Source organism: Paenibacillus zeirhizosphaerae (assembly GCF_030705605.1).
Classification (GTDB): Bacteria; Bacillota; Bacilli; order Paenibacillales; family Paenibacillaceae; genus Paenibacillus; species Paenibacillus zeirhizosphaerae.
This window is the reverse complement of record NZ_JAPCKK010000030.1, coordinates 173,014-230,684: the sequence shown is the minus strand read 5'-3', so window position 1 is coordinate 230,684 and position 57,671 is coordinate 173,014. Positions and strand designations below refer to the sequence as shown.

Annotated in this window: 43 protein-coding genes and 3 pseudogenes (1 of these 46 running past the window's edge); 40 read left to right on the top strand and 6 right to left on the bottom strand. The window is 45.0% G+C overall.

Features of this window, described 5'->3' with window-relative positions; genetic code table 11:
• Positions 1 to 601, top strand: the 3' portion of a protein-coding gene (locus OIN60_RS18965; protein ID WP_305756429.1) for an AI-2E family transporter. Its footprint begins 479 nt before the window's first position; only the last 601 of its 1,080 coding nucleotides appear in the window; its start codon lies beyond the left edge, outside the window; its stop codon occupies positions 599 to 601.
• Positions 602 to 836: 235 nt separating this feature from the next.
• Here OIN60_RS18965 and OIN60_RS18960 read toward each other — a convergent pair whose 3' ends face one another.
• Together OIN60_RS18960 and OIN60_RS18955 are read right to left on the bottom strand one after the other, a co-directional pair.
• Positions 837 to 1,952 carry an RNA-guided endonuclease InsQ/TnpB family protein gene (locus OIN60_RS18960; RefSeq protein ID WP_305756485.1) on the bottom strand — a complete coding sequence of 372 codons (1,116 nt, stop codon included), beginning with the start codon at positions 1,950 to 1,952 and terminating at the stop codon, positions 837 to 839.
• A 400-nt stretch (positions 1,953 to 2,352) separates the two neighbouring features.
• The gene (locus tag OIN60_RS18955; RefSeq protein WP_370872543.1) at positions 2,353 to 3,018 is read right to left on the bottom strand and encodes a TetR/AcrR family transcriptional regulator; all 666 of its coding nucleotides are present in this window, start codon (positions 3,016 to 3,018) and stop codon (positions 2,353 to 2,355) included.
• Between the two features lie 158 nt (positions 3,019 to 3,176).
• Between OIN60_RS18955 and OIN60_RS18950 the strand changes: the two genes are divergently transcribed.
• The 12 genes from OIN60_RS18950 (at position 3,177) to OIN60_RS18895 (ending at position 24,732) form a co-directional block, all read left to right on the top strand.
• Positions 3,177 to 4,061 (top strand): SDR family oxidoreductase, encoded by an 885-nt coding sequence (locus tag OIN60_RS18950; protein WP_305756427.1) that lies wholly within the window; start codon positions 3,177 to 3,179, stop codon positions 4,059 to 4,061.
• A 377-nt stretch (positions 4,062 to 4,438) separates the two neighbouring features.
• On the top strand, positions 4,439 to 7,573 hold the full coding sequence (locus OIN60_RS18945) for an efflux RND transporter permease subunit (protein WP_305756426.1): 3,135 nt from the start codon (positions 4,439 to 4,441) through the stop codon (positions 7,571 to 7,573).
• A gap of 33 nt (positions 7,574 to 7,606) precedes the next feature.
• Positions 7,607 to 8,956: an efflux RND transporter periplasmic adaptor subunit gene (locus OIN60_RS18940; protein WP_305756425.1), complete on the top strand. Its 1,350-nt coding sequence runs from the start codon at positions 7,607 to 7,609 to the stop codon at positions 8,954 to 8,956.
• Between the two features lie 965 nt (positions 8,957 to 9,921).
• Positions 9,922 to 10,362 (top strand): SRPBCC domain-containing protein, encoded by a 441-nt coding sequence (locus OIN60_RS18935; RefSeq protein ID WP_305756424.1) that lies wholly within the window; start codon positions 9,922 to 9,924, stop codon positions 10,360 to 10,362.
• Between the two features lie 291 nt (positions 10,363 to 10,653).
• A complete protein-coding gene (locus tag OIN60_RS18930) occupies positions 10,654 to 12,909 on the top strand; it encodes an ATP-binding cassette domain-containing protein (protein WP_305756423.1) in 2,256 nt (751 codons plus the stop codon).
• Positions 12,910 to 12,954: 45 nt separating this feature from the next.
• Positions 12,955 to 13,872, top strand: coding sequence for a prenyltransferase/squalene oxidase repeat-containing protein (locus tag OIN60_RS18925; RefSeq protein ID WP_305756422.1), 918 nt, complete (start codon positions 12,955 to 12,957; stop codon positions 13,870 to 13,872).
• A gap of 143 nt (positions 13,873 to 14,015) precedes the next feature.
• Positions 14,016 to 14,996, top strand: a complete 981-nt coding sequence (locus OIN60_RS18920) for an aldo/keto reductase (protein ID WP_305756421.1) — start codon at positions 14,016 to 14,018, stop codon at positions 14,994 to 14,996.
• 210 nt (positions 14,997 to 15,206) lie between these two features.
• Positions 15,207 to 17,237 carry a Na+/H+ antiporter gene (locus tag OIN60_RS18915; RefSeq protein WP_305756420.1) on the top strand — a complete coding sequence of 677 codons (2,031 nt, stop codon included), beginning with the start codon at positions 15,207 to 15,209 and terminating at the stop codon, positions 17,235 to 17,237.
• Between the two features lie 95 nt (positions 17,238 to 17,332).
• On the top strand, positions 17,333 to 17,983 hold the full coding sequence (locus OIN60_RS18910; RefSeq protein WP_305756419.1) for a glycosyltransferase: 651 nt from the start codon (positions 17,333 to 17,335) through the stop codon (positions 17,981 to 17,983).
• A gap of 307 nt (positions 17,984 to 18,290) precedes the next feature.
• Positions 18,291 to 20,705, top strand: coding sequence for an RNA polymerase recycling motor HelD (gene helD / locus OIN60_RS18905; RefSeq protein WP_305756418.1), 2,415 nt, complete (start codon positions 18,291 to 18,293; stop codon positions 20,703 to 20,705).
• Positions 20,706 to 20,727: 22 nt separating this feature from the next.
• Positions 20,728 to 23,331 (top strand): phosphoenolpyruvate synthase, encoded by a 2,604-nt coding sequence (ppsA, locus tag OIN60_RS18900; RefSeq protein WP_305756417.1) that lies wholly within the window; start codon positions 20,728 to 20,730, stop codon positions 23,329 to 23,331.
• 492 nt (positions 23,332 to 23,823) lie between these two features.
• On the top strand, positions 23,824 to 24,732 hold the full coding sequence (locus tag OIN60_RS18895; RefSeq protein WP_305756416.1) for a PhzF family isomerase: 909 nt from the start codon (positions 23,824 to 23,826) through the stop codon (positions 24,730 to 24,732).
• 365 nt (positions 24,733 to 25,097) lie between these two features.
• Here the strand turns inward: OIN60_RS18895 and OIN60_RS18890 are convergent, their stop codons facing one another.
• On the bottom strand, positions 25,098 to 26,060 hold the full coding sequence (locus OIN60_RS18890) for a helix-turn-helix transcriptional regulator (protein WP_305756415.1): 963 nt from the start codon (positions 26,058 to 26,060) through the stop codon (positions 25,098 to 25,100).
• A gap of 109 nt (positions 26,061 to 26,169) precedes the next feature.
• Between OIN60_RS18890 and OIN60_RS18885 the strand changes: the two genes are divergently transcribed.
• From OIN60_RS18885 to OIN60_RS22760, 24 genes and pseudogenes are all read left to right on the top strand, one after another.
• A complete protein-coding gene (locus OIN60_RS18885) occupies positions 26,170 to 26,649 on the top strand; it encodes a GyrI-like domain-containing protein (protein WP_305756484.1) in 480 nt (159 codons plus the stop codon).
• 77 nt (positions 26,650 to 26,726) lie between these two features.
• On the top strand, positions 26,727 to 27,191 hold the full coding sequence (locus OIN60_RS18880; RefSeq protein ID WP_305756414.1) for a DUF8821 family protein: 465 nt from the start codon (positions 26,727 to 26,729) through the stop codon (positions 27,189 to 27,191).
• 143 nt (positions 27,192 to 27,334) lie between these two features.
• Positions 27,335 to 28,057, top strand: a complete 723-nt coding sequence (locus OIN60_RS18875) for an MBL fold metallo-hydrolase (protein ID WP_305756413.1) — start codon at positions 27,335 to 27,337, stop codon at positions 28,055 to 28,057.
• 44 nt (positions 28,058 to 28,101) lie between these two features.
• Entirely contained in the window at positions 28,102 to 28,677 is a 576-nt protein-coding gene (locus OIN60_RS18870; protein WP_305756412.1) for a TetR/AcrR family transcriptional regulator, read from the top strand.
• A gap of 56 nt (positions 28,678 to 28,733) precedes the next feature.
• Positions 28,734 to 29,312 carry a TetR/AcrR family transcriptional regulator gene (locus OIN60_RS18865; RefSeq protein WP_305756411.1) on the top strand — a complete coding sequence of 193 codons (579 nt, stop codon included), beginning with the start codon at positions 28,734 to 28,736 and terminating at the stop codon, positions 29,310 to 29,312.
• 243 nt (positions 29,313 to 29,555) lie between these two features.
• Complete coding sequence (locus tag OIN60_RS18860) at positions 29,556 to 30,308, top strand: SDR family NAD(P)-dependent oxidoreductase (protein ID WP_305756410.1); 753 nt, start codon at positions 29,556 to 29,558, stop codon at positions 30,306 to 30,308.
• 46 nt (positions 30,309 to 30,354) lie between these two features.
• The gene (locus OIN60_RS18855) at positions 30,355 to 31,434 is read left to right on the top strand and encodes an alkene reductase (protein ID WP_305756409.1); all 1,080 of its coding nucleotides are present in this window, start codon (positions 30,355 to 30,357) and stop codon (positions 31,432 to 31,434) included.
• 275 nt (positions 31,435 to 31,709) lie between these two features.
• Entirely contained in the window at positions 31,710 to 32,708 is a 999-nt protein-coding gene (locus OIN60_RS18850; RefSeq protein WP_305756408.1) for an NADP-dependent oxidoreductase, read from the top strand.
• 46 nt (positions 32,709 to 32,754) lie between these two features.
• Positions 32,755 to 33,537 carry an SDR family NAD(P)-dependent oxidoreductase gene (locus tag OIN60_RS18845; protein WP_305756407.1) on the top strand — a complete coding sequence of 261 codons (783 nt, stop codon included), beginning with the start codon at positions 32,755 to 32,757 and terminating at the stop codon, positions 33,535 to 33,537.
• A 489-nt stretch (positions 33,538 to 34,026) separates the two neighbouring features.
• Entirely contained in the window at positions 34,027 to 34,431 is a 405-nt protein-coding gene (locus OIN60_RS18835) for a hypothetical protein (RefSeq protein WP_305756406.1), read from the top strand.
• A gap of 223 nt (positions 34,432 to 34,654) precedes the next feature.
• A complete protein-coding gene (locus tag OIN60_RS18830; protein ID WP_305756405.1) occupies positions 34,655 to 35,128 on the top strand; it encodes a MarR family transcriptional regulator in 474 nt (157 codons plus the stop codon).
• A 156-nt stretch (positions 35,129 to 35,284) separates the two neighbouring features.
• Positions 35,285 to 36,520 carry an MFS transporter gene (locus OIN60_RS18825; RefSeq protein WP_305756404.1) on the top strand — a complete coding sequence of 412 codons (1,236 nt, stop codon included), beginning with the start codon at positions 35,285 to 35,287 and terminating at the stop codon, positions 36,518 to 36,520.
• A 136-nt stretch (positions 36,521 to 36,656) separates the two neighbouring features.
• Complete coding sequence (locus tag OIN60_RS18820; RefSeq protein WP_305756403.1) at positions 36,657 to 37,607, top strand: helix-turn-helix transcriptional regulator; 951 nt, start codon at positions 36,657 to 36,659, stop codon at positions 37,605 to 37,607.
• 180 nt (positions 37,608 to 37,787) lie between these two features.
• Positions 37,788 to 38,156 carry a VOC family protein gene (locus OIN60_RS18815; protein ID WP_305756402.1) on the top strand — a complete coding sequence of 123 codons (369 nt, stop codon included), beginning with the start codon at positions 37,788 to 37,790 and terminating at the stop codon, positions 38,154 to 38,156.
• 183 nt (positions 38,157 to 38,339) lie between these two features.
• Entirely contained in the window at positions 38,340 to 38,765 is a 426-nt protein-coding gene (locus OIN60_RS18810) for a MarR family winged helix-turn-helix transcriptional regulator (protein ID WP_305756401.1), read from the top strand.
• Positions 38,766 to 38,848: 83 nt separating this feature from the next.
• Entirely contained in the window at positions 38,849 to 39,952 is a 1,104-nt protein-coding gene (locus OIN60_RS18805) for a Gfo/Idh/MocA family protein (protein ID WP_305756400.1), read from the top strand.
• Positions 39,953 to 40,504: 552 nt separating this feature from the next.
• The gene (locus OIN60_RS18800) at positions 40,505 to 41,572 is read left to right on the top strand and encodes an ABC transporter substrate-binding protein (RefSeq protein WP_305756399.1); all 1,068 of its coding nucleotides are present in this window, start codon (positions 40,505 to 40,507) and stop codon (positions 41,570 to 41,572) included.
• Positions 41,573 to 41,737: 165 nt separating this feature from the next.
• Positions 41,738 to 44,236: a heavy metal translocating P-type ATPase gene (locus OIN60_RS18795; RefSeq protein WP_370872547.1), complete on the top strand. Its 2,499-nt coding sequence runs from the start codon at positions 41,738 to 41,740 to the stop codon at positions 44,234 to 44,236.
• A 66-nt stretch (positions 44,237 to 44,302) separates the two neighbouring features.
• Positions 44,303 to 45,283 carry an ABC transporter substrate-binding protein gene (locus OIN60_RS18790; RefSeq protein ID WP_305756397.1) on the top strand — a complete coding sequence of 327 codons (981 nt, stop codon included), beginning with the start codon at positions 44,303 to 44,305 and terminating at the stop codon, positions 45,281 to 45,283.
• 17 nt (positions 45,284 to 45,300) lie between these two features.
• Positions 45,301 to 46,308, top strand: a complete 1,008-nt coding sequence (locus tag OIN60_RS18785; protein ID WP_305756396.1) for a FecCD family ABC transporter permease — start codon at positions 45,301 to 45,303, stop codon at positions 46,306 to 46,308.
• Entirely contained in the window at positions 46,305 to 47,090 is a 786-nt protein-coding gene (locus OIN60_RS18780) for an ABC transporter ATP-binding protein (RefSeq protein ID WP_305756395.1), read from the top strand. The genes OIN60_RS18785 and OIN60_RS18780 overlap by 4 nt, the downstream gene beginning before the upstream one ends.
• A 306-nt stretch (positions 47,091 to 47,396) precedes the next feature.
• Positions 47,397 to 48,599, top strand: coding sequence for a glycoside hydrolase family 5 protein (locus OIN60_RS18775; RefSeq protein WP_305756394.1), 1,203 nt, complete (start codon positions 47,397 to 47,399; stop codon positions 48,597 to 48,599).
• Positions 48,499 to 49,032 (top strand): annotated as a pseudogene (locus tag OIN60_RS22765) (NAD(P)-dependent oxidoreductase); the annotation flags it as partial. The gene OIN60_RS18775 and the pseudogene OIN60_RS22765, both read left to right, overlap by 101 nt.
• A 6-nt stretch (positions 49,033 to 49,038) precedes the next feature.
• On the top strand, positions 49,039 to 49,413 hold the full coding sequence (locus OIN60_RS22760) for an NUDIX hydrolase (protein ID WP_503122967.1): 375 nt from the start codon (positions 49,039 to 49,041) through the stop codon (positions 49,411 to 49,413).
• A gap of 197 nt (positions 49,414 to 49,610) precedes the next feature.
• Here OIN60_RS22760 and OIN60_RS18765 read toward each other — a convergent pair.
• Positions 49,611 to 50,045: pseudogene (locus OIN60_RS18765) on the bottom strand (LysR family transcriptional regulator substrate-binding protein); the annotation flags it as partial.
• Positions 50,046 to 50,829: 784 nt separating this feature from the next.
• On the opposite strand from OIN60_RS18765, the gene OIN60_RS18760 reads away from it, so the two are divergent.
• From OIN60_RS18760 to OIN60_RS18750, 3 genes and pseudogenes are all read left to right on the top strand, one after another.
• On the top strand, positions 50,830 to 51,867 hold the full coding sequence (locus OIN60_RS18760; RefSeq protein WP_305756392.1) for a WXG100 family type VII secretion target: 1,038 nt from the start codon (positions 50,830 to 50,832) through the stop codon (positions 51,865 to 51,867).
• Positions 51,868 to 51,962: 95 nt separating this feature from the next.
• Positions 51,963 to 53,120: pseudogene (locus tag OIN60_RS18755) on the top strand (IS110 family RNA-guided transposase); the annotation flags it as partial.
• Positions 53,121 to 53,137: 17 nt separating this feature from the next.
• Complete coding sequence (locus OIN60_RS18750; protein ID WP_305756390.1) at positions 53,138 to 53,359, top strand: hypothetical protein; 222 nt, start codon at positions 53,138 to 53,140, stop codon at positions 53,357 to 53,359.
• A 929-nt stretch (positions 53,360 to 54,288) separates the two neighbouring features.
• Here the strand turns inward: OIN60_RS18750 and OIN60_RS18745 are convergent.
• Positions 54,289 to 55,977: a methyl-accepting chemotaxis protein gene (locus OIN60_RS18745; protein ID WP_305756389.1), complete on the bottom strand. Its 1,689-nt coding sequence runs from the start codon at positions 55,975 to 55,977 to the stop codon at positions 54,289 to 54,291.
• A 19-nt stretch (positions 55,978 to 55,996) separates the two neighbouring features.
• Entirely contained in the window at positions 55,997 to 57,316 is a 1,320-nt protein-coding gene (locus OIN60_RS18740; RefSeq protein WP_305756388.1) for an ABC transporter substrate-binding protein, read from the bottom strand.
• Positions 57,317 to 57,671: the final 355 nt, after the last annotated feature.

The window sequence follows — 57,671 nt, the reverse complement described above, 5'->3', positions numbered from 1 at the left end:
CTTCGTATCCAACTTCACGGTCGTGCTGTTCACGTTCCCGATTCTCCTGTTCTTCATGCTCAAGCAAGAAGGAAAGTTGGGCCAACGGATCGTCAGTGCGACACCAACCCGTTTTCAAGACGACACCCGTGCTAGCATCACGGAAATTGATCAGGTGCTAAGCGGGTTTATTATTGGAAGAGTGCTGATCAATCTGGCGTTAGGGGTGCTGATGTACCTCGGTTTTATTCTGATCGATCTGCCTTACGCCTTTTTACTGACGGCGGTAGCCGTGATTGCGAATTTTGTGCCTTTTATAGGTGCTATCCTGTCCGCGATCCCGATCGTCATTGTCGGTCTGACGCAATCGCCATCTACGGCTATAGGGTCTCTTGTTATCATACTAGTTGCTCAACAAATTCAAGATAACCTTGTTGCTCCTTATGTGTTCGGGAAAAGCCTGGACATTCACCCGCTTACGACCATCATTCTTGTGCTGGCCGCAGGCGATATTGGGGGCATTATCGGTATGATCGTTGTGATTCCCCTGTATATGATCGTAAAGATCATTGCTATACGTGTCTTTAATTTGTTCTTCAAGGAGAAGTGGATGCAGCTCTAATCTGAATTGTAATTTGGGGACATTCGTTATTTATGGGGAAGAGAAGATGGTGAAGCCGTCAACAACTCATGACTCAAGTCACGAGCTTGTCTCTGCCTACTTTCGTAGACAGTGCTTGTGTTTCGCACAAGCCTTTTAGACTTATTCCTAACCGGTAGTGCGAACGCACCTCACGGTGCTCCTACCTTAGCGTGTTGGAACATCAGGACGGTCGACCTCGCCCCTACAACAAGAGTTATACTCCTGCTGTACCTGTACCGATGTACTCGATTCCTTTGCGGTACAGATTCATTGCGCCAATTCGGTCATCATTCGAACGATAGTGACAGACTTGGCATTCAAAGGTGTGCATCTTTTTGTTTCGATTCGCTCGTTCAATATGTCCGCACTTCGGGCAGGCTTGGGAAGTATATTTAGGGTCTACTGCGATGACGCCCTGTCCGTTCAGTTGAGCCTTGTACTCCAACATCTCACGGAACTGGTGAAATGCCCAGGAAACCGACACATACCGATGGCGAACACATACTTTTTCCGTGGCGGAACGAACACCTTTTAAATTTTCGATCACAAACAGTGTGCCTTTCGGGTACGTTTCAACGAGTGCCTTGGTTACTTGATGGTTGACATCGGTAACATAACGGTTTTCTCTTGAACCGATTTCCTTGAGTCGTTTTCGAGCGGAGGGGGTTTGTCTCATCTGTAGTTGTTTACGTAAGACTTTATACTGGCCTCGTTTGTGTTTCACGGTTCGTCCAGGATAAAACATCGTCTGGCTTTGAGTGTCGTAGGTGGTGGCGAGAAAGTTGATTCCCAGGTCAATGCCAACAATATGGTTGACCTTTGTAAGATCCAATTCAGAGAACTCTTTGGTCATGGAAATATGCAAAAACCACTTCTTATGTTTGTACACGAGCTTGGCCGTGCCCCATTTCCATGTGCCATCAAAGAAGTGCTGCATTCCTTTTCTTTTGTAACGAAGCTTCACTCGTCCGTCTAGCGTATTTACGCTAAACCGATCATCGTTCAAAGAGTAATCTCGATGCCATACCAGATCATATTCAGGTCGTTTGAATTGGACCAAGCTCCAATCGTGCCCGTTGGATCGGGCAGATGTATAGCGGGCGATGACCGTTCTGATCACCGATTGCGCCATTTGGCTTTTTAAATCAAAACGACTTCGCAGCTCTCGGTAATATAAGTCATGGAGTGCACGCTGGCGTAATTCTTTGGTTTGAAAGACAATGACGGAAAGATAATTACATGCTTCACGATAGGTTTGGATGGTCTTGGAGAGCATTTCTGTATGTTCGTTCGGAACATCGATTTGGATTTTTGCTGTAATGGTGGATATCCGATTCACCTCTTTTCACTGCATTCAATATAGCACACCATGTTAAATTCTCATGATGAAAGGAGGAAGCATGGACCTTTCGGCTTTCGAGCTACCAATGGTAGCCCTTATGCCGAGCGCAATTCCTCACACGGCTAAAGTCGCGTGTGTCCATGCGCGGTTATGAAATCAAATAAAAAAGAAGGACAAGAGCAAGGGGATTTATTTGTCTTTAAAGAACCGTTTTTTGATATTTTTCTTTACACTTTACTTGAAAAGCCCTCAGCCAAAAGGGAAGAACGGAGTGACAGCAATTCCACAGTAATTGAAGAAAAGAAAAATGTGTAGAAAGGGATGTCCCAAAAGATCTGTTGATCGGGGACTTCCCTTTTTTTATTCTGCTTTGCTCTCGCTAATGCGGTTATGAAATAGTTTGTAAAATTTCACTAACTCTTTTTGCAACAAAGGAATCGTCTGTAGAATGCAGATATTCAGGTGTAAGCCATTGATATTTTTTCATGCTATAAAAATCCAATATCGCCTGTTTTAAAGTGACATCATATTGGATGGAAAAGGATGGCTCCATAATGCGCCGCAGCACAGCATCATCTTGAACCATCGACAGTACGGCATTCATTCTGTTAAAAATGTTTTGCTCCATCCCGGATTCAAAAAAAGCCTGTAAATTTTGATTTCTATTTTTTTGGGCAATGGCCAGATTTTCGAAAAGATGCGGATAAAATTCTTTGAGATCCTGTAAAAACACATCAGATATATAAATGACGCTTATCAATGATTGCAGAAACGTTTGTTGAAAGCGATCCACAAAAGATACGGAATCATCCTGTACAACAGCATCCACCTCTTGCAGGAAGCTGATAAAATACTCCACAACCTGCTGGATGATTTCATCCTTGGATGAAAAATACTTATAAAGCGTCACTTTGCTAATATCCATATATTTTGCGATATCGTCTATTTTTAATTGACTTAATTTGGTATTGCGAATAACAGGTTTTATTTTTGCGATATATTTATTTGTACCTGTGGGTTTTCTCACAAATTTGATGCCTCCTTCGACACTCATAAACGATATTATACCAAATTTTCAGCACCACAAACACCATTTATAAAATTAATTAAATTAACTAAAATAATAAAATTAGTTTACTTGGTTAATATTCTGTTATATAATCAATCTGTAACCATACATCCATACCGAACTATTAGAGGAGGCAGAAAGATATGCGTATTTTTGTAACAGGCGCGACGGGGTTTGTCGGCTCCGCCGTCGTCCGCGAGCTTATCGATGCCGGGCATCAGGTCGTCGGTCTTGCCCGCTCAGACAAGGCCGCCGCGTCTCTGACAGCAACCGGGGCCGAGGTGCATCGCGGTGCCCTCGACGACCTCGACAGCCTGCGCAGCGGTGCTGCTGCTGCGGACGGCGTCATTCACCTTGCCTTCATTCATGACTTCTTGAACTTTGCGGCCGCTTGTGAGGCGGACAGGCTCGCGATTGAGACGATTGGAGCCGTACTCGAAGGCTCTGGCAAACCATTCGTGGGTACCTCGGGAACGCTCATGCTCCCGCCGGGACGTATCGGGACGGAAGAGGTCGAACCCGCCTCGGGAGGGCCGCGGAGATCCGAGGAAGCGACGCTTTCGCTGGCTTCGCGCGGGGTGCGCGCGTCAGTCGTTCGGCTTGCTCCGTCGGTCCACGGCAATGGGGATCACGGTTTTGTTTCGACTCTTATTGACATTGCGCGTGAAAAAGGCGTTTCAGCCTATGTGGGTGACGGCCTGAACCGCTGGCCCGCTGTACACCAGCTTGATGCCGCACGTCTCTTCAGGCTGGCACTTGAAAAAGGGGAGACAGGAGGCAGGTATCACGGGGTCGCAGACGAGGGCGTGCCATTTCGGGATATTGCTGCTGTAATCGGCCGCCAGTTGAATCTGCCAGTGGCCAGCATTTCCCGCGCAGAGGCAGACGGCCACTTCGGCTGGATCAGCCACTTCGCGTCCATCGGCGAGCAAACTTCGAGCACATTGACCCAGGAACGTTTGGGATGGCGGCCAGTGCACCCTGCACTGATCCCGGATCTCGAACAGGGCCACTACTTCAACCGTTGAGCAGGCGAAAAACTAGCGGCCACATTTTCAGATTCCCCCTGTAAAAAAAGTTGTGTCATACATGAGCGAGTATCGGTGGCCGGATTTCCACCAATACTCGCTCTTTCTTTAAGGTTCATGAATTGCGGAATAAGACTACAGCAGCGGAGAGGACGAAGCAATTCCGGAAAAGTGCAGCGTTCGCCTTTGGCGCGAAGGGTCAACAGCGATTGCAGGAATGCTTCGTCTTCGGAGCGTCTCCCAAACGTACAAAAAGACTGGTGAATTTTCTTTAGAGAACCTTTAGATCGAATTTAAGCAATTTTAAGAGTGGCTTCCTATAATACAAAGGGTTAGAACCCAATCTATACATATCAAAATCATCTAGGAGTGAGGAAATGTCACAGTTTTCAATACGCCGTCCCGTAACCGTCTTTATGCTGGTTATGGCCTTATTAATCGGGGGCGGTTTCTTTGCGTTAAAACTTCCAGTTGAGAAAATGCCTGAATTGCAATTCCCCGCTGTATCTGTTGTAACCAGTGTGCCGGGCGCTACACCCTCGGAAGTTGAGGAATTGGTGTCCAAACCGATTGAAAGTAGTCTAGCGTCGATAGAGAACGTGGATACGATCAGTTCTCAATCACAGGAAGGCTCATCCATAGTGACTGTTCAGTTCAATTGGGGGATTGACCTCGATCAGGCGACGATAGACATCAGAGATAGCCTGGACAGCGTCCGGAACTCTTTACCAGATTCGGCCGATTCACCACGGATATTGAAAATGGACGTAAATGCATCGCCCATTATTAACCTGTCTTTAACAGGGGATATGGATGTTAATACCTTAAAACCTATTGCCGAGGATGTTGTCCAGCCGAGCCTTGAGCGAATAGCAGGGGTTGCCTCGGTAGATGTAGCAGGAGGGCAAGACCGATTAATTCGGATCACGCTGGATCCAATGAAAATGGAAAGCTACGGGATCACTCTGGACCAGGTCACCCAGGCGCTTTCAGCTCATAATCTAGCGGGCTCCGCCGGTGCCGTGGCAAAGGGGAGCACTGAAATACAGATTCGTATTCAAGGAGAATACAAGGCGGTTTCAGAGATGGGAGAAACTCCGATTCCGGTAGGCTCGGGAATCGTCAAATTGAAAGAAATCTCTACGATCGAGGATGGTTTTTCCGATGTCACTTCCATCTCTACTTACAACGGACAACCGAGCATAAATATTGCGGTCACGAAAGCATCCGGGGGGAATACGCTGCAGATTGCCCAGGCTGTAAAGGAAAACCTTGAGCCAATCCGGCAGGTGCTGCCGGAAGGCACTACGCTTGAGCTGGTTTCAGATTCCTCTGAGTCGATTAGCGATTCATTGAATCTGTTAGTAGAGCACACGATCCTTGGATTTATCATCGCAGCCATCGTTTTGTTATTGTTCCTGAACAGTGCACATTCGGCGCTCATCGCAACCATTGTGATTCCGATTTCATTTGTAGCTACATTCATCATGATGTATTTCACAAATCAGACGATTAACATCATTTCTCTTGCCGGTTTGTTGCTCGGGTTGGGTTCCTTTGTGGACTTTTCGGTCGTGATCATTGAGAACATCTTCAGACAGCGGCATGAGAGGAAAAGCATGCTGCAGGCAGCAATCGAAGGTTCAAAGCAGATCGGCAATGCCGTCATGGCATCTGCTCTCGCGCAGATTGTCGTTTTCCTCCCGGTTCTGTTCGTAGAAGGGCTTGCAGGGCAATTGTTCATACCACTAGCCTTGACGGTCATCTTCTCCCACATCGCAGCATTGGTTGTTTCCTTAATGCTTGTTCCGATGCTAAGCTCCCGCTTCCTGCCCAAAGTTCCGGATGAGTCGGTGTATACGTCAGGCACTTACCGCGGGGTGAATCCAATCATTTGGTTTAATATTGGATTCGAGAAATTCAAAACAGGCTACAGCAAGATGCTGCATTGGAGCATTAATCACAGAAAAACCGTCATCGCGGTCACCCTGCTGATGTTTATCGGCGCGGGGGCCATGACATCGTTCGTTAAGATGGAGTTTATCCCGAGTGCCGACGAAGGCGAGTTTACCGTATCCGTTGAATTGCCAAATGGAACAAAGCTGGAGGAGACCAAAAAGGTCGTCCAGCAAATCGAAAACGAAATATTGAAGATTCCTGAATTGGATAGGATGACGGCAGACGTCGGTTCGGGTGGAGGCTACAGTACCGTGAGTCCAACGAACGTTGCTGAACTCGAGGTCATCCTTGTCGAGGAACGCACACGTTCTACAGCTCAAATTGTGTCCGAGCTGCGCGGAAAGGTTGCCAGCATACCGGATGCAGAGGTTACACTCAGCGAGTCTGAAGGCCTCTCTGGCGGTGCTGCTGTGCAAGTTAATTTAAGAGGCGACGATATGGACGTATTAAGGGAGCTTTCCGGGCAGCTCGTCGCGCAAATCAAAAATATTGAAGGAACCGTTAACGTTGCCAGCACCCTGGATTCCGTGAGGAAAGAGTTCGAAGTGACCATTAATCGCCAGTTAGCAGCCCGGCACGGACTGTCGGCAGCGCAAATTTTGGCGGCTGTGCGGACTTCCTTCGATGGCTCAGTCGCTACAACGTACCGTACCGGGGATGACCAGATTGATGTTCAGGTTTCACTGCCTGAACAATTCAAGCAGGACTCTTCTTACCTGGAAAAACTGCGGATCACAACTGCTCAAGGTCTTGATGTTCCGCTGTCTGCGGTCGCAACGTTGAGCCAAGTGCAAGTACCTGACACGATCACACGTGAGAATCAAACCCGGCAGGTTGAAATTACTGGCGATATTGATGGCAGAGATGTTACTTCTGTTAATCGGGAAGTTAGCAGCCTGTTAAGTCATCTGCAGCTACCTGAAGGCTACTCTGTCGACACCAGCGGCGGTGAAGAGGAGCAGATGATGGAGTCCTTTATAAGCCTTGGTATTGCGATGTTACTATCTATTGCACTAATTTATATGGTTATGGCCGGTCAGTTTGAATCGCTCCTTACACCATTTGTCATCATGTTCTCCATCCCGCCGACCTTTATCGGTGTTGTTCTGGGATTGGTTTTGACAGGAACAAGTCTGAGTGTATTGGCCCTGATCGGATATATCATGCTCACAGGACTTGTTGTTAACAATGCCATTGTCATGATCGATTTTATTATCCAGCTCCGCCAAGAGGGGATGGACAGGAAACAAGCGATCATGCTGGCGGCCTCCGAACGGCTGCGGCCGATTCTGATGACGATGCTTGCGACTGTTCTTGCCTTGCTGCCAGTGGCATTATCCCACGAGCCAAGCAACGAGGAGATCGCGCCTATGGCAGTGGTCGTTGTATTTGGTCTTTCTTTCTCATCGTTAATTACATTAATACTGATCCCTGTTGTCTATATTTTTCTTGATAACATGACGGTTAGACGCAAGCGCCGCAAAATGAAACGCCAACAGAACAGAGATGCCAAAAAGCAAGAGAAGCTTGTGCAAAACAGTATACAACCCTAAAAGATAAGCAGAACATAGAGAGGTGGGACAAAAATGAATAAAAAAAGCTTTACCATCATATCGGCTCTCGTTTTAGCCGCAACGCTGGCAGGATGTTCCGGGGGAGAAGCCCCCGCAGCCGCACCCGTGGAACAAGCAGCCGCGTCTGTCGAAATAGGTCAAGTAAAAAGAGGCAGCATTGCAGACGAAGCAGGAATCACCGGTACTCTGGCACCAAACAAATCGGTTCAGATCGCCTCAAAGATTAACGGGACAATCGCAAGCATCAACCTGCGTATTGGCCAAAATATAAATAAAGGGGATGTCCTATTTACGCTGGACCAGAAGGATATTCAGGATAATATCACACAGGCTCAAGAGTCATATAACGTGGCGCTGGCTAATCTGAAACAGGCACAGAGCAGCGCAGAGCAGTCCGTACAGCAGGCAGAATCCGGCGTCGATCAGGCCAAAAGCGCCCTCGTTCAGCAGCAGAGCGCTATTGAACAGGCACAAACCTCTGCTACTGATGCAGAGAGCTCTCTGCGTGACGCACAAAATTCCCTGAATCGTACTCAGCAGTTGTTTGCAGCTGGAGTGGTATCCCAAACAGAGCTCGAACAGGCACAAGCTACGGCCAGACAAGCACAAAGTGCTCTTGATCATGCCCGACTTACGCTTAGAAATGCCCAGTCCTCCCTGGAAAGCGCGCAGACGACCTATAACAATGCTGTGAAGTCCCTCCGGCTTGCCCGTAACGGCTCCGGGGTTGATGTATCCCGTGCGAGCGTCAATCAAGCCCGCTCCAACCTGCAGACCGTACGTAGTCAACTGGCGGACGCGACAGTGAAAGCTCCCCTGTCGGGGACCCTCGCGGCCGTTAACGGAACAGCCGGTCAGCTTGTCAGTTCACAGACATCCGTGGTCACCATTGCAAATACAAATCCAATCTTGGTGAAAATAAATTTAGCTGAATCTGAAATGATGAATGTGAAGATAGGTTCCCCGATTACGGTGGAAATTCCTTCATTGGAGAAAAAAATCAATGCCAAGGTCACAGCGATCAGCTCTGTCATGGACGAAGAAATTCGTGCTTATCCTGTTGAAATTTCCGTAGATAACCCGTCTAATACACTTAAAGCAGGCATGGTCGCCAATGTGTATACCCAATCCGGGGACGCGGAAGAACTGCTCATTCCGCAGGCGGCTGTAACGGAAAAGGCGGGAACAAAACACGTCTATATTGTAGAAGCGAATGTTGCTAAACAGGTAGAGATCACAACAGGAGAAGAGAGTGCCAATCAGGTGGAAGTGACGGAAGGCCTCTCGGAAGGGCAGCAAATCGTTGTTAAGGGTGCCACTATGCTCACAGACGGTGCTCAGGTATCTATCGTCAATCATTGAACACGCTCTTATTCAGGAGATGAATGAGCTACTGCCCAAACGTACACAAGAACTGCCCTTGTGTACGTTTTTTTGTTGGAGTTTTCTCGAGACCATAACCTCCACATTAATAGTAGAAAAAAAACGAACTATCCCTAGCAGGGAAGAAGTTCGTTTTTTTCTCACAAACAAAATGCACAAATGCGAAATTATTTTCAGATATATGCACTTATAATCTCGTGTTTAGAAATTGTCAAGAGTCATATGATATACTTAAAACAGATCAGAGCGAGAAATGGAGTGAGATTGTAAATGAACAAGAACTATTTCAAAGAGATACACAAACTTAGCTATGATGATGAAATGAGATACAGACTTTTGATTCGGGGAGTCAAGCTGTTGTTGGAAGAACGCAAGCGGCAACGACATAAACTAACGCAAATTTTTGATTCCCGCAAAAGAAAAAAGGCTCTGCAGGCTGCAAAGTGGTCATGAACAGAACTACTATAGGAAGTGCACTTCAATTAAGTTAGTAGGTACATATGAAAAAAGGCAAGCTGGTGATCTACATGGAACTCCGCTTGAACAATTAGAGGCTGCTCATCATATCATTGATGCTCACAGCAACTTAGTTAGAATTGTTGGGTATGATAACGGCTGGAATACTGCAGTATTTTCTGCTTGCACCTTACGTTACGTAAGCTTTTATAATAAAGCCACCGGTACGAAGCTAGCGCCGAAGAGTGAAGATGGTTCGTCCGCTCGACATCATCAACTGAAGCGGTTGGGTGACTTTCTGGCCGAAGACAATCAGATAGCGAAACCCGAGGAGGATATTGAAAATGAGTGAGCATTTTGTCAAACATGCGACTTTCGCGATCGAGCGGACTTATCAAGCGTTGCCGGAGCGGGTTTATAGACTTGCGGTCAAAGCCAGGTACGGGTCTCATGCTGGACGCGCTGGGCAAATTCTTTGAAGGAGAGACATGAACATGAACAATAACGAGATCATTACCATGCGTGAATTCGATGTGCCACGGGAATTGGTGTATCAGGCCTGGACAACTCCCGAGCTGCTGGCTCGATGGTGGGGACCAAACGGCTTCACGAATACGTTCCATAAGTGCGAGATAAAGTTAGGCGGCGTATGGCAGCTCACCATGCACGGGCCTGACGGCAAGGATTATCCGAATGAGAGCGTTTTTGTAGAAGTCGTGCCGGTGGAGCGAGTCGTATTGGATCATCTTTCCGGGCACCAATTTCGGATAACTGCTACCTTTGACGATCTGGATGGCCGCACCAAAGTGACCTTCCGTCAAACTTTCCGAGTGAAGGAAGATTTCGAGAAAGCCAAGGACATCTGCGTAGAGGCAAACGAGCAAAATCTCGACAGACTAGGTCAGGTACTGAAGGAAATGAACTCGTAATCTGAACGCTACATCCCGAGAGCCTGTGTCGTCATATAGCCGAATATCCATGAGAATATATTTTTTCGAAGATACACCTTCATAATAGAAAGGTGTATCTTTTTATATGGTTTTTCGTTGTCACAAAATTGAATTCATTTAACAGTTGATTATATAATGAATACAGACAGTTGGAAAAATGGAAGATTGATCCATGTGCGTTATCGGTTGGTGATTGACATGACCACTTTATAAACAACATTATCTATTGTGAAATGAGTAGAAATTAACACGATCGGAAGGATGTTAGCCATGAGTGAATCTAATCAGGAATATATCGTAATCTCGGCTGCGAGGGAAAACAATCTCAAGAACGTATCCTTGCGCATCCCTAAGCGGAAGATCACGATCTTCACCGGGGTATCCGGATCCGGCAAGTCATCTATCGTCTTCGATACGATTGCTGCAGAATCCACACGTTTGCTGAATGAGAACTTCAGCATGTTCGTTCGTAATTTCCTGCCGCGCTATCCACAGCCGGATGCGGACGCGATCGAGAACCTGAGCATGGCTGTTATTGTGGATCAGAAGCGGCTGGGCGGCGGCTCCCATTCCACGATGGGTACGATTACCGATATCTCTCCTATTTTCCGTATTCTCTTCTCACGAGTGGGTCAGCCCTATGTTGGACAAGCGAACATGTTCTCATTTAACGATCCGCAAGGCATGTGCCCCGAATGTAACGGGATCGGTCGCAAATTGGGCGTTGACCTGAGCAAGGCGCTGGACATGTCAAAGTCGTTGAATGAAGGAGCCATTATGCTGCCGGACTATTCGGTGAGCGGATGGGACTGGAACATCATCGTGCAGGCAGGGCCCTTTGATCCCGATAAGAAGCTAAGCGAATATTCGGATGAGGACCTGGAGCAACTCCTGTACGGCAAGGCAAGGAAAGTGAAGATGGATTTCGCTGGGAAGGAGATGAACATAACAGTAGAAGGGGTCATCGAGAAGTTCACCAACAAATACATCAAGCAGGATGTAAAAACGAAGTCTGAGCGCACACAAAAAGCTGTTGCACCATACATCTCCGAGGGTTCCTGCTCGAGCTGCCACGGTGCGAGACTCAGTCAGGCCACGCTTAGCTGTAGGATCAATGGACTCAACATTGCAGAGATGTCCGCCATGGAGGTTGGCCAGCTCATTCACGTCATTCGGGAGATTGACGACGCGATTGCCGCGCCGATCGTCAAGTCACTGACGGAGCGGTTGCAGCATCTAGTGGATATCGGACTTGACTACTTGACGCTGGACCGTGAGACAGATACACTGTCCGGCGGCGAGTCGCAGCGTGTCAAGATGGTGAAGCACCTGAGCGGCAGTCTGGTGGATGTCACTTACATCTTCGATGAGCCCAGCGTTGGCTTGCACCCCCGTGATGTGCACCGGTTAAATGAATTGCTCCAGAAGCTGCGCGACAAGGGCAACACCGTGATTGTCGTCGAGCATGATCCCGATGTAATCAAGGTGGCGGATCATATCGTCGACGTCGGGCCTCACGCCGGCAGCCGCGGCGGTACCATCGTATACGAAGGAAGCTACCAAGGCCTGCTGGAGGCAGATACATTGACAGGTACCCATATGAAGCGGCCGCTCCAGTTAAAACACGATTGCAGGCAGCCATCCGGTAAGCTGTCCATCAAAAATGCTACACTGCATAACCTGCAAAACGTGAGTGTAGATATTCCAACCGGAGTGCTGACCGTAGTTACGGGTGTCGCTGGCTCTGGCAAGAGTACGTTGATTAACGAAGTATTCCTAAGCCAGCATCCGGATGCGATCGTTATCGATCAATCGGCGATTGGTGTGTCAACACGCTCGAATCCCGCGACCTACACGGGCATTATGGACGATGTGCGCAAGGCGTTTGCTTCCGCGAACAAGGTCAACCAAGGCTTGTTCAGTTTCAACTCCAAGGGGGCATGCGAGAACTGCCAAGGCTTGGGTGTTGTGTATACAGATCTCGCATTCCTCGACAGCGTGAAGCTGCCATGCGAGGTATGCGGAGGTAGGCGGTTCAAGGAAGAGGTGCTTGCATACAAGCTGAACGGCAAGTCCATTGCAGAAGTGCTGGAGATGACGGTGGAACAGGCATTGGATTTTTTTGAATTAAAAGATGTTGTACGCAAGCTCCAGGCGTTGAGTGATGTAGGACTGAACTATATTACGCTCGGCCAGCCGCTCAGCACGCTCTCGGGCGGGGAATGCCAGCGCATCAAGCTGGCAAGCGAGCTGCATAAGAAGGGCAGCATCTACGTGATGGACGAGCCGACGACCGGCCTGCATATGTCAGATATCGGTCACCTTCTGGAGATCATGAACCGCCTGGTGGATGCCGGCAATACGGTGATCGTCATCGAGCACAATCTCGATGTGATCACCCAAGCGGATTGGATCATCGATATAGGACCGGATGGAGGCAGCAAGGGTGGCCAGGTAGTGTTCGAGGGCACACCGGAGCAGATCATCCATGCAGAGCAATCGATCACAGGAAGATACTTGAAGTAAGCATCAAATCCATGAACTGTGGGCAATCACAAAGGAGCTATTGAGATGGAAACCAATCAGACTATTCTTTTGGCAATGGAAGAATCTATAAATTTTCTTAAGTCTGCTTCGAAATATGAGATGACCCACAGTGAGAACAGTCGACGGAAATGGGATGGATTTTGGTGGCATATGGCTGTTCTATATGAAATGGGCGAGGTGAAGCTCATTCCCGAATCTGCTATTGTTACAGCACAAGATTTACTCGAAAATCAGGTCTGGCAGACCTTCATCATCTCTATTGATGACCATCCGACAAGTGAAAGTGATAAGATGAAGCTGGATTGCTGCCATTGTGAACTTGCCGTATTCTATATGATTTTAATGGCATATGGTTGTGATTTGGACAAGGAACTGCCTTGGATTCGTGAATGGATCTTGAAGCATCAGCTACCCGATGGCGGACTGAACTGCGATCCTGAGGCTTATACTCACTCTAGAAAAAGCTCTATTGTTTCAACACTCCCTCCGCTTGAAGCTATCTTATGGCATACTGACCGCGAATTTACTGAACAGGAAGCTGTTTTCTTAGATGAAGGCGCACGGTACTTAATTGAGCATCGTCTTGTCTGCTCTAAACAAAATGGGACCGTCATTGATACGGAATGGCTGAAGCCTTGCTTTCCTAGGTTTTTTGAATATGATATATTGCGTGGTATGTCCTTCTTAGCAGAATGGTCCCAGCGTAGGAGCAAGGCGCTACCGGTTGGGCTGCTTACAGAAGGATTGAATAGATTGAACACTTTCATGGATGAAGGAGGCCTGCGCGTCGGCAGGCAAGTCTTTGATCCACAAGGAGCATGGGATGGACATACTTTCCCCTTATTAGAAGCAGTATCTGGCATCGGAGACATTTCGCCTTATCTGACTGGACAATTAGAGCAGGTTATCGAACGACTGGGACCAGCCTTTAAAAAGATATAATCGTCGGAAAATATGAACCATCTCTAATGTTCATTAATTTACAAATCACATATAAATATTCATTGATATTATTGTTCCTCGCCTATAGTCTATAACTGGTAAGCTAAGTCCAATATATCCCACAATAAGGAGTTGTTTGATGAATGGAGTATGTAAAGCTTGGCAATACGGGTTTGGATGTGTCCAGGCTGTGCGTGGGCTGCATGAGCTTTGGGATTGCGGAACGTTGGATTCATCCATGGGTGCTTAATGAAGAACAAAGCCGGCCGATTATCAAACAAGCGCTCGAGTCAGGCATTAACTTCTTCGATACGGCCAATGTGTACGCAGATGGGACAAGTGAGGAAATTATCGGTAAAGCACTTCAGGATTATGCCAACCGGGATGAAGTGGTCATTGCGACCAAAGTCTTTTTCCGCATGCATGAAGGCCCGAACGGGGCGGGGCTTTCCAGAAAAGCTATTCTCAGCGAGCTCGATAACAGTCTTACAAGGCTAGGAACCGATTATGTGGATCTCTATCAAATTCATCGCTGGGACTATCATACGCCTATCGAAGAAACGATGGAAGCGTTGAACGACGTAGTAAAAGCCGGGAAAGCAAGATATATCGGTGCATCTGCCATGTATGCCTGGCAGTTTCTGAAGGCCAACCATGTTGCTGAGAGGCACGGATGGACCCGGTTCGTATCCATGCAAAATCATTATAACCTGATGTACCGCGAGGAGGAGCGGGAGATGTTGCCGCTTTGCAAAGAAGAGAAGATTGGGGTTATCCCGTACAGCCCGCTTGCATCCGGAAGATTGACAAGAGACTGGGAAGAAACCACGCATCGTTCCGAAACGGATCAGATTCAGAAACATAAATACGATGCAATGGCCGATGCCGATCGTTTGATCGCGGAGCGAGTAGCTTCAATCGCAGAGCAGCATGGCGTTTCCCGCGCCCAGATCGCCCTGGCTTGGTTACTCCATAAAGATCCGGTAACATCTCCGATCATCGGAGTTACGAAGAGGTCGCATCTTGAGGATGGAATTTCCTCCCTGTCGGTTAAACTATCAGAGGAAGAAATAACATTCCTGGAAGAACCGTATGTACCGCATCCGGTTGTAGGGCCACAATAAGGAGAAAGCAAACTTTTCAGCCCTTTTGCTTCCCAATATGAAATCACCCGCTTATAGGCGAAGCTCAGGCCAGATTGGCTTGGGCTTCGCATGTTCAGTTTTAAAAGGAGATCAGTGTGTAATGAATTAAGAAGCCGAATTCAGGCAAAAATACCACTTATAATTCTTGATTATGTTTTGAAATTATTCAAGGAGAGGTGGAGAGAAAAAATGGATTTATTAATGATTGTTCTGTTGCTTATGGTTGGTTTATTGATATCTAATATTGTCAGTCATTATGTACCAGCCATTCCTACTGCTTTGATACAAGTAGCTCTAGGCATAATTATTACGCTCATACCGGGTAATTATTCGTTCGAAATGAATGCGGAGTGGTTTTTATTATTATTTGTCGCACCGATCTTGTACAATGACGGCCGCCATTTTCCGCAAAAAGAATTATGGGGAATGAAGACACTCATATTGGGAAATGCGTTTTTCCTGGTCATTTTGACGACAATAGGCTGCGGTTATGTGATTCATTATCTTATCCCGAGTATCCCTCTAGCCGCTGCATTTGCTTTAGGAGCCATCCTATCACCTACTGACCCCGTCGCAGTTACCGGGATTGCCAAAAGAATAAAGATCCCAGATCAAGTAATGGTTTTGGTGAAAGGGGAGTCGCTGATCAATGATGCATCAGGATTAGTAGCCTTTAAATTTGCCATTGCGGCAGTAGTCACAGGCTATTTTTCCCTAAAAGAAGCTATTTTGGATTTTTCTTATGTTTTTTTAGCCGGTGCCTTTTCAGGGTTAGTTCTTGGCATAATTGTAACCTCCATACGTTTTAGATTACGTAAAGCGGGAATACATGACGCCACTTTTCATACGCTGCTGCAAATCCTGACTCCATTTGCCATTTATATCGTTACAGAGCATTTTCTGCATGCTTCAGGTGTCATAGCGGTAGTTATTGCAGGGATTGTGCACTCTACCGTGAAACAGTACACGGAGACGTTTATTGCTGAAGAACAGGTTCTTACTGAAAATACATGGTCTATGGTGTTATTTATACTGAATGGATTTGTTTTCTTTTTATTGGGTATGAATGTTCCATCTTCCATGATGGATATCCTTTCACAACCTTACATAGGTGGATGGCTGGCTCTAGGGTATGTGGCAGCCGTAGGAGTAACTATCCTTGTTATTCGATTGGTTTGGTCCTTGCTTACCTCACAATACACTTATTACGTGGCGAACAACAAAGAGGGAGAAAAACCACAACTCAAGAAGGATTTAATCACGACTCTAACGGGTGTGCGGGGTGCCGTGACTATGGCAGGTGTGCTTAGCATACCGCTTTCCCTTGCCAATGGAAACACATTTCCTGAGCGCTCGTTAATTATTTTTATTGCTGCCGGTGTTATTCTGCTGCTTCTAGTTTTAGCTACTGTCTTTCTACCCTTACTCAGTAACGGTGAGAAAGACGAGGAGCAAGCAGATGAATCGGAGCTCGGCGCGGCTAAAATTAAACTTCTGCTTGTAGCGATCCGAAAAATTAAAGTAGAAATGAATGATAACAATAAACCGGCGGCGGTCGGACTCATGCAGGAATACACGCTTAATTTCCAACGGAACCTCTCTGGACAGCACAATAATGATAAATATGTGACAAAATTCAACCGAAAAATAAATGAAATTCGAATGCTGGCTATTAATATCCAAAGGCAGCATGTCTCTGATCTTTTGAGTAATGAAAAAATTGATATTCTGGTGTACGATCGAGTAATGCAATTTTTTGACATGCAGGAGGCGGCATTGGAGTATAACCTACGATCTGGAGCAAAATTTTTCATCAAAAGGATCAAGCATGCTATTGTTCATATTGCAAGAAGATTCCGTCAGCGGGAATATTCGAATCAGGATACATGGCGTGAAATTACACAAGTACAAATTCAAGCGATGAAGGCTGCTATTACAAGCCTCGAAGATCACGCTAAAACATTACAACAACCGGAATACCTGTATGCTGTAATGCTTGACTATGAAAACATACTCGGCAGATTCAAACGTATAAACGATAATCATGATGAATTATTTGAGAAACAGAAGGAAGAACTACGGCTTAAAGTGATCGATGCAGAACGATATGCAATACGCAAGATGTATGAAACTGGAGAAATCAACAAGGAACAGGAAAAAAAATTAAGAAGAAACTCAAACTTCATTGAAAGTGTACTTCTATACGAACATATCGAATAGGGAATGTAAGGATGTAATGCTCTGTATAAAATCAGATATTTCAACCATAATATAACAAATTGGTTTATCCCAAACGTACAGAGGAGCAGATGAATGTGAAAAACAAATGGTTGCCGGCATTGCTGTTAACCTTAGCGCTTGTTGTTAGCATGACACCAGCAGTATCCGTGCAAGCGAAGGCAGGCGCGGAAAAGGATTTGACTTGCCTAAGTCCCAAAATGGTGCAGCTGAAAGGCGATATGCGGAAAGCTTGGATCGACCATACGATATGGACAAGAAGTTATATTGTTAGCGCCATAGCGAATCTTCCAGATCAGAAGGACGTATTGGATCGGCTTTTGCGGAACCAGCAGGACATAGGCAATGTAATCAAACCTTATTATGGGGAAGCCGCCGGCAATAAGCTGGCTGATCTTCTGAGAGAGCATATTCTGATCGCAGGGAAAATTGTAGCGGCGGCCAAGGCAGGCAGTAAGGTGGATGTGAAAAAGTTAGAGGCGGATTGGCATAAAAATGCCGACGATATCGCCAAATTTTTAAGCACAGCGAATCCGAACTGGCAGTTTACAATGTTGCAAGATATGCTGTACACACACCTTCAGTTGATTACGGAATTAGTCCTCAACTGTCTCAAAGGGGATTGGAAAGCGGATATTGCAGCAACCGACAAAAACGAGATCCATATGATTCATTTAGCAGATATCCTGACAGAAGGCATTGTCAAACAATTCCCTGGAAAATTTTAAAGGGGACGCGATAGGCGCTACAAAGCCGTTTAAGCTTTTTATAATCGCCCGAAAGGGAGACTATAAAAAGCTTTTTTATTGGTGTTCATATTATGCGGAAAACAAAAAAAGCTTGGCAGATAAGCCAAGATACAAAAAAACATTTGAACACAAAAAAGCGCTATGTTATAATCGGTAGCGCGATTGAAATTCATGTCAATAAAGGTATATTAATTACTTTTCCTAACTTTATTTTATACCAGTGACCTCTGATTTGTCAATGCTCTTTTTTGCAGACTAGACCGAAAAGGAGTGTGTTCAGAACAACATGGAAGCGAAAGAATGGCGGACGGAACAAGAACGGCTGAATCAGGTCAGGGAAAAGCTGAAAGCAAGGATCGACGAGTTGGAACCGGAGATTACCGGGCTGCACGATCAGGCTGCTGAGATTCGCAGGCGGTTCTGGGAAGAAGTTACGGTCAACACGAGCTCGGACGAAGAATTTGAAGAAACATTTTATACGATCAAACAACAGGCCGCTGTGTTATCCGAACGGGAGCGCGGCCACCGGCTTCTGACGCAACAATGGAAGAGCTTAAATCGGCTGTTCCCATCTCCGTATTTCGGACGCATCGACTTTCTGGAGGATGGTCTGAAGCAGAGCGAGCAGATTTATATCGGCGTATCTTCCTTCGTCGCCGAAGATGGATTGAGCTTCCTGGTATATGATTGGCGCACTCCCATCGCCAGTCTCTACTACGACCATTCCCCCGGTCCGGCTGCTTACGTCACGCCGGGTGGACAGATCACGGGCATGATGGAGCTGAAACGGCAGTATCAGATTCACGATGGACAAATCCGTAATATGTTTGACGCGAACGTAACAATTGGCGACGAACTGCTCCAACAAATGCTGGCCAAAGGCGCGGACTCACAAATGAAGAGTATCGTATCCACCATCCAGAAGGAGCAAAATGCCATCATCCGCAACGATCATAGCCGGCTGCTTATCGTGCAAGGGGCGGCTGGCAGCGGGAAGACCTCTGCAGCCTTGCAGCGTGTAGCGTATTTGCTGTACAAAAACCGCGATTCGCTTAAGGCTGACCAGATCGTTCTTTTCTCGCCGAATCCGATTTTCAACAGCTATGTATCCTCCGTCCTTCCCGAGCTCGGCGAGGAGAACATGCAGCAGACGACTTTGCAGGAATATCTCGAATATTGGCTTGGTTCATCCTTACGTCTGGAGGATGCCTTTGATCAGATCGAATATGTGCTAACCGCACAATCGACTCCACATTATGAGGCTCGCCTGCAGGGGATGAAGTACAAGGCGTCCGAGGCTTTTTCGAAAGCCCTGCAAAACTATGCGTTGTGGCTGGGGCGGGAAGGCATGCTTTTCAACGGCATTCGGTTTCGGGACCGTGATCTGATCACCGCGGAGCAAATGAGATCGCAATTTTACAGCTACGACCCCTCCTTGCGTTTGGCCAATCGTGTTGAACTGCTGCAGAAATGGCTTCTGAAGGAGCTGTCGCTGATGGAACGCAAAGAGCGCAGGGCGTCCTGGGTAGAGGAGGAAATGAATTATCTCGACAGCGAGCAATATGCGGAAATTTTCGGCGAGCTGCACAAGGACAGGGAAGTGTTTGACATTGCCGAGCGTTACGCCGCAGTTTACGAGAAAATAAGCAACAAACGTCGGGGGGATGAAGGCGACTTTGACTTCGCCGAGCGGGAGGAGGATTTGCTCAGCCAAAGGATCGTGAAGATGGGCTTCAAACCGCTAAGGCAAAGCGTGAGGAAATTATCGTTTATCGATGTCCAGGGCCTGTACGCCCAATTATTTGACGATGAAGCTACTTATCTGGAGAAGACGAATGAGATCGAAATCCCTGTTCTATGGCCTGAAATATGCAAGCAAACCAAAGAAAAGCTGGACCGGCTCGAATTATTTTATGAGGATGCGACTCCGTATTTGTATTTAAAAGAACTGATCGAAGGCGTCCGCACGAACACGGAGATTCGGCATGTCTTTGTCGATGAGGGGCAGGATTATTCGCCGTTTCAATATGAGTATCTCAAAAAGCTGTTTCCTCGTGCCCGCATGACGGTACTCGGCGATTTCGGGCAGGCGATCTTTATGCAGGCTACCAACCTGCAGGAGTCCGATTCTCCGCTGTTTCAGCTTTATGGCGAAGCCGAAACAAGCTTGATCCGCCTTGTGCGCAGTTATCGTTCAGCTCGGGAGATTGTGGAATTTACGAAGGTATTGCTCTCTGACGGGTCGGAAATCGTCCCCTTTGCAAGGAGCGGACCGAAGCCTCTTCTTGTCACGTTAGAAGGCGGGGAGAAGCGTGATGCGCGAATGTTGAAAGACATCGCGGCACTTAAAGCCAAAGGCTTCGACTCTATTGCCGTCATTACGAAGACTGCGGCCGAAAGCCGCGTTGCCTTTGAATCATTACGGATGCAAGAAGGAGAAGCGTTACAGCTCATTACGAAGGAGACGGTCGCCTTTGAGAAAGGAGTGATGATCATTCCCGTATATCTCGCCAAGGGCATTGAGTTTGATGCGGTTCTGATTTATGAGGCTTCACCTCAAGCTTACGGTCGGGACAATGAACGCAAGCTTCTGTATACGGCGTGTACGCGGGCCATGCACCAGCTTCATCTTTACACGACGGGTGATTGGTCACCATTCCTGCAGACATTGCCTGCAAATTTGTATGAGAACGCTCAATGAGCAGAAAGCGGGGAGATATTGAATGAGTTCTTTGGTTCTTAGTTTTCAGGAAATGGAACAAACGCAGCTTCTGCTTGTTGGCGGAAAAGGATTAAATTTAGGGGAATTGTCGAAAATCGAAGGAATACAAGTACCAGAAGGATTTTGCGTTACAACCGTGGGATATCAAAAAGCCATCGAACAAAATGAAACGTATCATGCTTTGCTGGACCGACTAACCATGCTAAAAATAGAAGATCGAGATCAAATTGGTGAAATCAGCAGGAAGATTCGGCATGCCATTACGGAAGTGGAAATGCCTTCGGATGTGGTGAAAGCAGTCACTCACTATCTCTCCCAGTTTGGTGAGGAGCATGCTTATGCCGTGCGTTCCAGTGCGACTGCTGAAGATTTACCACATGCCTCTTTTGCAGGTCAACAAGACACCTATTTAAATATCATCGGCAAGGAAGCGATCCTGCAGCATATCAGCAAATGCTGGGCTTCCCTATTTACAGATCGTGCAGTCATCTACCGTATGCAAAATGGATTCGATCACAGTCAGGTTTATTTATCCGTTATCGTGCAACGGATGGTTTTCCCACAGGCTTCAGGGATTTTATTTACCGCTGATCCGATGACTTCTAACCGAAAGCTGTTATCCATCGATGCCAGCTTTGGACTTGGTGAAGCACTGGTCTCTGGCTTAGTATCTGCCGATGGCTATAAAGTACAGGATGGGCAAATCGTCGATAAGAGGATCGCATCCAAAAAATTGGCGATCTATGGACGAAAAGAAGGGGGAACCGAGACAAAGCAGATTGAGCCTGAGCAGCAAAACACGCAAACCCTTACTGACCAGCAAATTTTACAACTGGCACACATCGGAAGAGAGATCGAAGCTTATTTCGGCCAGCCGCAAGATATCGAATGGTGTTTGGCTGATGATACATTTTATATTGTCCAGAGCCGCCCCATCACGACGTTATACCCCATCCCTGAAGCAAATGATCAGGAAAATCACGTTTACCTATCTGTCGGCCACCAGCAAATGATGACCGATGCCATGAAACCATTGGGATTGTCTTTTTTTCTGTCAACAACTCTTGCACCTATGCATACAGCCGGCGGAAGATTGTTTGTCGATATCACATCTCGCCTGGCTTCGCCTGCCGGCAGAGAAGCTTTATTAAATATGGGGCAATCCGACCCGCTCTTTGAAGACGCACTTATGACCATAATCGAGCGAGATTTTATCAAATTATTACCAAATGATGAAAAAGAAGCTGGCAAAAGCAATAAAGCTATGCCGTCTGCAGGTGCTCGAACACAAATCGATAGCGATCCGGCCATCGTTTCTGATTTGATTAAGCGCAATCAAGCATCGATCGAAGAGTTAAAACAAAACATTCATACGAAATCAGGATCGGATTTATTTGATTTTATTGTGGACGATATGCAGCAATTAAAGAAGATTTTATTTGACCCGCAAAGCTCGGCTGTGTTTATGGCTGCGATGGATGCTTCAGCATGGATCAACGAAAACATGAACAAGTGGTTGGGTGAAAAAAACGCGGCAGACACGCTTTCTCAATCCGTACCCAACAATATTACTTCGGAAATGGGTCTGGCGTTATTGGATGTCGCGGATGTGATTCGTCCTTATCCGGAAGTCATTGAATATTTACAACATACAAAAAATGATAACTTCTTGGATGGTCTGCTTAAGTTGCATGGCGGGCAGGAAACCCAAAAAGCTATCCATGATTATCTCGACAAATACGGAATGCGATGTGCCGGAGAAATTGATATTACAAGGACTCGTTGGAGCGAAAAGCCAATTACACTTGTCCCGTTGATTCTGGGTAACATCAAAAACTTTGAGCCTAATGCCAGCCAGCGGAAATTTGAGCAGGGACGGCAGGAAGCTTTGCAAAAAGAACAAGAATTATTAGAGCGATTGCAGCAATTACCGGATGGTGAACAAAAAGCCAAAGAAACCAAACGAATGATCGACCTCGTCCGGAATTTCATAGGCTATCGGGAATATCCAAAATACGGCATGGTGAATCGTTATTTCGTGTATAAGCAGGCTTTGCTGAAAGAAGCACAACAACTCGTACAAGCGGGCGTTATTGACGAAAAAGAAGATGTATATTATCTCACTTTGGCAGAATTTCACGAAGCCGTACGCACAAATAAACTGGATTACCAGCTCATCAGCCAACGAAAAGACGATCACAAGCGATACGAAAAACTGACCCTACCACGTATGATCACGTCTGATGGTGAAATTATTGCAGGTAAGTATAAACGAGAAAATCTCCCGGACGGAGCTATTGCAGGTCTAGCTGTTTCTTCCGGAGTTATAGAGGGGAGAGCACGTGTCATCTTAAACATGGAAAAGGCTGATCTGGAAGATGGAGATATATTAGTCACCGCCTTTACGGACCCTAGCTGGACACCCTTGTTTGTATCCATAAAAGGCCTGGTTACCGAAGTTGGCGGACTGATGACCCACGGAGCCGTTATCGCACGTGAATATGGCTTGCCAGCCGTTGTCGGCGTAGAGAATGCTACCAAACTGATCCAAGACAGGCAACAAATTCGTGTGCATGGAACAGAAGGCTATATCGAAATATTGTGATTCAAACAACCGATTTTATTACTGGAGCAAGGCGCATGTACGGGCAACCTGAAGTGAATGATAAGGTAAACGCTCAGAGCAGTAGGGTATTCTTCAACTGAAGTTCGTGGGCTGTCGGATCGAATTCAAAGAGATACCATACATTTGTATTGTTGCACGACATTTTTTCCATCTTGCGGAAGCTCTACCAAGTTTAAACCATATTTAACCAAAACCTCCACAGCCGTGGAGGTTTTTCGGGTTGTTCCAAAAAAGTATATCACAAAAAAAGAAATCCACTAACCTGTAATGTGGTCACTCCCCCGTCAAGATGACACCGGTGCTGTGGCTTTTCGTGAGGTGCTGAACATCCGGTCGAAGTGTCGCATTGCGGGCAGATGTCGCCAAAAAACCTTATTGAATTCATTTAACAGTTGCTAATATAATGAATGAATACAGGTGGTCGGACAAGGCCTAACTGCCTCATTCTCCAAAACAGAGGAGCACAACAGTATGACCAGGGAGTACCGTTATTACCAAATCGATTCGTTCACCAAGGATAAGTTTGCCGGGAATCCAGCCGGTGTCATTGTCAACGCAGACGGTCTATCGGAAGCCGAAATGCAACATATTGCAAGAGAAGTGAACAACTCGGAAACAGCCTTTATATTGGCATCAGACTCTCCCGATTACGATGTTCATGTTCGTTTCTTTACGCCTACGGTGGAGGTGCCAATCTGCGGACATGCAACCATTGCGGCTCATTATGCGCGGGCGACCGAACTGCAACTAGAATCAACAAGGGTATTGCACAAAACCGGGGCAGGGATCTTGCCGGTCGATATCGTTCGCGAGAATAATGATTATAAAATCGTGATGAAACAAGGAACCATCGACTTGGGTCCGGTTATTAAAGGAGAGAACAAAACAAAGCTGTTAGAGGCACTGAAACTATCGAGGGAGGATTTAATAGCCGATGTTCCGATACAAATCGTTTCTACGGGACACTCAAAAGTGATGATCCCATTAAAAAACAAGGAAAAAATGAATCGAATCGCTCCTAATTATGAAGCACTGTCGCAATTAAGTAAGTCCATCAACTGCAATGGGTATTATGTATTTACGTTAGCTGCTGGAAACGACGATGTTCTGGTTGAGGGCAGGATGTTCGCACCAGCGATCGGTATCCATGAAGATCCGGTGACTGGCAATGCCAACGGTCCGTTAGGCCCTTATTTAATTCTGCATCAACTCGTCAAACCTTCCGGGACCTCATTTCGTTTTCGAAGCAAGCAGGGAGAAGCCATGGGAAGACCCGGGACGGTCGAGGTTGAAGTTTTACTTAACGACGGCAAACCTGCTTCTGTTCATGTGGCAGGTCAAGCCATCATCGTTTATCAAGCAAAGTTCGTATTAGACTGAAAATTTTACAGATACAGCAGACAGGGTGAGCATATGGACTACAGGTTGTGAACAAAAAGCTAAAGAAACTGCAAGTACCCATGAACAGACTGTTTAGTCTGGAATAATTGGCACAATACACCGCCTGATTGCACTGCGTTCTTGTTGAAAAAATTATGTACCAGCCATTCCTACTGCTTTAACGCAGATCGCTTTAGGGATCATACTTACACTAATACCAGGTCATTACGCACTCGAAATGGATGCAGAGTGCGATTATTCATGAGGTACAGGAACGCGGAAAGGGCTTTGAATGGTTTGCCCAGACGCTTGCCCTGCAGTTGCTCATCATGTGCTGCAGGCACTTCCGATAACAGGACGCGCTGCTATGGGCAGTATGAGTTTAATCTCTCTTGCAGACCTCCCCAGATTTCTTCCGGTATCTCCCTGATCTGGATATCTTCACCCAGGAAAAGCAGCCAATTTGTTATTTCCGCTAACTCTTCTGAATGATGCACATTGATAAACGTCTTTAGAACGGCTGTAGTTTGGTAAGGATTCGTATAAGAAATTGAAGCTTTTAAAGGATGGTACTTTTTGAACTGGGCAATCGCCTTTGGGCCAAGTTCCAGGACAAGGTTGATGACCTCTTCCTGCTGACTTAGTTTTTCTAAAATCTTTTTCTTGCTTACTCTTTTTTTCGCAGGATATGGTTGTACATCGATGATATTGTCGACAGGAATAATCCGCCTCTTTTCTTCCTCTAAGTCAAAGCCTTCAATTAGCCATAAGCTTTTTTCACGATAAAGGTGCAAGAGAACAATGGGACAAGACTTTATTTCCTTCTCTTCTTGGATGGAAAGCAATAAATAGCTATCCAACAGAAGGATTTGGATGAGTTTTTCTAACATAGGATGGGGCAGGTCTGACAGATCAAGCAGGTCGGGATTATGGGGGTTGGTCCCTTCAAACAGCAAGATTTGATTTAAAAGAACAAGATCATCTTGCTGGTTCTCCGAGATGAGGCCCAATAATTTTTCAGCCAGAGACTGACGGCTCTTTAGATAGGGCAGCTGTTGATTTCTTGTGGCCATAAAGGCAATAAACAGAGCCTTAATCTCATTATCGGTAAAGCGGACCGTGGGCAGGACAGAGTTATTCATGACAAAATAACCCCCATCCCTGCCAACTTCAGCGACAAGGGGTAACCCCATAGCTTCAATTTCTCGGATATCTCTAAGAGCTGTCGAACGAGAGATGTTAAATTCGCGCATGATTTCAGAAATGGTAAAGTGGGCGCGATTGTTGATATACCGCATGATGATATTAATTCGTTCAACCTTTTTCATCGGTCCTCCTAAACAGTATCATTTTTTGACATGATTTATGGTTATTATAAACCCATCAAGTGAAAACACAAATCATTTGATAAATTTCAAAAAAGGGAAGGGTTTGAATATGGAAAATTACACACTTGAGGAAAAAGACAGCTTTATCGTTTTAGGCATTGGAACTGAGCTTAAGAGCGATTACACAGACTATGCTGGCATAAACAAGGAGAAGGCAGACTTTTGGCAGGCTGTGAAACAAGACGGAAGGCTTGACACTTTAAAGGCTGTAGCCACAAATGACTACATTTTTGCCGTAAACGAAGCGGTGAATAACAAGATGATGCATTATGCTGGTGTCATGACAGAGGCATCGGTACCCGAAGCATCCCGGGTTATTCAATTTCCTAAAGGGGAATACCTGGTTGTAAAAGGGGAAGGGAAGACGGCGGAGGAGTTGAGTAATACGCTTGCCGGCATGGCCTTTGGACAAGTCTTGCCGGAAGCAAAGGATTTTGCCTATGTTGGCGGGCCAAATGCAACGGTTGAAATGGGACAGCGAAACGGCTCAGTTTTTGGCGAAATGTGGATTCCTGTCGTTAGGAAATAAGTGAATGCTTCCGATGCGGGCTTTGCTCGAAGCAGGTTCTAAGAAGTAACGCTCGCAAAACTTTTAGGAGTGATGAAATGTCCTATATTGTTGATTTCAAAAATGTGTCTCTGGTTGGTTTAGAATCTTCACCCGTAGCAGAAGCGCTTGCTGGTTTACGTGCTAATGAAGCCCGTTACTTTATGAACAAATATAAGCATGAATTTACGGTTGTACCAGCCAACGAAAGCCAGGAGACTCTTGATTATGTAAATCGAATTTTGAAAGAAGAACGTGATATTGAGTTTGCGGCCCAACCTTTAGAAACGTCGCGTTTTCAAGTGGAAAACATCCAATTTGCCTACGTTTTTTATGAGGATGGTCTTGCCGTCAACGTCATGTATACGGTTGATGATCCTAAGAAGCGAGCCGTTGGTTTTAAGCTTTCTGAGGAGATGGAGATCCCCAAGGAGTTAGAAGGGAAGTTTAAGTTTGCCAGGCAAAAGTCTAAATTAGCTGGAACTATTCGGGGCTCGTTTTTTGTAATTAAAGGAGCATATTAAAGCATTCCTGACAAGAGCAGCGATAATTCGCAGCTCTTTTTATTTTCCTTTCTGAAGAGAGATAAATTGAAAACTTCCTCTTGAATAAACTAATGTAATTAGTTATTATACTAATATAGATAATTTCTCGGGAGGTTTTGTTTATGCAGATTACTCAAAACGGTGCTCTATATCAGCTTGCGTTTTTGCCCAGATTCTTTCCGGTCAACTGCTATCTGGTCGAGGAGGAACAAGAATTAACGTTGATTGATGCTGCGATGCCTTTTAGCGCCAAAGGGATTTTGCAAGCCGCCCAACGTATCGGAAAGCCCATTACCCGCATCGTGCTGACTCACGCGCATGGGGATCATGTAGGCGCTTTGGACGTTCTTAAGCAGGCGCTGCCTACAGCTAAGGTCTATATTTCGCAACGGGATGCGAAGCTGTTGGCCGGCTCCAGGGCGCTCGAGGAGGGTGAGCCGAATTTGCCGATCAAAGGCGATGTTCCCAAGTCCATTCGCACTAGGCCAGACATGCTGATACAGGATGGGGACCGGATCGGTTCCCTGCAAGCGATTGCTGCTCCCGGCCATACCCCTGGTCAGATGGCCTTTCTGGACATGCGCAGCCGCGCTCTGGTCACAGGCGACGCTTTCCAGCTACGCGGCGGCATAGCCGTGGCCGGCGTGGTGAAGCCTTGGTTCCCTTTTCCGGCATTCGCTACCTGGAATAAGCAGGCATCTCTGGAGAGTGCGCGCAAGCTTAGAGAGCTGAACCCAAGCCTGCTCGCCGTTGGGCACGGGTGGATGCTGCCGAACCCAATAGCTGAAATGGACAAGGCTTTGGAAGAAGCTGAGAGAAAGTTTAGACTGGATTTAACGAAGTAATCATTCAACAGATAAACATGCATACACAGAGATGAGGAACGGATATGGCATATCGACAAGGATTGGATACGGAAACTGTTGTACAGGCGGCTATGGAAATTGCAGACGCTCATGGTGTAGAACAGGTAACTTTGGCTGCGCTCGCCGCCAAGCTGCAAGTGAAGACCCCTTCCTTATACAACCATATTAAGGGACTGCCAGCACTAAAAAAACAATTGTCTCTCCGCGGGTTGACCCGGATTAAAGGGGCCATGGTAGAGGCAGTGCTGGGCAAGTCTGGTGATGAGGCGTTGTTGGCTGCGGGACTGGCGTACGTTGACTTCGCGAGGAAACAACCAGGACTGTACGATGCGATGACGGCAGCACAGGATTTGATGGATCCGGAGCTTAAGGAGGCCAGCCATCAAATTGTCGGACTGATCCTCCGCATCCTGGAGGGTTATTCATTTGGCGAAGAAGAGGCATTACACGTTGTCAGAGGGTTCCGCAGCCTGGTGCATGGCTTTGCATCACTGGAACTTAAAAATGGCTTCCAAATGAACCTTGACCGTGATGAGAGCCTAAAATTGCTTTTGACCACGTATTTACGTGGTTTACATGAGATGCGGACAGTGCGTTGAGCTACGCAAAACAAAGCCAACTCAATGTGTTACATTAATTTCGGGAGGAAATTGATATGGCTAGAAGTAAAGAGTTTGAAGTGAACGAAGTATTGGATAAAGCAATGGAGATCTTCTGGGAACAAGGTTATGAGAAGACATCGATGAGTGACCTCGTTGAGCATATGGGAATTCATCGCAGAAGTATATATGATACATTCAACGACAAGCATTCGCTGTTTCTGCAGGCTATGGATCGATACTGCAGCAAAGTTAACGCCACATTGCTCGCAGAAGTCAAAACGTCCAAGACTGCAGTGGAAGCACTGCATACAATTTTTGGTTTTATGATCAGCGAATCAGAGGATATGCCATCTGGTTGCTTAATCGTGAATTCGGCGGTAGAGCTGGCCGCACGTGATACTGATGTGGATACCAGATCCCTTGAACAGTTTACGGCAGCAGAGCAGATGTTCGAGCAAATTATTCTTTGGGGACAGCGGGATGGAGAATTCTCCTCTAATCACGATGCCAAGAAAATGGCAGAGTACCTGCACAATATCTCCGTTGGCCTAAGAGCAATGGCAAGGACTTCGACGGATAAAGAAAAACTAAACCGAATTGTCAATGTATCGATGAAAGTTTTAGAAAATTGATGCATTGATTTTTTGCATATAATAGAATCATCATTCTCAAATTTCAGTGTGCACCTGGAATAACGGCTCTCAGAAATGTAGCTTATAAAAAAATTAAAAAAATACTTTACTGATCGTTCTAAAATAGGTATACTGAACTCAAGTTAGATCTAACTATTTTTTTACCGTTAAGTGAACGGTCGTTCTTTAATTATTTGTAACACACATCTACACCCATCTTGCAACCACTAAGGAGAGAATACAATGAAGTATACCGTTATCACAGGAGCAAGTTCAGGAATCGGATATGAAACAGCTTTGGCATTTGCTGCACGCGGCAAAAACTTGATTTTGGTAGCTAGAAGACTGGACAAATTAGAAGAGCTGAAATCAGCGATTCACAATAATCATCCTGATCTAGATATCATTATTCGTACAAGTGACCTATCTATCGCAGATCATGCACATACACTTTATAACCACTTAAAGGAATATGACATCGAGACATGGATTAATAATGCAGGACTGGGTGAAGGTTCATTTGTAGCCGAACAGAACTTGGAGAAAGTTGAGGACATGTTACGTGTTAACATCGAATCCTTAACGATTCTTTCTGCATTATACGTACGAGATTATGCTGATGTGGAAGGAACCCAGTTGATTAACGTCTCTTCTGCACTTGGATACATCATTGCTATTGGCAGTGTTGCCTACTCTGCATCTAAATATTATGTTAGTGCCTTCACTGAAGGGCTGGCCAAAGAGCTTGAACTGAAGGGTGCGAAAATGAAGGCAAAAGTTCTAGCGCCGGCCATCACGGAAACGGAATTTGCGAAAAAGTCAATCGATGCTGAGGATTTTGATTACAAAGCAAACATGCGTAAGTACCACACGGCCAAGGAAATGGCGGGATTCATGGTAGAGCTATATGACAGCAACGAAGTGGTAGGGATTGTAGACCAGAACTATAATTTCAATGTCAGAGGCCCTATTTATCCAGTACTTTCAGAATTCTAAAAAAATTTATAGAGCTGTGTATCTTCATTAAAAGAGGAGTGTCCAAGTGGAAAAATTATGGAGCAAGATAAAAATAGGTAACCAGGAATTACCGCATCGTTTGGCGATGGCACCTATGACACGTAGCAGAGCGCAAGAAGATGGTACACCCGGAGAACTGGCATCCCTTTACTATGCTCAAAGAGCATCAATGGGCCTTCTTATTACCGAAGGTGCGCAGCCTTCGGATGATGGACAGGGATACTTATGGTCACCTGGGATCTATACGGAGCAACATATTGAAGGCTGGAAACAGGTAACGGATGCAGTACATGAAGCTGGTGGAATCATCTATATTCAATTGATGCATGCAGGTCGTATGTCACATCCTGACAATACACCACATCATCGTCAACCTGTTGCACCATCTGCAATTGCTCCGGGTGTGGAGATGTTTACCGCCAAAGGCATGCAGGACATACCGGTTCCGCGTGAATTAAGCCAAGAAGATATACAAGCGACCATTGCGGACTTCAGAAAAGCAGCAGCTTCCGCTATTCAAGCCGGTGCTGATGGCGTTGAGATTCATGGCGCAAACGGGTATCTTATTAACCAGTTTATCGGAGAAAATTCCAATACACGCACGGATGAATATGGAGGATCCATAGAAAATCGTGCTCGTTTCGCAATTGAAGTGACGAAGGCGATTGTCGACGAGATTGGAGCTGAGCGAACAGGCTTCCGTATCTCGCCGGGTACACCCCTTGGCGGGATTCAAGATGGTGAACAAGGTCCTGAGTTGTATCTCTACCTCGTAAAAGAATTAGCTGCTCTCGATTTGGCTTATCTTCATGTCATGCATCTTGGAAACGAACAGCTACTTCAGGACATTCGTTCAATCTGGACAAATCCATTGTTAGTGAATCGGGCCGGACGTGCTTTGGAAGATCTTAGCATAGATATTGATGACGGCCTTGCAGATGTGGTACCTGTCGGTGTATGGTCATTGGCCAATCCTGATTTGGTTGAACGGCTAAAAAAAGGCGCTCCATTGAATGAAGCAGATCCTACAACATTCTTTGGACTGGGCAGCAAGGGATATACGGATTATCCTACGCTGGAAGAATTGGAATCTCTGGACCGTTAATCACTATTTATAGTTTACGGAATGAAAAATGGCGTACAAGCGAAACAGAATACTGTACGCCATATTCATCCGTTTTTCCATTTTGGGGAAACCTAGAAATCAGTGCTTGATGTATAAATTCTGTACTGATAATCATTTGCCGGAATAAGCGTTCGGTCTAATTTCAATACTGTTTTTATCTGCCAAGCAGTGAATTTTATTTCGATCCGCCTACAGACGAAGCTGTATTCATATGTATGGAAGTTTATTCAGAACAATGTAAAGGGAGATAGGACATGAGAGCTGCTCAACTACACAAATATTCAAAAGAAATTCAATTGGATTTGAATGAGGTTAAGGTACCTGAAATAAAGAGCCATGAGGTCCTTGTTAAAGTAAAGGCAGCAGGTGTAAATCCACTTGACATCCTGATTATCAATGGAAGTATTCGAATGATTTCCAATTATGAATTCCCATTAACTATGGGCAATGAACTGTCCGGTGTGATTGAGGCCGTAGGAAAAGACGTTGTGAAATTCCAGGTGGGTGACCGCATTTATACGAGATTGCCGATGAATCAAATTGGAGCTTTTGCCGAATATGTGGCCGTTGATGAAGAAGCTGTAGCCCTGATGCCTGAGACGTTATCCTTTGACGAAGCCGCAGCAGTACCTCTCACAGCCTTGACTGCTTATCAAGCACTCCATGACGTGCTCCATGTTCAGCCTAATCAAAAACTTTTTATACCGGGAGGAACGGGTGGCTTTGGTGCTATGGCGATTCCAATTGCGAAATCGATGGGGCTGTATGTTATCACGAGCGGTAGTGAACGAGGCAGATCACGTACAATGTCGATTGGCGCTGACCAATTTATCAATTATAAAGAGGAAAACTATGCGGATGTGTTGTCAGGTATTGATTATGTGATCGATACCTTGGGAGCAAAGGAAATCAAAGCAGAACTAAGCATACTGAAACCTCATGGGAAATTAGTATCACTAAAAGCTGCACCGAATTATCGTTTTGCGGTTGAGCATGGTTTTCCATTGTGGAAAAAGCTGTTGTTTGGGTTAGCAGGTTCTCGTATGGACACTTTGGCACGGAAAAATCAGAATGAATATCATTTTTTGTTTGTGCAAGCTAATGGAGGTCAGTTACAGAAAATCACTAATCTTGTCGTACAACAGAATATCAAACCCTCTATAGATTCAACATATCATTTCGATGACATTAACCAGGCTTTAAAGAAAGTATCGACCGGTCACTCCCAGGGCAAAGTAATTGTGACGTTCTAAAACGTCTATCAAATTCTATAAACTTAATAAAAGGTGTGGACTAAAAATGAAGAAAACAGTTCTGATCACTGGGGTATCCGGCGGGATTGGTAAAGAGTTGGCTGATCGTTTTGCCAAGGATGGACATCACATGGTGCTTGTTGCTCGCAGCGAGGATAAGATTTTGAAGCTTGCGCAGGAGTATCAGAATAAATATGGTATTCAAACCACGGTGATCGCTAAGGATGTTGCTAAGCCGGGGGTGCCTGAGGAAATTTACATGGAGTTACAGGCGAAGGGAATCCATGTGGACTATCTCGTTAACAATGCTGGCTTCGGTCTGTTTGGAACATTCATGGAAACGGACATGGAGCAAGAAATAAACATGATTGACGTGAATATTACAGCACTGACCGTGATGACGAAGCTGTTCCTTCCGGATATGATCAAACGTGGCCAAGGCGGAATCATGAATGTAGCTTCGCTGGTAGGATTTTTCCCTGGACCACTGATGTCGGTTTATTACGCTACGAAGGCCTATGTACTCTCGTTTACCGAGGCTCTGGAGAATGAAGTCAGTGGAACAGGCGTTACGGTAACGGCATTATGCCCAGGTCTGACATCAACCGGTTTTGTTGATCGTTCAGGTATGGGGGCCTCGAAGTTGGTAAAAGGCGCTATCATGGATGCCGGGGATGTGGCTGAAGAGGGGTATCGTGGATTCTTGCGTGGCAAGACGTTGATTATGCCCGGTGCTCGAAACCGGTTCATCGCGTTTCTACCACGATTATTGCCTCGTAAGATGATGACGCGCATGATTAGATCCTCACAGGGCAGAGCGGGACATTAATCTAATTTGAAGAGGGTTAGGCAAAATGATGTTCATGCTAATCTCTGGACAGTTAAAAGTTTTCACGTTTAAGAAGCAAGCGAATCCGCGTCCGGATGGGACGCGCCAGTAACTAGCGATTACAAAGAGCGGTCCCAGGAGGGGATCGATCTCGTCTCCATCTGTTTGCCTCCGTATATGTATGCGCCGATCGCGGTAGATTTTCTGAATGCAGGAAGTCATGTCGCGCATGACAATGCGGAGGTCGAAGATTTATCGGTTACTCTGCTTCGTTATGCGAACAGGGCATTAGGACAAATCACGATCGGAACGAAATTGGAATAGCACCTTGGAACAGTTGGAACAGACCCGGTGAATCGATTTCATCGGATTTTTATTGTCTTTTTATTTAGGGCATAAACCTGAAAATGCAGTGATGAAATTTCTCCACCGAACGATTTAGCTGTGATATACTAAATGAAATGAGAACGTGGTAGGGAGACGGGATAGATGGATAAACTCGACTTGATCCTTCAGAAGCTCGAAGCTCTGGAGGAAGGGCAAAAAGCTCTGGGAAAGGGACAAAAGACTCTGGAGGAAGGGCAAAAGGTTCTGGAAAAGGGACAACAAGCTCTGGAAGGAAGACAAACAGAACTTTATCAAATCAGCCTTGCGATTCGTGACCGGCAAGAAGAAACTGATGCAAAGCTGGAAGCGATGGTTATGGATGTACATCAACTACATGGCAAGATAGAGGCGCAAATTGAAAAGCTGCATGCCGTATCCGATGAGCTACACATATTTCGCAGAGAAACGAAAAGTGATCTCCGCAATATAAAAGGTCACATGCGATTATACGATCACGACCTGGATGATGCTTTAGAACGTATTGACCAATTGGAATCCCGCCAATAGGATAAAAGATTGTACACTTCAGTAGACACCTAAGGGGTGTCTTTTTGCTTTGATTTCTTCAGGCAATATAGTATTATATGGCAGTGAAATCTGCTCAAAAACGCACTGGAATACTGTTATTTTAGACCGCGACATGAAAGATGATGATGTTTTCGAAATGGTGCAACATAGTTTTGAACTTACAAAACCAAAATTAATGCACTAACGGATGGGAGGAGAGGCTATGAACAAAGAAGAACAGGTCAGAATGGGTTTCAGAGATTTATTCAACAAGATGAGTTGGCTTAATAAGTTTAAGATGGAAGACCGTCTTAGGGGTTATAAGTCTTCTGAAGTACATTGCATCGAATACATTGAAAAAAATATAGATTCCAACGTGACTAAACTTGCGGAGTCCCTTTATATGACTAGCGGTGCCATAAGTAAAGTAACTAAGAAGCTCATGAAAAAAGGCATGATCGAAAGCTACCAGAAGCCGGATAACAAGAAAGAAATCTATTTTAGGCTTACTGAGCAAGGGAAAGTCATTTATCAAATCCATGAAGAACTGCACAAAGAGTTTCAAGAGCGGGATAAAGCCGTATTTGAGCAGATAACCGAGGAACAATTTGACAGTATGCTTAGCTTCATGGAAAAGTATAGCAGGCATTTGGATGCAGAAATAAAGAAACAGGGTATAGATATCAAGTCAGAATAAATTCGAATAATGAAAATCAAATCACAGGCAGCCGGGCTCTATTGAGCACAGGCTGCCTTTTTATCGCTATTATTTTGTTGCCAAGGAAGCAAAATAATGATACGATGTTTTTGCTTCCGAGGAAGCTAAAATACGACTTTTGAGGAGAGAATTTAAGTGTTCACATTTAGATCACACAATGAACAGAACACAGAACAAACCGTAGATAAACACGCTTTAATATTCGGTCTTATCTCTGTGTTTCTTTGCGGAATAGGCTTTAGTATCATAACACCTGTTGTCCCATTCTTAGTGCAGCCTTATATAAGCAATCCGGAAGATCAAGCTACAGTTGTTACGCTGCTGACCTCTGTTTATGCAGTCTGCGTATTTTTTACGGCCCCCGTACTTGGAGCTTTGAGCGACAAATATGGCCGTCGTCCATTGCTTTTAGTATGCCTTTTGGGTTCCGCGATCGGGTACTTCGTTTTTGGTATAGGAGGAGCTCTATGGGTACTATTTGCCGGGCGCATCATAGAGGGTATAACAGGCGGGAGCATAAGCACAATCTTCGCCTATTTTGCGGACATCATTCCTCCAGAACAGAGAACCAAATACTTTGGATGGGTGGGTGCGGTTGTAGGTGTAGGCACCGTCATTGGCCCAACTGTAGGCGGATTACTTGCCAGAATTGATTATGCTGCACCCCTGTATTTTGGAGCAATTATAACTTTACTGAATGTTGGTTATGGATTCTTTTGTATGCCTGAGAGCCTTGACAAGAAGAATAGACTGAAAGAGATTACCTTCGTAAGACTGAATCCCTTCATACAGCTTGCAAACTTACTTTCCATGAAAAGCTTAAACAGGCTGCTCATCTCAGCGTTCTTACTCTGGATACCTAACGGATCTTTACAAGCCGTTTTTTCACAATTTACAATGGACACTTTCAGTTGGAAGCCTACACTAATCGGATTGATGTTCTCCATCATAGGCGTCCAGGACATCATTTCACAAGGTCTCATCATGCCAAGGTTGTTGAGAAAACTTAGCGATCAACAGATAGCCATTCTTGGAATGGTTTCGGAGATTATAGGCTACAGTCTTATTGCATCATCTGCTTTGTTCTCATTCTATCCTCTTATTATCGCTGGAATGTTTATATTTGGTTTTGGTGATTCGATCTTTGGGCCTGCATTCAATGGGATGCTCTCCAAATCTGTCGATTCTAGTGAACAAGGAAGGATTCAAGGAGGCAGCCAATCTATTCAAGCTTTAGCAAGAATGATTGGGCCTATCCTTGGAGGTCAAATCTATGTATCATTTGGTCATGCCGCGCCCGCTTTTATGGGTATGATCCTGATAGCAGCGGCAATACCCGTTTTGTATAAGGGTACACATGTAAATCAGTAAAAACAAGAAACTTAATTTTATCTTCTAACTCATCCATGCAACTACTGACATTCAGTTGTCAGTAGTGTTTTTGTATAATCTAGGTATTAGAAAGCCAAAGATATGGTTGAATTCCAACAAGGGAGTGCGGCTTCAATTGAATAAAACAGAGCGTCTTTTATCGATTGTGATGGAATTACAGCGAAGCAAATTGCTGACAGCTGATGAATTAGCAGAGGTCTTAGGGGTTAGTGTAAGAACGATCTATCGTGATATGCAGGCTTTGAGTGAAGCAGGTGTTCCCATAATTGGTGAGACAGGATTAGGATACTCTTTGATGGAAGGCTATTTTCTTCCACCAATTAGTTTTACAGTAGAAGAGGCAGTATCACTTCTTCTTGGCGCTGAATTCATAGAAAAACGTTTTGATCCAACTTTTCGCAAAAGTGCTCGTTCTTCCCGCAGAAAAATAGAAGCAATTCTTTCTCGACCCATCCGTGAGGAGACAAACCGAATACAAGGGAGCATCCATCTGCTTCAAAAAGATGAAATGGTCATAATGATGCGGGAGAAAGCAAACTTGGGAAGCATTCGTGAAGCCATGCTGGAGGGCAAGAAACTTCGTTTCACATATCACAAGCGGGTTGCTGGATCTGATGGGAGCCGGGTAAATGTGCGAACTGTATCGCCATTCGGATTGGCACATGATGAGCAGAATGGCTGGCTGTTAGTTGCTTTCTGTGACCTACGGGAGGATATTCGCCATTTTCGAGTCTCCCGAATCAGTGACCTTACCGTGACTGATGATACGTTTCAGACTCCCGATAACTTCAACCTTCAGTCCTATCGGCCGAAGGATACCCGTAGCATACGGGTCTGTGCACTTTTTAATCCAGAAATCGCCGATAAAGTTGAAGAAGCCAACAACTATTATATGGAGACTGCCGAGTCTAAAGAGGACGGTTACCATGTCACTTTTCGTGTCCGTCAACCGGAAGAACTGCTGTCCTGGATTCTTGGATGGGGGGCAGATGTGGTAGTCACTGAACCTGAATCCTTCAAAAACCGAGTAAGAGAAGAAATCGAAAAAATGAAAGAACGCTACTGACATACTGTTGGCAATAGGGGGCTTGTATAATCAAGACATACCCAATGAAAGTGAGGTTATTTACATGACTTTATAATGAAACGAATAGTGCGTTATGGTCATCCAAGAGAGGTATCCAAATCTGTATTACGGCTTATACTAATAACATAAACAACCCCATATACAAAGGAGAACATTATTATGTCAGTAATTGGACCCGACTTCATTTCACTTCAAGTGAGCAATCTTGAAGGCTCTGCGGAATTCTATCAAAACTATCTCGGACTGGTCCGCTCACAGGCGGGACCACCTCATGCTGTGGTCTTTGAAACAAAGCCTATTGCATTTGCTCTTCGTGACCTAATACCAGGAACAGAGCTCGGTTCAGGTACTCAGCCTGGACTTGGTGTCGCTCTGTGGCTTCATGCCCCTGATACGCAAGAAATCCACGACAAGCTTATTGCAGCAGGCGTAAAGATTACATCCGCACCAATAGATGGACCATTCGGGCGAACCTTTACATTTGCCGACCCAGACGGTTACCTAGTTACCCTTCACAGTAAAGCCTAATACGCAAATTATTACAACATTAAGACCGTGTTCCTGAAAGTAATATCTCCCCATACGGTAGACAGGTGAAATAATAAACTCTGTTACTGTGAGGGGAGTTTTTTCATGTCAAATTAATTTGACATATCTTATTCCTCATGATATATTTAGCCCGCTAAATAACATTCGAGGGATGATTAATTCATGACAGATCAAGTGGATTGCGATATTCGTCAGTCGTTAGATCGAATCTCCTCCCAAATGCGACGAGATTACAGCGAATCTCTAAGAGAACTTAACCTTTATGTTGGCCAAGATAATTTATTGTATCGTTTGTGGTTAGGCGACGGGATAACGCAAATGCAACTATGTGAACATTTAAAATGCGAACCTCCTACAGTAACGAATATGGTTAAATCACTAGAGCAAAATGGTTTTATATACCGCAAACGTGACGAACAAGATGCAAGAGTAATGCGAATTTATCTTACAGACAAAGGCAAAGAATTAGAGACCCCGGTTGAAATGAAATGGAGAGCGCAACAGAAAAAACTGCTACATTCCATTTCAATGGAAGAACGTTTGATACTAAGACAAATAATGAAAAAGATGGAGAATAACTTATCCTGAGTTCTCCGTCTTTCGCAAATATTTAGCAAGCTAAATAGTGGATACCAAAGTTATATATCATTCAAAATAGGGAGCTGTTTTACATGAGTAAAAAAATTCGCACAGGAATTATTGGTGGGTCAATTAACAACGGATGGGCAAGAGGTACTCATATTCCAGCCATTGAGCATCTGCATGAATTTGAGCTCACGGCAGTTGGAACAAGCAATGTGCAGAGCGCAAAGAAGAGTGCTGAGGCTTTCCGGGCAAAGCATGGCTTCGATAACATGGAGCAATTGGCTCAACATCCCGATGTGGATATGGTAGTTGTCAGCATAAACGTTAAAGATCACTATAAGGCAGTCAAAGCAATTGCCCCTGCTGGAAAACCGATTTACTGCGAGTGGCCACTGGGATCAAATACCGCTGAAGCGCTCGAAATGCAGGAATGGGCAGCGTCCCGCCAATTGCCAAACGCAATCGGTTTACAGGCCAGACAGGCTCCAGCTATCAATTATGTTAAGGATTTATTGGCAGAAGGCTATGTTGGAAAAGTCCTTTCGGCCAATTTGAAGATTTCGATTGATGGAATGGGTGGCGTCGCTGACAAAGCTACTGCGTATTTATTTGATCGCAAGATCGGAGGCAACCTGCTCACGATTGTAGGCGGACATAATCTGGATGCATTCACTTACATGCTCGGGGACTTTACAGAACTTTCAGCCGTTACAGCGCAGCAATTCCCTGAAGTCGAATTGGTGGATATCCAACAAGTCATTGAGAAGACGACGGATGATCAAATATTGATTACAGGGAAATTAACAAACGGTGCAGCAGCCAGCGTTCATATCCAAGGGGGAGTCAAACATCAGACAGGACTCACGCTTGAAATTTTTGGAGACAAGGGCACGATCGTGCTGAGCGCGCCTGCATCCATTCAATTCGGGTCACACCAACTACGCGGTGCAGGACCTACTGACAAAGAGCTTAGTGTGCTAACAATTCCCGATTCCTATTACCGGGTACCAGATTCCCTAAAAAATGACTCAGGTTTTGTTCTGAATGTTGCTCAGACCTACAGCAAATTCGCTCAAGATATCGAAAAAGGAACATCCTTTACTCCAAGCTTTGCAGACGCGGTAAAGCTTCATCAGTTCCTTGATACCGTGGAAAAAGCAGCACAAACCGGTGAACGTCAGTATTTATAACTAGGATTTAAATTTGAATGTGAGGTAGTAAAGCCTTAGAATCTTGATTTAGGATTTTAAAAATACATTCCAGTGATAAACACCAGGAAAGAAACACTTATTGTTGTTCGTTTCTCGTTATAATAATTTGTACAGTAATAAGCCGCTCTCCCTTACAGTTTGTAAGGAGAACGGCTTATTATCTTTTGCTGCATAATTCCAGACATAATTAGATTCCACACCGTAAGTTCCTCCTGACATTCCCATACAACCTAGACCCATGCTTGAAACTAATGGACCGTTTTCAATCCGTTTGATTTATGAAATTCAGGAATGAAGTGTCCAATGTAATCGCTCAGCTGAGAGGAGTAGGCAAAATTATTGTACACCTTGCGAAACTTCAGTGGAGGCCGAGAAGTTGATGCGGGTCGCTAGACGCGGATTTGTCACATTTATATACATAGTATAGCTCGCAAGAGCTATTAAGATTGCAAGCCGATTGCATTACCATGATAGAGATCACAGTTGAAGACGAGTCTCAGCAATCAAGGAAACAGTTGGAGGGATTTAAGCTTGACGAAGGTACACTATTGGAAATGGATTCTGATCACCTGTCTGGTTCTGCTACTTACAGCCTGTACAAACACAGGTACTTCGGGGGTGAACGTTTCGTCGGATAATACATCCCCGGTTAAGGAAAAGGAACTGGAGCCGGCAATACCTGGACAAGCCTCAGGCAGTACGCAGCAGGCAGAGGGCACTCCGATCTCGGAGCCGACTGCTGAGCCCTACCTCACCTTTCAAGATCTAAATGGAGACACAGTAACGCTGGAAAACAAGCCCGAACGGATTATCATCCTCAATAATGAATTGACAGAACTGTTCTATCAAGCGGGCGGACAAGCAGCCGGCATAGCCACATCGGCAGGCGTTGAGATTCCGGAGCAAGCAGCGAATGTGAAGCAAGTAGGCGTCATCAGCAGCGTAAACATGGAGGAAATTCTACAGTTGAAACCAGATTTGGTGATAGGACAGCCGCTTTTCCACAAAGATTTAAAAAGTACATTTGCGGATTCCGGTATTCCGTTTGCCATTCTGACAGTCAAATCAATCGAAGATATCCGGAACAATGCCAAGCTGTTCGGTCAAATCATCGGTAATGAGGAGCAAGTACAGACGGCTATCGGCAACATGGACGCTAAGCTAAATGAACTAACGGCAGATTTACCAGCGAACAAGCCGTCTTATGCGATCATTACCCTGATGGCCAATAGCGTGTCGTTGCAAAAATCGTCGAGCATTGCGCTCGATATTAGCAGCTTGCTTCAAATGAACAATATTGCGGAAGATCTTCTTTCAGGTAAAACGCCAAGCTCGGTGCCTTTCAGCATGGAGAAGCTGGTGGAACTAAACCCGGAGCACATTTTCATCGTCGTTCACGGATCAGATGAAGAAGGCCAGCGCATGATCCAATCCCAGTTAGAGAGCAACCCCTCCTGGAAATCGCTGCAAGCCGTCAAATCTGGTCATCTGGAGATTTTGCCACCTTCCATGTTCGTCACCAGTCCCGGTCTGAAAATATGGGAATCGGTAGAATACATGAAGCAATTAGTGTTCCCATTTTCTGCAGCTACCCAATAACATAAGCTCCTATCCAAGAATCGGAGTCATTGGCGTTATGCCATCCATCATGCTGATGAATCATCAAAGTATATAGAAGAATAGCGTATGATCTCTATACGAAGTTGAAGTTTAGATAAGGAGAACGCAAAGCCTATGGACAACATTTCCAGAAAAACTCCGTCATTGCAAACTACGAATGCAAACGGAAGCAAGCATTTGCAAGCAACGCTACAGATTACAGGAATGACCTGTGCCGCATGCTCCAACCGAATCGAAAAAGGGCTATCTCGCTTGAATGGTGTGCATCAAGCGAATGTAAATCTTGCCACAGAAGAAGCAACGGTAGTGTACGATTCAGCCACCATCGATATTCAGGCTCTTCGGAATAAAATAGAGACCTTGGGCTTTGGAACTTCTACGACGGCCGTCGATTTAAACATTACAGGTATGACATGCGCAGCATGTTCAGCACGCATCGAAAAAGGCCTAAGTCGGCTCCCGGGTGTAACACGTGCAAACGTAAACTTGGCTCTGGAGTCAGGTCATGTTGAATTCGTATCAGGAACACTGAAGGGTTCCGACCTCATCTTCATAATTAAGCAATTGGGATTTGGTGCACACATTAAAGCTACAGAGGAAGAATCCCTGTCCATGAGGGAACAGGAGCTTCAAAGAAAAAAATGGAAGTGGATCTTGTCAGCAGTGCTTGCTTTCCCCTTATTATGGGCCATGGTCTCGCATTTCTCGTTCACGTCATGGATTTGGGTACCTGACTTGTTCATGAATCCGCTGTTCCAATTGCTGCTGGCCACGCCCATACAACTATACTTGGGAGCCCAATTCTATGAAGGTGCGTATAAAGCCTTGAAAAACCGAAGTGCCAATATGGATGTGCTTGTCGCACTTGGGACGAGCACGGCTTATTTGTATAGTTTATATTTAACATCTCTAACCAGCACCGGCGGCATGTCCGGTCATAACCATGGTGGAGGTGCCCAAGTAGTGGACGTTGTAAACACGACTGCTCAAGGCCCTGTCAATATGTACTTCGAAACTAGCGCAGTGTTGATTACGCTAATATTGTTCGGTAAATGGTTGGAGGCTCTGGCTAAGGGAAGATCAACGCAGTCCATTAAAAGTCTAATGCAAATGGTTCCACGAAGTGCCCGGGTGGTCCGAAACGACGAGGAGATAGAGCTTCTTCCTGAATATGTGCTCGTCAATGATCTCGTCATTGTGAAGCCCGGCGAGAAAATTCCTGTGGATGGGATCGTGGAGGAGGGAGGCTCCTCCGTGGACGAATCCATGTTAACTGGAGAAAGTCTACCGGTGGACAAAACGGTTGGGGATCGTGTAACTGGCGCTACTCTGAACAAAAATGGTCGTCTCCTTATACGCGCGACTCAAGTGGGTGCTGACAGTGCGCTGTCCCGGATCATCCGTATCGTGGAACAGGCACAGGGAACGAAAGCTCCAATCCAGCGTGTTGCTGATTCGATTTCAGGGATTTTCGTTCCTGTAGTGATTAGCCTTGCTGTTGTTACCTTTGTATTTTCGTTGCTCTTCGGGAGCACGGGCGGCTTTAGTGAGGCTATAGAGAAAGCGATCGCTGTTCTGGTCATTGCCTGTCCATGCGCGCTTGGCTTAGCTACACCTACATCCATCATGGCTGGTTCGGGGCGTGCCGCCGAGTATGGCATCCTGTTCAAAGGTGGGGAGCACCTGGAGACTACGCAGCACATTCAGACAGTTATTCTTGATAAAACGGGCACAGTAACTAACGGAAAACCAATCATGACCGATGTTAGGACTGCTTCAAATTGGTCAACTGGCGAATTGTTGAAACGGGTTGGAATTGCTGAGTCGAGCTCTGAGCATCCACTTGCCCAAGCCATTATGGAGGGGATCAAAGAAAGAGGTATTAAAATCATGTTCAATCCGGAACAGTTCGAAAATATTCCGGGATATGGTGTACGAGCACGTGGCTACAGTCAAGATATTCTCGTTGGAACACGCCGTCTGCTTGCCGATGCTAAGGTGCAGGTTCCTGCAGAAGCATTGGCCCAAATGTCTGAGCTGGAAAGCCAAGGCAAAACCGTGATGCTTGTGGCGGTGGATGATGAGTGGGCTGGAATGGTCGCTGTCGCGGATACCGTGAAGGACACATCTGCCCATGCCGTTAGCCGGCTTCAAGCGATGGGAATCGATGTGGTATTAATGACTGGTGACAACGAGCGCACTGCTCGTGCTGTTGCCAGCCAGGTCGGAATCTCCAAAGTCATCGCTGGCATTCTTCCGGAGGAGAAAGCGGCGGAAGTGAAGAAACTACAGCAACTGGGACTTAAGGTAGCCATGGTAGGGGATGGGATCAATGATGCACCCGCTCTGGCTGTGTCTGATATTGGCATGGCCATTGGAACAGGCACCGACGTTGCCCTAGAGACAGCAGATGTTGCACTCATGCGGGGAGACCTGAACAGTATTGCTGACGCCATGGAGTTAAGCAAACGAACGATGAGGAATATCAAGCAAAATCTCTTTTGGGCACTCGCGTATAATGTGGTGGGTATTCCCATTGCTGCCATTGGCCTTCTGGCTCCTTGGCTGGCCGGTGCAGCGATGGCGTTTAGTTCCGTTTCAGTCGTGCTTAATTCCTTACGTCTTCAAAAAATGAAGCTTTGACTGTGATATTGAAGGATATTGAAGGAGAATATTTTAAGAAAAGCTTTCTAAAAGGGGATTAAAAAGATGAAGCATCGCTTTAAACCTGTAATCATTATTTTGATAATAATGGTAATTGTCAGTGGTTGTCAAAATACTTCACAGCAGCAAGAGGGAAAAAGAGAGGGTCTTGATGCTGATCAATCAGTTGAATCTTATCTCTCTTTTAAAGACTTTGACGGGCAGCTCGTTATACTTCAAGACAAACCTCAAAATATTGTTGTCTTAAACGATCAAGTTCTTCACTCATTTTATCAAGTTGGGGGTAAGGCTGTCGGTATAACGAATGCTTTTACCATTGATCCACCTGAAGAAGCGATTGATGTGCCGAAAGTAGGATTTATGCACGAGGTTAACATTGAAAAGGTGTTAGAATTAAAGCCTGATTTAGTGATTGGCCAGCGTTTCACACATGGTGATTTAAGGAAAATTTTTAAAGAGGCTAATATTCCTTTCGCAAATCTTAACACTCAATCTATTGAAGACATGAGACAAAACACACTGTTAATGGGGAAAATTACAGGTAATGAGAAAAAAGCTGAAAACCTTATAAAAGAGATGGACTCAGAAATCAATCAAGTGATTGATCAGATTCCAGAAGAGAAAGAGATGCCTACTTATGCCATAGTGACGGTTATGGGCGATGCTGTATTTGTTGAGCAGAGTTCTACAATAGCGGTAGATATCGCCAATCAGTTAAAGCTTCGTAATGTAACAGAATCGTTAGATGGAGAAATTATGGCAGGGTATATCCCGTTTAGTATGGAAGAGATGGTTAAGATTGACCCTGATTATCTGTTTATTCTTTCTCATACAACGAATGAGGAAGCTGAACAGATGGTCGAAAGCAATTATAAATCGAATCCTGCCTGGAACTCACTTTCAGCTGTTTCAAATGACCATATTTACTTTCTTCCAAAAGATAAATTTGTAATGGCTCCTGGTGTTGATGTAGTCGATTCATATAAATACATGGCAGATTTAGTCTATTCAAGTCAATCAAATTAACTATTGGAGCAATCTTTATGAATGAGAATAAAGGGTTTAGAAAAAAGATAAGCTGGAAGCTCTTCATTATTGGACTTTTTTTAATCCTGGCTATACTCAGTGTTATGATTAGTTTAGGTTTTGGAGCGGTTTCCGTGGACGTTCGGTCGATTTTAAGTATTTTATTTGGAGGCACAGATTCTGAATATTACACAATCATTTGGAATATTAGATTGCCGCGTACACTTGTAGCCGTGTTTGTGGGAATAAATTTAGCTCTTTCGGGTGCATTGTTGCAAGGGGTTATGCGTAACCCTATGGCTGATCCCCATATTATCGGTGTTTCCTCCGGTGCAGGTTTGTTTGGAACAACCATGTTGCTGGTCTTCCCTGCTTTTTCACATTTGTTGATTCCTATTGCATTTCTTGGAGCGTTGGCTTCAGCCTTGCTTATTTATTTGCTAGCCTGGGACAAGGGCGTTTCTCCTATGAGGATAATCCTTGCTGGAGTTGCTGCCTCCGCTTTTTTAAACTCCGGAGTATCGGCCCTGTATACGTTTTATAGCGATCGTATACAAGGGGCGGTTTCCTTTATGGTTGGAAACCTGTCCGCAAAAAGTTGGGGGCATGTAGAGATCATCGTTCCTTATAGCCTTATTGGGGTAACACTAGCTTTACTAAGCGCTCAACGAATGAACGTGCTATTACTGGGCGATGCTGAATCGAAATCGCTTGGACTTAACACGGAGGGTTATCGTTTATGGTTTATTGCTATAAGCGCGTTGCTTGCTGCCAGTGCAATAAGTATTGTTGGTCTTCTTGGTTTTGTTGGGTTAATTGTCCCTCATGCTGCCAGGCTTATCGTGGGAAATGATTATAGAATATTGTTGCCGGCTTCAGCGTTGCTGGGAGTGACAGTTCTGTGTTTATCTGACACCATTGGCCGTGTTGCCTTTGCACCAATTGAGCTGCCCGTTGGTATTATTATGGGTGTTATAGGTGCTCCATTTTTCTTATATTTGTTACGAAAGAAGAGAACGATATGACACTTGAGGCAAAGAATGTTCATATTGGATATCATGATAATGAGGTCATTTCAGCTTTAACTCTTCAGTTTGAAGCAGGGAAGATCCACAGTATTCTTGGACCAAATGGCTGCGGTAAAAGCACACTTTTAAAAGCGCTTGGAAAGCAGATTCAGACTACCGATGGAGAAATTTTATTTAAGAATAGTGAAATCAATAAATGGAGCAGGAAAGCTTTTGCTAGAGAGCTCGCTTTTTTAATGCAAGTCCATGAGAGTAATCCCGAGGTTACTGTTAGACAATTAATTGAATATGGCCGTTTCCCACATAAAAGGAAATTTGAACGATTAAATCAAGAAGATCAGGCAATTGTAGATCATGCCATCACACTTACTCATTTAGTGGATTTAACAGAGAGAACAGTTGATAGTTTGTCTGGAGGGGAGCGCCAGAGGGCATGGATCGCAATGGCACTAGCTCAGCAACCTGCTATTTTGTTACTAGATGAACCCACGTCCTATCTAGACATCCACCACCAACTTGAGATTATTGAACTGATTAAACAGTTAAATATCGAACAGGGCATCACAATCATCCTAGTCCTGCATGATATTAATCAAGCAGCAATGATTTCAGATCAAATAATTGTGCTTCAATCTGGACGACTTTATGACTGTGGCACTCCTCAAAATGTCATTACACAGAAAATGTTACGCGATGTTTTTAAAGTTGATGCTGAAATAAATGTATCTTCTGAAAATGAATCGATCTCTGTCTACAATTTTCATCTTCTTAAAGAATGAATACAAAACAACCTCTGATTTTTTTCAGAGGTTGTTTTATTGATGAAGGATATAGAGGAAAATGAAAAATTCGTAAAATGGTTGAATGAGCCATCATGATATGGAGTATTTTGTAATAAACAGTCAATAAAATGCAAAATATGGTTCTCTATTTTCCATAAATGTGTTATTCTGTTGATGATAGGCGATGATTTTGTTTGTTTGATTGATAAGGAAGGGAGGAGCGGATTCTCGAATCATTCAATCTGTATAAAGAGAGTAACTTCACTGCTTGTTGAAAAAAATATGATAAGCGGAGGTTGGGTTATGCTCACCAAAATGAAGAAATATGGCGTTTGCAGCTTAGCACTTGTATTGCTGGCTTCTGTAGTCTTTACCGGATGGAGTACCCGCGCATTAGCAGCTGATTTCAGGTCATTGCAGGCTTCGCAAATGGTGTCGGAGATGGGTGCAGGATGGAATTTGGGGAATCAGCTTGAAGCAACGGTAAACGGCATACCGAATGAGACAGCTTGGGGCAACCCTGTCGTTACCCCGGAGCTGATCAAAAAAGTGAAGGCTGCGGGCTTCAAGACGATTCGGATTCCTGTTTCCTATTTCAATCATATTGGAAGCGCTCCCAATTATACGATTAACGACGCATGGTTGAATCGAATCCAAACCGTGGTTGACTATGCTTACAATGAAGGCTTGTATGTCGTCATTAACATCCATGGCGATGGGTACAATTCCATGCCGGGTGGATGGTTGCTGGTGAATGGAGGCAATCAAGCTGCCATTAAGGAAAAGTATCAGCGGGTTTGGCAGCAGATTGCTACCAAGTTCAGCAACTATAATGAGCGTCTTATTTTCGAATCCATGAACGAAGTGTTTGATGGCAACTACGGCAATCCCAATCAGACATATTACGCTAATCTGAACGCCTATAATCAAATCTTCGTGGATACTGTCCGGAAGACCGGTGGTAATAACAATGCCAGATGGTTGCTCATTCCGGGCTGGAATACCAATATTGATTATACTGCAGGTAATTATGGCTTCGTTCTTCCGACAGATCAGTTCAGATCCTCAGCAATTCCTAGCTCGCAAAAGAGAATCATGATCTCGGCACACTATTACTCTCCTTGGGATTTTGCAGGTGAAGAATCCGGTACGATTACACAGTGGGGAGCAACAGCAACGAATCCTTCCAAAAAGTCTACTTGGGGACAAGAGGATTATCTGGATTCGCAATTCAAATCCATGCACGATAAGTTTGTAACTCAAGGCTATCCTGTTGTAATAGGTGAATTCGGCTCCATCGATAAAACGGCGTATGATTCAAGCAATCATGTATATCGTCAAGCCTATGCCAAAGCTGTGACAGCAGCCGCGAAGAAATACAAAATGGTTCCCGTTTATTGGGACAATGGACATAACGGTCAGCATGGTTTCGCTTTGTTTAACCGTTCAAACTATACTGTTACCCAGCAAGGCATCATTAATGCCATCATGCAAGGTATGCAATAAGCAAACATTGCGCCTAACCGGGCAAACGGCGTGTTCCTGTAAAAGAGAGGGACATGCCGTTTCATCTATCTGCGAAGATCAGGAGGTTGTTTTTATGCATATTTTAATTTTGGGTGCAACTGGACGAGTCGGGAGTCATATCGCTGCACACGCTCTTAAGGACAGACATCATGTGACTGCACTGGTTCGTCATCCGGAGAAAATCCGGGCCCATGATAGAAACTTAACGGTTATTCAAGGTGATGTGCTAAATCAAGGGGATATTGTGCGTGCAATCCACGGAGTTGATGTCGTAATTAGTGCGCTGAACACCGATGGAACAACAACGCTATCCGAAAGTATGCCGTTAATCATCGAAGCAATGCATAACGAAGGTATACAACGAATTATCACTGTAGGAACTGCCGGTATCCTGCAAAGCAGATCCTTCCCGAATGTTCTGCGATATCAATCCAGTGAATCTAGGCGTAAGTCAACCCGTGCAGCAGAAGAACAAGGAGAAACACTTGAAGAAGCCGCTATACGTGAGGTGAAAGAGGAAACGGGTTTAGAGGTGGAGCTAAATGGTATTTTTAGTGTTAGTGAAGCGTTTTTTGAAGATAGGAGCCATCATACGATTTTCTTTACCTTTAGAGGAAATATAGTGGGAGGAGAGATCAATATCTCATTTCCAGAAGAAATTGAGGAAGTTACGTGGATAGAAGCTCGCAGAGCAGAAAAATACATACATATACCGAGTGAGTTAATGGGATTAATAACTAGTAAGTCAACCGCACCATATATACTTAGAGGAACTATTAACCACAACACTTAATAAAGTTTATTGGTCGTCAGAATAACCCTCACGGAATTTCTCCGAAGCACAATATTTTTTAGTAGACAAAAAAGTCTCCCCTTACGGTAGCAGGTTATATTATTTCACCTGTCTACCGTAAGGGGAGCATATCACGTCCAGGTTGCTCCTTCTTTATTGAAAGCCCACTTATAGATTTCTATCCTGCAACTATATATTTAAAATTTATCCTGAATTTCTTTTAAAAACATATCGGCAGCAGCCGAAAAGACCTGATGCCTTTTCCAGACAATATTTAAGCCGGATTCAAGTCTTGGCTTCAGGGGTCTAAAGCAAAGGTTACTATCACTGGTCGTATTTACGATTTTATCAAGTGTAACTGCATACCCGATGCCCTCTTCCACCATAATGGCAACGTTATATGCAAGATTGTATGTTGCCACGATGTTTAATTTATCGAAATCTTTACCAAACCAATCCGTAAATTCATTTTTGGAAAATGTATTCTTTACCGCCTGTCGTGAACAGATGAGCGGAACATTTATTAAATCTGCTGCCTGGATGGACTTTTTGAAAGCGAGAGGACTGTCGTTTCTCATTACAACGCCCCAAATATCCTTGGCGGGAATATTGATATAATTGTATTTCGATAATGATTTCCAAAAAAATGTATTATATTAATATTTTTTCTTTTATTGATGTGATATGCCAGATAGTTGCCCAGAAATAAGTGATGATAAGCAGTCATAATGAAAACTTTGTTAGTCTCGTCAAGAATAAATCAGCATTAGATGCTGATAAAATTGGCTACATTCATTTCAAATCCTGTAGCAGGGAACAAATCGATTTGGACACTAACTGTATTTAGAACTATACCGTAAGCCTACCTGAGGCCTCAGGAAAACGATCGACATGGTGAATTTGATCTGTGTGGGCTCGGCACAATCATTGTGCCGAGCTATTTACTATCAATTAGCGATGGCTGCCATGTGCCCGTGATGTTAAGAAACTTTCAGAAACCAGGTACTCCAATCGGTGTCAACGCCCACGGGAGCATTTATATTAAACCTTCTGGATGCAAAAATGACTAACAATCAATGTGAAATAGAAAGATGGCTCGGTAACATAGGGCCAGAGTTGTAAAATCAGCACTTACAATATGATTCAACAAAAGTTCAGTTTTGTTGAAATGGATGAATAAGGCTTATATCATTGTAGCACCAGGTTGATAAGTTATTGAGCGAATCATGATTAGGCAAAGCAGTTATTCTTTCGAGAGCGAGATGCTTTTTTTAATTTTAGAACCGATATTAATTTTCATGTAATTACAGGACAAAAGTAGGAGCTAACTTAAAAAAGCAGGATTAATGAGTGATATATCTAACTTCACCCTAATGATATAATAATTCCCATCTTATTCATGTGAGTGTGAGATTGATGGGAAGAATATTAGTATCTCCAGATCATCTAATAGAAGTAGCTTCTTTTTTTTCAAAAAAACGCACGGAACTTGACCAAATTCTTAATCAATTAGATAAACAGATGTACTTTCTAGAAGGTGGATGGTCAGGTGTAACAAGAGAACGATTCTTTCAAGATTATCAAATAGCCAGACAGCTTATGAAAGTCACGTTAGATAGAATATCTTCTGTAGGGCAGGAACTTTCCTTTATTGCTCGAAACTTCTCACAAGCTGATGAAAGCTTGAATGGAGCGTTAGTTCTCAATGTTCCCGGTAGTGGAGTTCCAATCCCACAAGGACAACTGTTTAAAGATTTACAAAATGCTGGACTTGCAGTATTAAATGGATTAAAGACGGTTAATGGCCTCACCGATGAATTTTTTGATGGTGTAACAACAAGTGCAATTGAGAATGCAACTTTGGGAATAGCTCAAGTACCTGATACGAAAACCGACCATCCAATTGCCCGAAAACTTGGAGAATTTGTAGGAGACGGTGTAACTACGTTAGTTGGAGCAGCCGAAACAGTGGGGAGCGCCGGACTTGCTGGTTTATCACTTGCTGCAGATGGTACCGTTGTATTGGCGCCTGCTGGGATTATGGCAGGAGCAATTGCAGCGGCTGGTGCGGCCCATGGAAGCACCATGTTGGTAAGATCTGCACAAAATATGGGTTCTAACGCAAGTGATCTGGTACAAATGATTAAGAGTGGCGGGAAACCATCAAAAGAGACGATTACGTCTAATACAGGAAAAGAAATTGATGTCACGCCATCATCAAACCATATAAGTACGACGGATAACCCACACCCCGCCAAAGGTGAGCCAAACTCATCCGTAGACATTCTTGATAAAAACACCGGTGAAATTAAGACGAGAAGATATTATGATGAGAATGGACGAGCTACAAGGGATGTTGACTTTACTAATCATGGAAACCCAAAACAGCATCCTGAATGGCCACATGAGCACACATTTGAATGGACAGAAGACGGGAAATTCAAGCGTAAGTAAGGAGCTATTCCTGTAATGAAGTAATTTGAGCTTTGAACGAAAAAAGTGCCTCTAGTATACTGGGAAACGTTCCGTCCAAAGAACAAATCCCACATATGAGAGAGGCACTCAAGCAGAAACAGAATCAACGGATTACACGAATTACCGAAAAAACACTGGTCATCGGCGCAGACATCGCCAAGAAGGTTCACGTAGCTCGGGTCGTGGATTTTCGCGGAATTGAGCTTGGGAACGACTGCGTGTTTCACAACGATCAGCAAGGGTTAACCAAGCTGGTGACGTGGATGAAGGAGCTTGGCCAGATTCATGAGAAAACAGATATCTTGTTCGGCCTCGAGCCTACTGGACATTACGGGTTCCCGTTAGCGGCGTTTCTAAAAGAGCAAGGCATTCGGGTTGTCATGGTCAACCCACACCATGTTAACAAAAGCAAAGAGCTTGAAGACAATTCACAGACCAAGAGCGACTATAAAGATGCAAAGGTCATTGCCAATCTCATTAAAGACGGAAAGTATTCCGAGCCCCATCTACCGACCAAGGAGTATGCAGAGTTGCGCATTCTGATGAACTTTCGCGAGAAAATCATGGTGAGTTTGAATCAAGCGAAAACACGAATCACAGCTTGGCTGGACCGCTATTTCCCGGAATATTCACAGGTGTTCAAGGATTGGGAAGGAAAAGCGTCACAGATGGCCTTACGTCAGTTTCCGACTCCAGAAGAGATTGTCTCCTTAGGCGCCAGTGGCGTTCTTACGCACTGGAAGACGGAGATTAAACGTGGAGTTGGCATCAAAAGAGCGGAGCAACTGTATGCGGCTGCTACGGTTTCTATTGGCCTAACCGAAGGGCTCACGGCGGCTCGAATCGAGCTTACCGCCTTGCTGGATCAATACGACTTGTATTGCAAGCAGGAAGAAACCATGATGGCAAACGCCCTGCAAATTCTAGAGGACATCCCTGGAACTCAACAAATGCTGACCGTTGCAGGCTTTCTGGAAGTTGGTGATTTGAGTAACTACGACCATGGCCAGCAGGTTATTCGCTTGGCTGGACTGAATCTGACCGAGAATAGCTCCGGCATCCGAAAGGGAATGACCGGAATCAGTAAACGGGGGCGCTCTCGTCTCCGAGGCATCTTGTTTCGCGCCATACTGCCTATGGTGACGAAAAACAAAGAGTTTAAAGCACTACACGAGTATTATATTACACGCAAACAGAATCCGCTCAAGAAGAAGCAATCTATTATCGCCTTATAGTGGGAGGAGTTAAAATGGAATACAACGAGCTAGTAGAGCGTTTTGAAATGGGGGAAGAATTTCAACTTTATTATAAAGGTGTTAGCTACTGGATTAGTCAGAATGAAGAGGGTTATTACCTTACAAGAGAAGAAGATGGTTTTACACAATCATTTGAGTCTGCTGATCAATTGTTTGAATTGGGCAAAATTGATAATATAACAATCTTAGAAGCGTGGCCAAATATTGAGGTATAAGCATTAAAATTATTGAATTATCTTTTACTTGAATGATACACAATTAATGCAACATAGTATAGAGGGGACTCAGGATACTATTCTGGGTTCCTTTCATTTTCAATTGGTATAATGCGATTTCAGTACTAGCTTATTCACAAAACTCGTATTTTGTACATATGTCTGTATCGTAAGAAAACCGCCCCATTTACGGGACGGCTGGTTTTATCAGCTGTTCTTGTGTGCTTGGACAAGAACTATATCGTTAAAACTAAAAAGGTACGTATCCCGCGACTTCTTATGTGTGTTAGTTCTTGTCTTCCGACACAAGAACTTGTACCGATTGCCGAGTTAATACCTATTCTATTTCAGATTAACGGCTTCAAAAATTCAATTTTTTTACATATGTCTCGACTGTTTTTTGAAGCATCTTATGCTCAGGACTTATGCCGTTTACTTCCTCTTTTCATCCGCTTGCCCAAATTGTAGCAATAAACTGTATTAATCCCTAGCAAGGACAAGAGCGTTGTTCCATTGTAGAGTTCATACTGCCTTTTTCTCAATAAAAAACAGTTTCAGAGATTAATCAGCCAGATACCAATTCTCCGCTACCGCAAGCTGATGATTACCAAGCTGCACAGCATCATCGCCGCCTAAGCCGTGCAGGTGGAGCCGGAAGACGCCGCACGTTATGCAGGCTGCTCATTTAAGGAACAGCGCTCCCCGACGTTACACAACTATATGTGCCATTTTGACATGCGAAAGCATATTTCGCCATTCGGTCACAAGCCAAATGGAAGCGGTATCAGTCCGGTGGAGTTGGGGCGAGACCGCTTCTTTGTTTGTACCCGCGAGCGTTTTAAACCGAATGTCGCAAACGCCGGCTTTTCATATGAATTTGCCGGGACCAGTGGGCATGCTCACTGGCTTTTTTGGTTTTCACGGCTTCTTTAAAGCTTGACGTCCTTGACAAAATGCAGCAGCTCCTCGGACATTTTAGCAAGCTCCTGGGAGGCCGAGGTGATCTCCTCCATCGTCGCCAGTTGCTGCTCGGTTGCGGCAGACACGCTTATAGCGCCGGAAGACGTTTCTTCAGCCACTTCGGCAACCCCCTGCAGAGAGAGCGCCAGCTTGTTCGTTGCCTCGGACATTTGCTGCGATGCCTCGGATACCGACTCGATTTGCAGGCTCACGGAATTGACGGCCTGCTTGATGTTGGCGAAGGCTTCGCCAGCAACAGATACCGCGGCAATCCCGGCTTGCACAACCTCCGTCCCCTCTTGAACGGATTGGACAGTACGCTCGGTATCCGACTGAATGGAACGGACCAACATGGCGATTTGTTTGCTGGATTGCGTCGATTGCTCGGCCAGCTTGCGTACTTCCTCCGAAACGACGGCAAATCCGCGCCCGGCTTCCCCTGCGCGCGATGCTTCAATCGCCGCGTTAAGGGCGAGCAGGTTCGTCTGCTTGGCAATGCCTGCAATCACCTCTACGATTTTGCCGATTTCATCGGAGCGCGAGCCGAGAATGCTCACCTCTTCAGTAATGTTTTGCACGGTAGTTTGAATATTGCCCATTTGCTCGACAGCCGTTTGCACGGACACGCTTCCGTCTATCGCAGTCTGTGCCGCGATTCGCGATTTCTCGGCGACTTGAGAGGCGCTTGAAGCAATGCTGCCCGCTTCCACGGACATGTTGTTCACAAAAGCAACGCTTTCCTGAATCGCTCGAATCTGCTTCTCGGAGCCCTCGGCCACCTGCTCGATAATTTCGACCACCTGCTCGGTGGCTTTTGTTGTCTGGTCGGCTCCTGCGGTAAGCTGCTCGGATGACGCCGCGACCTGAAGGGCATTTTGCGATACTTGCTCAATCAGGTTACGCAAATTTTGCATCATCGTATTAAAGGAAGTGGCCAGCGTGCCCAGCTCATCACCATTTTTCACGTTCACGGCTTCGCTGGTCAGATCCCCATTTGCAATCAGCTCGGCGGCTTTCGTGATTCGCACAATGGGTTTGGTGATTAACCGGCTGATCACAAACGCAATAACGAAGCCCAAAATAATCGTAGTGACCGAAATAATGATGATCGTCAGCCTCGTTTTGAGTATATGGTCCGAGATCAACGCCATATCCTGTTTTAAAGCTTCTTCCTGAAGCTTGATGTAACGGTCAGCCGTTTCCATGAACTTTTTGATGATTGGTTCGTTTTTGGCGGCGACACGAATATAGTCTTCTACTTTATTCAGTTTTTTGAACTCGATCATTTCCTCGGCGTTGCTCGAATAGTTTTGCTGAAGCAAATCGAGCCCTTGCAAAAGCAGCCAGTCATCGGCATTGGTTGTTACGGCCTGAATCTGTTTGCTCACCGCGTTGTAGCTGCGTACGGCATCACGATATGCGTCTATTTCCGATTCGTCATTCATCAGGAGGAAGTTGGTGATGCTAAGGTTTTCATTTTTGATCGAAAGGCTTAAATCCTTAACCTGACTGACCACGTCAGCGCGTTCCTTCAGCAATTTCTGGTACTTTTCATTAATCGAATCAAGCTCGACATAGTTAAGTGACGCGACAGTTGCGAGCAATAAGAGGACGGATAGGAAGCCGCCATAGAGCTTTTTGCCAATGGTTAGTTTCATCGTTTAGTGTCCTTTCGGCCTAAGAAGCGGCATCTGCGAAAATTTCGTTCGCGCCGTCCCGGAATTGTTTTGCAGATTCCTCTGGCGTCATTTGCCCAAGCAGCATCTTGTTTCTGATTTTGCTAAACAACGTACTGATACTGCTGGACACCAGTGGAACAGGAGGGTCGATCGGACTTGAGTTTTTCTCGACATGCTCCATGTAGACATACTGCTCTCTGTCGCTTCCCTTCATTTGGTCCAGCAAATGCTCACGTACTTTGGCTGTGGCCGGAACACCGCGTTCGCCCAATAAGATTTCGTTCGCTTCAATATCATTAATGAAAAAATCAATAAACAGAGCAGCTTCCTCGGATTGCTTGGTATAGGAAGAGACAGAAAAATACATCGATGGCTTGACGTAGTTTCCTTCGGGGCCGCCCTTAAGCGCCGGGAATGGCAGGAGCTTCATGGCTGTGCCCGACAAGCTGCTGTAAGAACCGACGTTGTTGCTCGTGATTGTGTGGAAAGCGGCTCGCTTGTTGGTGATCAGCGCATCCTTATCGGAGGACAAGGCATTGAGCACATCGGGACTCGCCATCAGCCCCTCATCAATGAGCATTTTCTCCATCTTGAAGAAGTCGGATAAATATTCATCCTTGTCATAACCCAGTCCTTTGCCGTCAGCCGCATAGTAGCTGTCTCCATGTTGCCTAAGATAATAGGCGAAGTCTAGCGCACCAGAACCGATCGGTATAAAATCCGGCTGATTGATTTGTTCTTTGAGCTCCCTCGCTGTCTGAATGAGGTCCTCGTACGTATATCCAGCCGATAGCGTTGGAACGCCCGTCTGCTCGAATATTTCGGGATTGTACATGACGGATTGGGCATTCACGCCAGTAACGATGCCGTAGAGCTTTTCGTCAAACGTGCCCGCCGCGCGTGAACTGTCATCCAAATCGGAAACATCAAGCTTCCCGGAGGCAACCAGATCATCCAGCGGCATAATCAGCTTGCGTTTAATATATTCGTTGATATATTTGTAGTCCATCTGGATAACATCCGGAAAATCCTGATCGGCTGCTTTCATTGCAAGCAGCACCCAATAGTCGCCGTTCGGCGCGTCCGTTGGTTCGACTTTAATGTTTGGATATTTTTTCTCGAATAATTCAATCACCTTCATTGTTCTTTCGTTCCGTCCATCATTGCCCCACCAGGCCACTTTAAGCACTTTTTGACCCTTTGCTGCACCTTCGGCTTGTGGCTGTACGGCAGCTGTTTGACTGGTGCAGCCGGTACCGATCAAAGCCAGGATGATGAGAGTCAGGATAACACCCCGGATGTCTAATGCTGTCTTCACTTATTTCCCCCCTGTGGTCTTTGAAGACCTGTATGAATAACTTCTAACTAATTTATCGGATTTACAAATGTTTTAATTAGAGCACATATATAAAATTCGAAATGGGTGATTTTACGTTGTTAAAAGAATTTAATGCGCTTATATAGAGAAATATAGTTTCGCGAATGTAAACGGTTGCCTGTGTTATCTGATGCCAATCCATTTATCGTTGACTCGTCCCTGCGAAAAAAAATTATATCAGATATAGCAAATTTTAAAAGGGCGTCCCTGAGCCATTTTTAATGACTTTTGGGACACCCCCTAACTTCAAGTGAAACCAGTATAAAAGCAAAGCTTATCAAAAACATCGGAAAAA

What these genes read in the sequence shown, in the direction of transcription:
- OIN60_RS18955 (WP_370872543.1), bottom strand. Translation starts at nt 3,018, where the DNA reads ATGAGTGTCGAAGGAGGCATCAAATTTGTGAGAAAACCCACAGGTACA.
- OIN60_RS18950 (WP_305756427.1), top strand. Translation starts at nt 3,177, where the DNA reads ATGCGTATTTTTGTAACAGGCGCGACGGGGTTTGTCGGCTCCGCCGTC.
- OIN60_RS18945 (WP_305756426.1), top strand. Translation starts at nt 4,439, where the DNA reads ATGTCACAGTTTTCAATACGCCGTCCCGTAACCGTCTTTATGCTGGTT.
- OIN60_RS18940 (WP_305756425.1), top strand. Translation starts at nt 7,607, where the DNA reads ATGAATAAAAAAAGCTTTACCATCATATCGGCTCTCGTTTTAGCCGCA.
- OIN60_RS18935 (WP_305756424.1), top strand. Translation starts at nt 9,922, where the DNA reads ATGAACATGAACAATAACGAGATCATTACCATGCGTGAATTCGATGTG.
- OIN60_RS18930 (WP_305756423.1), top strand. Translation starts at nt 10,654, where the DNA reads ATGAGTGAATCTAATCAGGAATATATCGTAATCTCGGCTGCGAGGGAA.
- OIN60_RS18925 (WP_305756422.1), top strand. Translation starts at nt 12,955, where the DNA reads ATGGAAACCAATCAGACTATTCTTTTGGCAATGGAAGAATCTATAAAT.
- OIN60_RS18920 (WP_305756421.1), top strand. Translation starts at nt 14,016, where the DNA reads ATGGAGTATGTAAAGCTTGGCAATACGGGTTTGGATGTGTCCAGGCTG.
- OIN60_RS18915 (WP_305756420.1), top strand. Translation starts at nt 15,207, where the DNA reads ATGGATTTATTAATGATTGTTCTGTTGCTTATGGTTGGTTTATTGATA.
- helD (WP_305756418.1), top strand. Translation starts at nt 18,291, where the DNA reads ATGGAAGCGAAAGAATGGCGGACGGAACAAGAACGGCTGAATCAGGTC.
- ppsA (WP_305756417.1), top strand. Translation starts at nt 20,728, where the DNA reads ATGAGTTCTTTGGTTCTTAGTTTTCAGGAAATGGAACAAACGCAGCTT.
- OIN60_RS18895 (WP_305756416.1), top strand. Translation starts at nt 23,824, where the DNA reads ATGACCAGGGAGTACCGTTATTACCAAATCGATTCGTTCACCAAGGAT.
- OIN60_RS18890 (WP_305756415.1), bottom strand. Translation starts at nt 26,060, where the DNA reads ATGAAAAAGGTTGAACGAATTAATATCATCATGCGGTATATCAACAAT.
- OIN60_RS18885 (WP_305756484.1), top strand. Translation starts at nt 26,170, where the DNA reads ATGGAAAATTACACACTTGAGGAAAAAGACAGCTTTATCGTTTTAGGC.
- OIN60_RS18880 (WP_305756414.1), top strand. Translation starts at nt 26,727, where the DNA reads ATGTCCTATATTGTTGATTTCAAAAATGTGTCTCTGGTTGGTTTAGAA.
- OIN60_RS18875 (WP_305756413.1), top strand. Translation starts at nt 27,335, where the DNA reads ATGCAGATTACTCAAAACGGTGCTCTATATCAGCTTGCGTTTTTGCCC.
- OIN60_RS18870 (WP_305756412.1), top strand. Translation starts at nt 28,102, where the DNA reads ATGGCATATCGACAAGGATTGGATACGGAAACTGTTGTACAGGCGGCT.
- OIN60_RS18865 (WP_305756411.1), top strand. Translation starts at nt 28,734, where the DNA reads ATGGCTAGAAGTAAAGAGTTTGAAGTGAACGAAGTATTGGATAAAGCA.
- OIN60_RS18860 (WP_305756410.1), top strand. Translation starts at nt 29,556, where the DNA reads ATGAAGTATACCGTTATCACAGGAGCAAGTTCAGGAATCGGATATGAA.
- OIN60_RS18850 (WP_305756408.1), top strand. Translation starts at nt 31,710, where the DNA reads ATGAGAGCTGCTCAACTACACAAATATTCAAAAGAAATTCAATTGGAT.
- OIN60_RS18845 (WP_305756407.1), top strand. Translation starts at nt 32,755, where the DNA reads ATGAAGAAAACAGTTCTGATCACTGGGGTATCCGGCGGGATTGGTAAA.
- OIN60_RS18835 (WP_305756406.1), top strand. Translation starts at nt 34,027, where the DNA reads ATGGATAAACTCGACTTGATCCTTCAGAAGCTCGAAGCTCTGGAGGAA.
- OIN60_RS18830 (WP_305756405.1), top strand. Translation starts at nt 34,655, where the DNA reads ATGAACAAAGAAGAACAGGTCAGAATGGGTTTCAGAGATTTATTCAAC.
- OIN60_RS18815 (WP_305756402.1), top strand. Translation starts at nt 37,788, where the DNA reads ATGTCAGTAATTGGACCCGACTTCATTTCACTTCAAGTGAGCAATCTT.
- OIN60_RS18810 (WP_305756401.1), top strand. Translation starts at nt 38,340, where the DNA reads ATGACAGATCAAGTGGATTGCGATATTCGTCAGTCGTTAGATCGAATC.
- OIN60_RS18805 (WP_305756400.1), top strand. Translation starts at nt 38,849, where the DNA reads ATGAGTAAAAAAATTCGCACAGGAATTATTGGTGGGTCAATTAACAAC.
- OIN60_RS18790 (WP_305756397.1), top strand. Translation starts at nt 44,303, where the DNA reads ATGAAGCATCGCTTTAAACCTGTAATCATTATTTTGATAATAATGGTA.
- OIN60_RS18785 (WP_305756396.1), top strand. Translation starts at nt 45,301, where the DNA reads ATGAATGAGAATAAAGGGTTTAGAAAAAAGATAAGCTGGAAGCTCTTC.
- OIN60_RS18780 (WP_305756395.1), top strand. Translation starts at nt 46,305, where the DNA reads ATGACACTTGAGGCAAAGAATGTTCATATTGGATATCATGATAATGAG.
- OIN60_RS18775 (WP_305756394.1), top strand. Translation starts at nt 47,397, where the DNA reads ATGCTCACCAAAATGAAGAAATATGGCGTTTGCAGCTTAGCACTTGTA.
- OIN60_RS18760 (WP_305756392.1), top strand. Translation starts at nt 50,830, where the DNA reads ATGGGAAGAATATTAGTATCTCCAGATCATCTAATAGAAGTAGCTTCT.
- OIN60_RS18750 (WP_305756390.1), top strand. Translation starts at nt 53,138, where the DNA reads ATGGAATACAACGAGCTAGTAGAGCGTTTTGAAATGGGGGAAGAATTT.
- OIN60_RS18745 (WP_305756389.1), bottom strand. Translation starts at nt 55,977, where the DNA reads ATGAAACTAACCATTGGCAAAAAGCTCTATGGCGGCTTCCTATCCGTC.